This is a genomic window from Amycolatopsis sp. NPDC043887, from assembly GCF_056435665.1.
Genome location: NZ_JBWKEB010000001.1, coordinates 737,463 through 784,220, shown reverse-complemented (window position 1 = coordinate 784,220; position 46,758 = coordinate 737,463). Strand labels below are relative to the sequence as shown.

Annotated in this window: 41 protein-coding genes, 2 tRNA genes and 1 pseudogene (1 of these 44 cut by a window edge); 15 read left to right on the top strand and 29 right to left on the bottom strand. The window is 67.2% G+C overall.

Translation table 11 applies throughout. The annotated features are described in order from the left end of the window. Positions 1-115: 115 nt before the first annotated feature. The gene (locus AC069H_RS03880; RefSeq protein WP_478223657.1) at positions 116-619 is read right to left on the bottom strand and encodes a GbsR/MarR family transcriptional regulator; all 504 of its coding nucleotides are present in this window, start codon (positions 617-619) and stop codon (positions 116-118) included. Positions 620-713: 94 nt separating this feature from the next. Here AC069H_RS03880 and AC069H_RS03875 point away from each other — a divergent pair, with 94 nt between their 5' ends. After that, positions 714-1,610: an ABC transporter ATP-binding protein gene (locus AC069H_RS03875; protein WP_478223658.1), complete on the top strand. Its 897-nt coding sequence runs from the start codon at positions 714-716 to the stop codon at positions 1,608-1,610. Next, positions 1,607-3,241: an ABC transporter permease gene (locus AC069H_RS03870; protein ID WP_478231265.1), complete on the top strand. Its 1,635-nt coding sequence runs from the start codon at positions 1,607-1,609 to the stop codon at positions 3,239-3,241. The genes AC069H_RS03875 and AC069H_RS03870 overlap by 4 nt, the downstream gene beginning before the upstream one ends. 43 nt (positions 3,242-3,284) lie before the next feature. Here the strand turns inward: AC069H_RS03870 and AC069H_RS03865 are convergent, their stop codons facing one another. After that, the gene (locus tag AC069H_RS03865; RefSeq protein ID WP_478231263.1) at positions 3,285-3,683 is read right to left on the bottom strand and encodes a hypothetical protein; all 399 of its coding nucleotides are present in this window, start codon (positions 3,681-3,683) and stop codon (positions 3,285-3,287) included. Between the two features lie 84 nt (positions 3,684-3,767). Between AC069H_RS03865 and AC069H_RS03860 the strand changes: the two genes are divergently transcribed. Then, positions 3,768-4,034, top strand: a complete 267-nt coding sequence (locus AC069H_RS03860) for a hypothetical protein (protein ID WP_478231262.1) — start codon at positions 3,768-3,770, stop codon at positions 4,032-4,034. Positions 4,035-4,095: 61 nt separating this feature from the next. Here AC069H_RS03860 and AC069H_RS03855 read toward each other — a convergent pair whose 3' ends face one another. From AC069H_RS03855 to AC069H_RS03840, 4 genes are all read right to left on the bottom strand, one after another. Then, positions 4,096-4,653, bottom strand: coding sequence for a TetR/AcrR family transcriptional regulator (locus tag AC069H_RS03855; RefSeq protein ID WP_478231261.1), 558 nt, complete (start codon positions 4,651-4,653; stop codon positions 4,096-4,098). Positions 4,654-4,841: 188 nt separating this feature from the next. Further along, the gene (locus tag AC069H_RS03850) at positions 4,842-5,627 is read right to left on the bottom strand and encodes a metal-dependent hydrolase (protein ID WP_395862365.1); all 786 of its coding nucleotides are present in this window, start codon (positions 5,625-5,627) and stop codon (positions 4,842-4,844) included. A gap of 54 nt (positions 5,628-5,681) precedes the next feature. Next, complete coding sequence (locus AC069H_RS03845; RefSeq protein WP_126732363.1) at positions 5,682-6,035, bottom strand: STAS domain-containing protein; 354 nt, start codon at positions 6,033-6,035, stop codon at positions 5,682-5,684. Between the two features lie 214 nt (positions 6,036-6,249). After that, positions 6,250-6,558 carry a WhiB family transcriptional regulator gene (locus tag AC069H_RS03840; protein ID WP_478231260.1) on the bottom strand — a complete coding sequence of 103 codons (309 nt, stop codon included), beginning with the start codon at positions 6,556-6,558 and terminating at the stop codon, positions 6,250-6,252. 136 nt (positions 6,559-6,694) lie between these two features. Between AC069H_RS03840 and AC069H_RS03835 the strand changes: the two genes are divergently transcribed. The 3 genes from AC069H_RS03835 to AC069H_RS03825 all read left to right on the top strand — a co-directional run bounded on the left by AC069H_RS03835 (position 6,695) and on the right by AC069H_RS03825 (position 8,384). Then, a complete protein-coding gene (locus AC069H_RS03835) occupies positions 6,695-7,111 on the top strand; it encodes an anti-sigma factor (protein WP_478223664.1) in 417 nt (138 codons plus the stop codon). Further along, entirely contained in the window at positions 7,108-7,881 is a 774-nt protein-coding gene (locus AC069H_RS03830) for a SigB/SigF/SigG family RNA polymerase sigma factor (protein WP_478231259.1), read from the top strand. Before AC069H_RS03835 ends, AC069H_RS03830 begins: the two co-directional genes overlap by 4 nt. A 77-nt stretch (positions 7,882-7,958) precedes the next feature. Further along, positions 7,959-8,384, top strand: coding sequence for an ATP-binding protein (locus AC069H_RS03825; protein ID WP_478231258.1), 426 nt, complete (start codon positions 7,959-7,961; stop codon positions 8,382-8,384). Here the strand turns inward: AC069H_RS03825 and AC069H_RS03820 are convergent. Next, positions 8,353-8,829 carry a MarR family transcriptional regulator gene (locus AC069H_RS03820; protein WP_478224427.1) on the bottom strand — a complete coding sequence of 159 codons (477 nt, stop codon included), beginning with the start codon at positions 8,827-8,829 and terminating at the stop codon, positions 8,353-8,355. The genes AC069H_RS03825 and AC069H_RS03820 overlap by 32 nt on opposite strands. Before the next feature lie 55 nt (positions 8,830-8,884). Here AC069H_RS03820 and AC069H_RS03815 point away from each other — a divergent pair, with 55 nt between their 5' ends. Beyond that, entirely contained in the window at positions 8,885-9,520 is a 636-nt protein-coding gene (locus AC069H_RS03815; RefSeq protein ID WP_478223667.1) for a nitroreductase family protein, read from the top strand. Positions 9,521-9,586: 66 nt separating this feature from the next. On the opposite strand, the gene AC069H_RS03810 is transcribed toward AC069H_RS03815, so the two are convergent. Together AC069H_RS03810 and AC069H_RS03805 are read right to left on the bottom strand one after the other, a co-directional pair. Then, complete coding sequence (locus tag AC069H_RS03810; protein ID WP_478231257.1) at positions 9,587-10,234, bottom strand: alpha/beta fold hydrolase; 648 nt, start codon at positions 10,232-10,234, stop codon at positions 9,587-9,589. A gap of 28 nt (positions 10,235-10,262) precedes the next feature. Next, the gene (locus AC069H_RS03805; RefSeq protein WP_038507695.1) at positions 10,263-10,931 is read right to left on the bottom strand and encodes an HNH endonuclease family protein; all 669 of its coding nucleotides are present in this window, start codon (positions 10,929-10,931) and stop codon (positions 10,263-10,265) included. Positions 10,932-11,064: 133 nt separating this feature from the next. On the opposite strand from AC069H_RS03805, the gene AC069H_RS03800 reads away from it, so the two are divergent. Continuing rightward, a complete protein-coding gene (locus tag AC069H_RS03800; protein ID WP_478231256.1) occupies positions 11,065-12,672 on the top strand; it encodes a hypothetical protein in 1,608 nt (535 codons plus the stop codon). Here the strand turns inward: AC069H_RS03800 and AC069H_RS03795 are convergent. Continuing rightward, positions 12,659-14,488, bottom strand: a complete 1,830-nt coding sequence (locus tag AC069H_RS03795; RefSeq protein ID WP_478231255.1) for an NB-ARC domain-containing protein — start codon at positions 14,486-14,488, stop codon at positions 12,659-12,661. The two genes, AC069H_RS03800 and AC069H_RS03795, sit on opposite strands and share 14 nt — an antisense overlap. A gap of 70 nt (positions 14,489-14,558) precedes the next feature. Next, positions 14,559-15,581, bottom strand: a complete 1,023-nt coding sequence (locus AC069H_RS03790; RefSeq protein WP_478231254.1) for a nucleotide disphospho-sugar-binding domain-containing protein — start codon at positions 15,579-15,581, stop codon at positions 14,559-14,561. Positions 15,582-15,700: 119 nt separating this feature from the next. Between AC069H_RS03790 and AC069H_RS03785 the strand changes: the two genes are divergently transcribed. Then, entirely contained in the window at positions 15,701-16,693 is a 993-nt protein-coding gene (locus AC069H_RS03785; protein ID WP_478231253.1) for an SEL1-like repeat protein, read from the top strand. On the opposite strand, the gene AC069H_RS03780 is transcribed toward AC069H_RS03785, so the two are convergent. Continuing rightward, positions 16,690-17,583 carry an SWIM zinc finger family protein gene (locus AC069H_RS03780; protein ID WP_478231252.1) on the bottom strand — a complete coding sequence of 298 codons (894 nt, stop codon included), beginning with the start codon at positions 17,581-17,583 and terminating at the stop codon, positions 16,690-16,692. The genes AC069H_RS03785 and AC069H_RS03780 overlap by 4 nt on opposite strands. Positions 17,584-17,587: 4 nt before the next feature. Next, positions 17,588-18,256 (bottom strand): SDR family oxidoreductase, encoded by a 669-nt coding sequence (locus AC069H_RS03775; protein ID WP_478231251.1) that lies wholly within the window; start codon positions 18,254-18,256, stop codon positions 17,588-17,590. 46 nt (positions 18,257-18,302) lie between these two features. Between AC069H_RS03775 and AC069H_RS03770 the strand changes: the two genes are divergently transcribed. Continuing rightward, positions 18,303-18,866 (top strand): TetR/AcrR family transcriptional regulator, encoded by a 564-nt coding sequence (locus AC069H_RS03770; protein WP_478231250.1) that lies wholly within the window; start codon positions 18,303-18,305, stop codon positions 18,864-18,866. Between the two features lie 72 nt (positions 18,867-18,938). After that, positions 18,939-19,319, top strand: coding sequence for a very short patch repair endonuclease (locus AC069H_RS03765; RefSeq protein ID WP_478231416.1), 381 nt, complete (start codon positions 18,939-18,941; stop codon positions 19,317-19,319). 4 nt (positions 19,320-19,323) lie between these two features. Here the strand turns inward: AC069H_RS03765 and drmB are convergent, their stop codons facing one another. From drmB to AC069H_RS03745, 4 genes are read right to left on the bottom strand one after another with little or no spacing between them, the layout of a single operon-like run. After that, on the bottom strand, positions 19,324-21,174 hold the full coding sequence (drmB, locus tag AC069H_RS03760) for a DrmB family protein (RefSeq protein ID WP_478231249.1): 1,851 nt from the start codon (positions 21,172-21,174) through the stop codon (positions 19,324-19,326). Between the two features lie 8 nt (positions 21,175-21,182). Then, positions 21,183-24,401, bottom strand: a complete 3,219-nt coding sequence (locus tag AC069H_RS03755; protein ID WP_478231248.1) for a helicase-related protein — start codon at positions 24,399-24,401, stop codon at positions 21,183-21,185. After that, the gene (locus AC069H_RS03750; protein ID WP_478231247.1) at positions 24,398-26,293 is read right to left on the bottom strand and encodes a UvrD-helicase domain-containing protein; all 1,896 of its coding nucleotides are present in this window, start codon (positions 26,291-26,293) and stop codon (positions 24,398-24,400) included. Before AC069H_RS03750 ends, AC069H_RS03755 begins: the two co-directional genes overlap by 4 nt. Further along, positions 26,293-31,053 (bottom strand): DEAD/DEAH box helicase, encoded by a 4,761-nt coding sequence (locus AC069H_RS03745; RefSeq protein ID WP_478231246.1) that lies wholly within the window; start codon positions 31,051-31,053, stop codon positions 26,293-26,295. Before AC069H_RS03745 ends, AC069H_RS03750 begins: the two co-directional genes overlap by 1 nt. Before the next feature lie 394 nt (positions 31,054-31,447). Here AC069H_RS03745 and AC069H_RS03740 point away from each other — a divergent pair, with 394 nt between their 5' ends. From AC069H_RS03740 to AC069H_RS03730, 3 genes are read left to right on the top strand one after another with little or no spacing between them, the layout of a single operon-like run. Beyond that, complete coding sequence (locus tag AC069H_RS03740) at positions 31,448-33,538, top strand: helix-turn-helix domain-containing protein (RefSeq protein WP_478231245.1); 2,091 nt, start codon at positions 31,448-31,450, stop codon at positions 33,536-33,538. Continuing rightward, positions 33,535-34,518 (top strand): hypothetical protein, encoded by a 984-nt coding sequence (locus tag AC069H_RS03735; protein ID WP_478231244.1) that lies wholly within the window; start codon positions 33,535-33,537, stop codon positions 34,516-34,518. Before AC069H_RS03740 ends, AC069H_RS03735 begins: the two co-directional genes overlap by 4 nt. After that, entirely contained in the window at positions 34,508-35,395 is an 888-nt protein-coding gene (locus AC069H_RS03730) for a DUF6339 family protein (protein ID WP_478231243.1), read from the top strand. The genes AC069H_RS03735 and AC069H_RS03730 overlap by 11 nt, the downstream gene beginning before the upstream one ends. Here AC069H_RS03730 and AC069H_RS03725 read toward each other — a convergent pair. From AC069H_RS03725 to AC069H_RS03680, 10 genes and pseudogenes are all read right to left on the bottom strand, one after another. Further along, positions 35,352-36,557 carry a DNA cytosine methyltransferase gene (locus AC069H_RS03725; RefSeq protein WP_478231242.1) on the bottom strand — a complete coding sequence of 402 codons (1,206 nt, stop codon included), beginning with the start codon at positions 36,555-36,557 and terminating at the stop codon, positions 35,352-35,354. The two genes, AC069H_RS03730 and AC069H_RS03725, sit on opposite strands and share 44 nt — an antisense overlap. 37 nt (positions 36,558-36,594) lie before the next feature. Beyond that, positions 36,595-37,587: a DNA cytosine methyltransferase gene (locus AC069H_RS03720; RefSeq protein WP_478231241.1), complete on the bottom strand. Its 993-nt coding sequence runs from the start codon at positions 37,585-37,587 to the stop codon at positions 36,595-36,597. A 159-nt stretch (positions 37,588-37,746) separates the two neighbouring features. After that, positions 37,747-37,820: transfer RNA gene (locus AC069H_RS03715), tRNA-Arg, on the bottom strand. A gap of 42 nt (positions 37,821-37,862) precedes the next feature. Continuing rightward, positions 37,863-37,952 (bottom strand) — tRNA-Ser (locus AC069H_RS03710). 28 nt (positions 37,953-37,980) lie between these two features. Then, positions 37,981-39,563, bottom strand: a pseudogene (locus tag AC069H_RS03705) (phosphatidylglycerol lysyltransferase domain-containing protein). A 15-nt stretch (positions 39,564-39,578) separates the two neighbouring features. Beyond that, complete coding sequence (locus tag AC069H_RS03700) at positions 39,579-41,555, bottom strand: acetoacetate--CoA ligase (protein ID WP_478231240.1); 1,977 nt, start codon at positions 41,553-41,555, stop codon at positions 39,579-39,581. 19 nt (positions 41,556-41,574) lie between these two features. Continuing rightward, positions 41,575-42,336, bottom strand: a complete 762-nt coding sequence (locus tag AC069H_RS03695) for an ESX secretion-associated protein EspG (protein ID WP_478231239.1) — start codon at positions 42,334-42,336, stop codon at positions 41,575-41,577. Continuing rightward, entirely contained in the window at positions 42,336-43,460 is a 1,125-nt protein-coding gene (locus tag AC069H_RS03690; protein WP_478231238.1) for a PPE domain-containing protein, read from the bottom strand. The genes AC069H_RS03695 and AC069H_RS03690 overlap by 1 nt, the downstream gene beginning before the upstream one ends. Further along, positions 43,460-43,939 (bottom strand): hypothetical protein, encoded by a 480-nt coding sequence (locus AC069H_RS03685; protein WP_478223685.1) that lies wholly within the window; start codon positions 43,937-43,939, stop codon positions 43,460-43,462. The genes AC069H_RS03690 and AC069H_RS03685 overlap by 1 nt, the downstream gene beginning before the upstream one ends. A 49-nt stretch (positions 43,940-43,988) precedes the next feature. Then, positions 43,989-44,621: a dienelactone hydrolase family protein gene (locus AC069H_RS03680; RefSeq protein ID WP_478223686.1), complete on the bottom strand. Its 633-nt coding sequence runs from the start codon at positions 44,619-44,621 to the stop codon at positions 43,989-43,991. 97 nt (positions 44,622-44,718) lie between these two features. Between AC069H_RS03680 and hisC the strand changes: the two genes are divergently transcribed. Beyond that, positions 44,719-45,774, top strand: a complete 1,056-nt coding sequence (gene hisC / locus AC069H_RS03675) for a histidinol-phosphate transaminase (RefSeq protein WP_340686694.1) — start codon at positions 44,719-44,721, stop codon at positions 45,772-45,774. A 113-nt stretch (positions 45,775-45,887) separates the two neighbouring features. Here the strand turns inward: hisC and AC069H_RS03670 are convergent, their stop codons facing one another. Next, positions 45,888-46,649 (bottom strand): sulfite exporter TauE/SafE family protein, encoded by a 762-nt coding sequence (locus AC069H_RS03670; RefSeq protein WP_478231237.1) that lies wholly within the window; start codon positions 46,647-46,649, stop codon positions 45,888-45,890. A 20-nt stretch (positions 46,650-46,669) separates the two neighbouring features. Continuing rightward, a protein-coding gene (locus tag AC069H_RS03665; protein ID WP_478231236.1) for a VOC family protein crosses the window boundary here: on the bottom strand, positions 46,670-46,758 show its 3' portion. The gene runs 316 nt beyond the window's last position; 89 of the gene's 405 nt are visible here — the last part of the coding sequence; its start codon lies beyond the right edge, outside the window; its stop codon occupies positions 46,670-46,672.

The following is a 46,758-nucleotide window of genomic DNA, read 5'->3' as shown; positions in this document are numbered from 1 at the left end:
GGAAGGGTTGGCGGGCACTTTGGGGTTCGCGGGGGTCGTGAGTGGCAATGCGGGTTAGAACCCGAATCGCCACTCACGACCACCTGTACCGAACGACCATCCGCGCCTGCGCGCCCTACTTGCCCTTTTCGGCCCGCGTCTCGTGCCACTTCGCGTACATGTCGTTGAGCTCCTTGATCATGAAGCTCAGGAAGTCGCGCATCTCGGCGACCCGCTCGCCCGCCGGCGTGTCCTCGCCCAGCGCCGAAACGCCCTCGTCGGCCGCGTCGCGCCACATGGTGATCATGCGGTCGCGTTTCATGAAGGTGGCGTACCAGAGGTCGTCGAAGAGCCGGTAGTGGTCGCGGCGCGAGCCGGGCTCGCGCTCCTTGGCGACCAGGCCGATCTGTTCCAGGTACCGCACGGCCCCCGAGATCGCGGCGGGGCTCACCGAGAGCTGGTCGGCCAGCTCGGCCGCGGTGAGGCGGCCGGCGTCGGTGGTCATCAGCGCGGCGAACACCCTGGCGGGCATCCTCTGCATCCCGATCTGGGAGAGCGTGAGGCCCAGGTGCTCCACGTAACGGCGGACGGCGTCCTCGTCTCTCTGGGTGCTCGAAGCACTCTCAGGCGTCGTCGTCATGAGCACATCCTCTCCTACGTCCCCCAGAGTGATCACACCATCCATACGGTTTCTTAACTTCACAACTTCGTGAAATCACTGTACATTCAGCCGCATGGAAAACGCCATCTCCATCTCCGGCCTCCACAAATCCTTCGGCCGGACCAAGGCTTTGGACGGCCTTGACCTGCAGGTACCCGTTGGGGAGGTGCACGGCTTCCTCGGCCCGAACGGCGCGGGGAAGTCGACCACCGTCCGGGTCCTGCTCGGCCTGCTCCATGCGGACTCGGGCGACGTCCGCCTGCTCGGCGGCGATCCCTGGAAGGACGCGGCGAGCCTGCACCGGCGCCTCGCCTACGTCCCCGGCGACGTGAACCTCTGGCCCAACCTGTCCGGCGGCGAGGTGATCGATCTGCTGGGGCGGCTGCGGGGCGGGCTCGATCAGCGCCGCCGCAAGGATCTGATCGAGCGGTTCGACCTCGACCCCAGGAAGAAGGGGCGCACCTACTCCAAGGGCAACCGGCAGAAGGTCGCGATCGTGGCCGCGCTGGCCTCGCATGTGGACCTGCTGATCCTGGACGAGCCGACCTCGGGCCTCGACCCGCTGATGGAGGCCACCTTCCAGTACGCGATCCAGGAGGAACGCGAGCAGGGCCGCACGGTGCTGCTGTCGAGCCACATCCTCGCCGAGGTCGAGGCGCTCTGCGACAAGGTCAGCATCATCCGCAACGGGCACACCGTCGAGACCGGCACGCTGGCCGAGCTCCGGCACCTCACCAGGACGTCGATCTCGGCCGAGCTGGCCGGCCCGCCGAACGGGCTGACGAAACTTCAGAACATCCACGACCTCAAGGTCGAGGGCAACCGGGTCCGCTTCGATGTCGAAACCCGCTCTCTCGACGAAGCGCTGCGGCAGCTCACCCAGGTCGGCGTCCGCAGCCTGACCAGCCAGCCGCCGACACTCGAAGAGCTCTTCCTCCGTCACTACACCACCGAAGCGAGCGCGAAATGACCGCGACGCTGGACCGTCCCGCGGTCTCGGGTGCCGCGCACGGACTCGTCGGCACTTGGCAGCTGACCAGGCTGGCGCTGCGGCGGGACCGGATCGTCCTGCCGATCTGGATCGTCCTGCTCGGGATCATGCCTTCGACCTCCTCGGGGACGTTCGAAACCCTGTACCCGACGGCCGCCGAACGGGCCGGGCTCACCGCGAGCATGGGCGCGAACCCGTCGCTTTCGCTGATCTACGGCCCGGCCTTCGACCTCTCGACCGCGGGCGGGTTCACCGCTTGGCGGCTCGGCGGGTTCCTCGCCCTGGTCGCCGGGCTGATGGCGGTCTTCACCGTCACCCGGCACACCCGCGCCGAGGAGGACTCCGGCCGCGCGGAACTGCTGGCCTCCGCGGTGGTCGGCCGATACGCCCTGCTGACCGCGGGCGTGCTGGTGTCCGCCGGCGCGAGTGTCCTCATCGGACTCGTCGAGACCGGGCTGATGATCGGCGCGAAGCTGCCCGTCGGCGGCTCGCTCGCGCTCGGCGCCGCCACTACGGCGACCGGGCTGGTCTTCACGGCGATCGCGGCGGTGGCCGTCCAGGTCGGCGAGTATTCGAGGACGGCCAACGGGATCGGCGCCACCGCGGTCGGGGTCGCGTTCCTGCTGCGCGCCGTCGGCGACTCGACCTCGGACGCGACCTGGGTCTCCTGGCTTTCCCCGATCGGGTGGGCGCAGCAGATCCGGCCGTTCGCCGACGAGCGCTGGTGGGTGTTCCTGCTGCCGCTGGCCGCGACCGTGGTCGTCGGCGCCGCCGGGTACGCGCTGCTCCCGCGGCGCGACGTCGGCACCGGCATCATCCCGCCGCGTCCCGGGCCCGCCGAGGCGGCGGCGTCGCTGCGCAGCCCGTTCGCGCTGGCGTGGCGGCTGCACCGGGGCCCGTTGATCGGCTGGCTGATCGGCACGGCGTTCTGCGCCGCGGTGTTCGGCTCGGTGGCGAGCGGTATCGGCGACGTCGTCGGGGAAAGCCGGCAGGCGAAGGAGATCTTCCAGCGCCTCGGCGGCACGGACGGGCTGATCGACGCCTTCATGGCGGCGATGACCGGCCTGTTCGCCATGGTCATCGCGCTCTACGGCGTGCAGTCCGCGTTGCGGCTCCGCGCCGAGGAGACCGCCGTTCGGGTCGAGCCACTGCTCGCGACGAGCGTGGGCAGGATGCGGCTGCTGGGAAGCCATCTCGTGTTCACGTTCGGCGGCACGGCGCTGATGATGGTCGTCAGCGGTGTCCTTTTGGGACTGTCGAACGGCATGCGGGCCGGCGGTGTCTCCGACTCGGTCGGGGACATGGTGGTCGCTTCGCTGGCGCAGCTTCCGGCGGTGTGGGTGATCACCGGCCTCGCCGTGACGCTCTTCGGCCTGGCGCCGAAGTTCTCGACGGCGGCGTGGGCGATCGCCGGGCTGGCGTTGCTGCTCAGCATGTTCGGCCCGGTGCTGGACCTGCCGCAGGCGGTCGTGGACGCCTCACCGTTCTCGCACGTTCCGAAACTGCCCGCCGCGGAGTTCACCGCGACACCGCTGGTCTGGCTGACCGCGGTCGCCGTGGTCGCGCTCGTGGCCGGGCTCATGGGCTGGCGGCGTCGCGACGTCGGCTAGCCACAGGGGAAACCGTGAAGGCCGTCCGTCGGGCGGGCGGCCTTCACGGTACTTGCCGTACTTCGCCACCGGGTCTCACGACCAGTTTCGCGGTCGGCACGCCGCCTCCGCACGCCTCGCCCGCCGGATAGGCGATCACCGGCGTCACGTCGAGGACGTGGGGTTTCCCGTCGTCGAGGGTCACCGTGGTCCGGACCGGCGTGGTCGGCAAGCCCCGGGTCGGGATGAAGACGTGCTCGCCACCGGGCGCGGACTCGGTCACACAGTCACCCGCCCAGCACAACTCCAGCGACACGCGGGTGATACCGGCGGCCACTTCCGGCGGGATGTCGAGGGAGATCCCCTCCGCCAGGCCGATGGCCGGGCAGGCCTTCTCACCGGAATCGCACGCGGTCAAGGTCGCGAGCAGGAGCAGGAGCAGGAAAACGGGTAGTCGCCGCATACCGGGCAGACGAGGCGAAGGCCGCCCTGGTTGCATCAGTCGATTCGGAACCCCGTGGTCGTACTGGTCGGAAGTGCCGTCGAGGTGAGTGAAGGCGTCACGGTCCTGGTCACCGTGCGCGGCGCCGGTGTGCTGGTGCGGGTGATGACGAGCGGTTCCGGGGCGCTGCCCGGCACGGTGACCGTGACCGGCCCGACCGAACGGGAGGTCGTGGCCGGGGACGGGGTCGTGCCGGTTTCGTACACGCGCCGCTGCGGCTCGCGGCTTGCCACCAGGAGGGCGGCGACGAGCAGCCCGGTCGCGAGGCCGGCGATGGCCGCGACCGTGACGGGACCGGTGGTGGGACCCTGACCGAACATCCGGCACCCCCTCGCCACGCGAAGCGCAGGTACGAGGACTTCTCGCGTTGATCTTACGTTTTGTTACGCAGCGTGCGCAATCCGTCGACAATGATCCGCACGAGATGCCGCTCTTCGAGTGAGTACCGTTCGGCGGCGAGGCAACCGGCGATCAGGGCGCGCAGATCGTCGCCGTCGATGTCCTCGCGCACCGCGCCCGCGGCCTGTGCCCGCGCCAGCAGCGCCTGCGTCGCCGAGCGGAACTCGTCGCCCGCGCTCGCCTTGAAACCCAGCCCGGTCGTCTCGGCGAGCGCGTCGCAGAGTGCCCGGTTGCGCAACGCCTGCTGGACGACGCGTTTGAAGAAGTCGAAGAACGCTTCGCCGGGGTCTTCGGCGGTCAGCAGTTCGCGTGCTTCCCGCGCGAACTGTTCGAGCCGGTCCACCACGACGGCTTGGAAGAGCGCTTCCTTGCTGGGGAAATGCCGGTAGACGGTGCCCGCGCCGACACCGGCGATCCGGGCGATCTCGTCGAGGGGGACAGCGAGGCCTTCGACGGCGAAGGCCTCTTCGGCGGCCGCGAGCACCTTCGCTCGGTTGCGGCGCGCGTCGGCGCGCAGCACGGGCTTGTCCACTGTTCCCCCTCCTCAACCGGGTCCGGCGTTCCGATTCAACGCCGCCGGTGACGAGGGCATTCCGTGAAGGCCTCCTTGCCTACCCTCAAGGTAGGCAAGGAGGCCTTCACTACTCGCCGAGCTCTCTGGGCGCGGCACCGGCGGCCGGGTCGCGAAGGTGAAGGAGAGCGGTCGGCCCAGGGCACAGCTCAGTGGACCGCGGTCTGCGTCCCGTCCGGCGTGAGCAGTCCTTGGACCGTGGTGAAGAGGTACTCCCAGACACCCGGGATCAGCACCACCGCGGCGACCGCGAACACCGGGAAGATCAGCCGGTTCTCCACCTTCTTGCCGGTGCGGAACCGCAGCGGCTTCGGCGGCCGGATCTCGTACCAGGTCTCGCCCGCGATCGGGATCGGGAACAGGAACGGACAGCCGGACTCGGTCAGCGCGTCGCCGAGGCAGTGCACGAAACACCCGGCCGCGACGGCGATGCCGAGCCAGCCGGAGATCTCCGCCAGTTGCGCCGCCTTGTCCGGTGGGGCGGTCCACACCCACCAGCCGACCGCGGCGCCGCTGACCGGCAGGAGCCAGTCGCCGAGCGCGCCTTCCGCGAGCAGCAGGCCGAGGACGACGACACCGAACACGGCCCATGGTCCGCCCTCGGCGGTACCCCAGGAGGTCAGGAAGCCGAGGCCGACGGCGAACAGGACGGTGTGCGAGAGGTGCCGGTGCTTACCGGTGACCTTCTCGTCGCGCGGTCCCTTGGTCAGCGCGTAGAGAGCCGCCGAAACCCGGCGAAGCAGCCAGGAGATCGCGCCGGTGAACCAGCCGAGCAGCTTCGACGCGCGAGCGCCCGGATGGTCCAGATCGGGCAGGAGAGCGAATCCGGCCGTGGTCGCGGCGAACACGACCGCCTGGTGCACCGTGCCCGCCCCGACCGCGGGTGCGAGCGCGAGGCCCGCGCACCATCCGGTCAGGGCATGCGTCCGCCCCATCATCGTGCTGCCCCCAGGTGTCGCGGATCACGAGCCCACGACCGTATCGGGGGATCAGGCGGGAGGCTCCTCCGACACGCTGAGGTGCTCGGCGACGCCGGTGAGCTCGATCACTCGGCTCACCTGCGGGCTGGGCACCAGTTCGAGCTCGACCTCCTTCTCGGCGGCCTGACGCTGCGCCTGGAGCACCACGTTCAGCGCCGAGGAGTCGAAGAACGTCACGCCGGTCAGGTCGGCGACCACCCGACCCGACGGTTTGTCGGTGATCAGGGCCCCGAGGGTCTCCTGAAGCTGCGGGCTCGTCAGCAGGTCGAGCTCACCGGTGACCACCACACGCGGTTCAGACGCGTCGGCGTCCAGCGTGATGCTGAAACCGGGCGGCGTGGTGTTCTGGTCCGCTGCGGGCATGCACATTCTCCTCATCAGGTGAGAACCGACGCTCAGCGCCGGAACGCGCCTGTGGTCTCAAGCGACGGCCGCGCCCAGTCCGGACACGGACGCACGCTCTTCTTCGGCGGGTAGGCGTGGCTGTCCCCGCAACGACAGTCCCAACCCTAACCCAGTACGGACGGGGCGCCACGATCGCCGTCGCGCGCGTCGCCGACCGGTGCCCGGGACGCGCTCAATGCGCGGTCAAGGCCTTGCGCTCGGCGCGGCGCTCGCGGAGGAACAGCTCGCGGCGCTCGATCTCGCCCAGTCCACCCCAGATGCCGTACGGCTCCTGCACCGAGAGCGCGTGCTTGCGGCACTGCGCCAGCACGGGGCAGGTGTGGCAGATGGCCTTGGCCCGCGATTCGCGCCGCTCGCGGGCCGAACCACGCTCGTTGTCCGTGTGGAAGAACAAGCTGCTGTCGGCGCCTCGGCACGACCCACGGAGCTGCCAATCCCACTCTTCCGCCACCACGTTCGGCAGCCGGCTCACGTCAGCCATGTCGGTCCCCGCCTTCCCAGGAGATCGTTTGTCGCCGGTTACATGCCCGCCCCCTGCGCGGCTCAAACGTGGGTTTGGTTTGCTCACACCCAGGGCATCTGACCGATCGGCAGCGCAGCTCGAGAGAGGAACACACGTGGTGGACAACACCCCGCCCAGCGGGGAGGGCGCTCAACTCATCGAGGTACGCACGGCCGCGGTACCGCACGTGGTACCGACTCTCCGGACGATCGTCGCGGACATCGCGATGCGCCAGGACTTCGACCTGGACGCCGTCGAAGACCTCCGGATGGCGGTGGACGAGGCGTGCTCCATGCTGCTCCCCTCGGCCGCCGACGGGCACCTGAACTGCGTTTTCTCGTGGAAGGACGGGCGGATCGAGGTGACCGTCTCGGTGCTTTCGGACTCCCCGGAACCCGACGACGAGACCGGTCTGTCCTGGCAGCTGCTCACCGCGCTGGCGACGTCCGCGCGGCGGAGTGTCACCCCGGCCGACGGCGGCTACCTGTCCAGGGTGGAACTCGTCCGGGAGAGCGAGGCGGCCCGGCCGTGACCGAACCCGTCGAGCAAGACGGCGCGGACGTCCCGGCCCTGTTCGAGCGCATGTGCGCGCTGCCCCAAGGCGTTCCCGAACGCGAAGCGCTGCGGGACGAGCTGGTGCGCGCGCACCTCGAACTCGCGCGCAATCTGGCGCGCAAGTTCCGCAACCGGGACGAGTCGATGGAGGATCTGGTCCAGATCGCGACGATCGGGCTGATCCACGCCGTCGACCGGTTCGACCCCGGCCAGGGGAGCGACTTCCTGGCCTTCGCGGTCCCCACCATCTCCGGCGAGCTGCGGCACCACTTCCGCGACAACAGCTGGTCGGTGCGGGTGCCCCGGCGCCTCAAGGAGCTGAACGCGAACATCTCGGCCGTGCGCGAAGAGCTGACGATCCGGCTCTCCCGCGCGCCGAAGCCCAGTGAGATCGCCGCCCATCTCGGCGTCCCGATCGACGAGGTCTACGAGGGTCTCCGTGCCGGCCAGGGCCGGTACGGAGCCTCGCTGGACAACCTCCTGGAGAACTCGGCGCACACCCGCTTCGGCGAGGCCGACGCCAACCTGAGCCAGGCGGAGCTGCGCGAGGCGCTGCGGCCGATGCTGGAACGGCTGCCCGACCGTGAGCGCAAGATCGTCGCGCTGCGGTTCGGGTCCGGGATGAGTCAGTCGGACATCGCCCGCCGTGTCGGTGTTTCCCAGATGCAGGTGTCAAGATTGCTCGCCGCCACGCTCAAGAAACTGCGGGAAGGTCTGAGCGAGACCGAACTCACGAACGGGACCTGATTCGCCGACGGCCCTTGTGGGTATCTGGGAGGCGAACAGCGGATCTGGGAGTCTCTCGTGAGGGGAGGTGCGGAACCATGACGATGTCCAAGACCCGATCGGAGGGCTCGTTGCCGGTGGTCTCCCTCCCCCTGCCGGTCGATGTGACGGCACCGGCCGTCGCGCGGCAGGCGGTGCGAGCGACTCTGGCGGGCTACGGCCTCGACGGCCCGGCGGTCGACGATGTCCTCCTGGCGACCTCCGAGCTGGTCACGAACGCCTTCGAGCACGGCGAGAAGCCGGACAGGCTCGAAGTCGAATACTCCGGCGGCAGGCTCACCCTGCGGGTTTTCGATTCCGGATCGGGGCGGCCGAAGCTGAAGGAGCCGTCGCCGATGGCGGCGCGCAGCCGCGGTCTCCAGCTGGTGCACGCGTTGTCCGACGACTGGGGCCACGAGCTCTGCTCCGGCGGGAAGTACGTCTGGGCCGTGTTCAGTCTCGACCGGGCAGACGCCCCAGCTTGAGCGCCGCGTCCGTTTCGGCGATGCGTTCCCGGAGCGATTTCCGCTCCAAGGCCTCGACGGCGGCGACCAGCACCTCCCTGAGCGGGTACGGCAGTTCGGCTTCCAGCTGCGCGGCCGCGGCGCTGGTCGCCGCCCATTCGGCTTCGAGCGTCGGCATCAGGCGCCGCGTCTTCTCGGTCAGCGAAACGATCCGCTGCCGGGCGTCGGCTCCGGGCCGGAGCGAGACGAGGTCCTGGCGCGCCATCTGCGCGATCGTCTGGCTGGCCGCGGAATGGGTCACGCCGACTTCGGCGGCGAGGTCGCGGATGGGCAGCGGCCCGTGCGTGACGATCGCGCGGACGAACGGCGTGAACCGCGGGCGGTAGTCCCCCAGCCCGATGTCCTCGAAGAACGCGGCGACGTCCGCCTCGGTCACTTCGAGGACGTGCCTGAGCAAAGTGCCCATCCCTCGTTCGCGCGGCGGCCTCCCCACCAGCGGATCATAACGACATAATCGCCGGATGACGCCCGAAGAGCTGCTGACGACCACCCGGACCGTCCGCAAACGACTGGACCTGACCCGGCCGGTGCCTCTCGAACTGGTCAAACACGCCCTCCAGGTGGCGCTGCAGGCGCCGAGCGGGTCGAACACGCAGCGCTGGCACTGGCTCGTGATCACCGATCCCGGGCAGCGGGCCGAGCTCGGCAAGCTGTATCAGCGGGCGTGCCGCGAGTACCTGGATTCCCCGCACGCGGCCGGGAAACTGTTCGCGGACGACCCCCGGCGGTCGAAGGTGCAGAAGCGCGTCGGCTCCAGTGTCGAGTACCTGGCCGACAAGATGGGCGAGGTGCCCGTGCACGTCATCCCGTGCTTGGAGACGAACAGCGCGGAGCTGCCCGCCGGCAACCAGGCGGGTCTATGGGGGAACCTGCTGCCCGCGGCGTGGAGTTACATGCTCGCGGCGCGGGCCGTCACGCTCGGCACGGCGTGGACGACGCTGCACCTCGCGTACGAGAAGGAGGCCGCGGAGATCCTCGGCCTGCCGGAGAACGTGCACCAGGCCGCGCTCATCCCGACGGCGTTCTACACCGGTGACACCTTCAAACCGGCCCCGCGTCAGCCGCTCGAAGAGGTCATGCGGCTGGACCGCTGGTAGGGCCGGTCGCCCGGCCGAAAGTGGCATTCGCGACCAGGTCGCCGTCGATCGTGGACGCGGGTTCACCTACCAGGCGCTGAGATAGGACTCCAGCCGGTCCGCCAGTTCCTTGGGGTGGCTCAGGGGCACGGAGTGGGAGCCGTCGATCTCGTCGGGGGCGAAGCCGAGCCTGTCCCGGACGACCCGGCGCTGGAACTCGGGCGTGAAGAAGCGGTCTTCGCGCCCGATGAGCACCTTCGTCGGGACGTCCGGCCACTCGTCCAGCGGCCACGGCTGTGCCCATTCGGCGCTGACCTGGTTCCGGCCGTGCGAGCCCGCCTCCGCGACGATGTCCGAGGGGACACCGTTGTAGAACTTCTCCTCGTCGGTGAGGTCCTTCGCGTCCTCGAAACCCGTGTTGCTCCACCAATCCCCGGGTGTCTCGCCCGGTTTGGGGATCATCGGCGTCAGCATCACGAGCAGCCGCGCCGTCAGCTTCCCGGCGACGAGCGGCGCGGTGAAGCCGCCGTAGGAATGGCCCAGTATCACCAGGTCCTCGCGGTCGCCGATCGCGTTCACGACGGCGTCGACGTGCTCCGGGAAACCGGCCTTCTCGTCGTCGATCGGCAGGTTCACCGCGACGACGTCGTGCCTGCGGCCGGTCAGCTCCGCCTCGAGGACGTGGAAGTCCCAGGCGCTGCCGCCACCGCCGTGGATCAGTACGAAGGTCGCCATCGCCCCAGCCAACCCGAATTCGGGCGGATCAGCAACGACCGAGCATGTCGCTGAGCGCGCTCTTCTCGGCGGTGGTGATCGTGAGGCCGTAGTAGTGCTTCACGGTGATCCAGTCGGTGGCGTAGGTGCACCAGAACGAGACGAGCGGCGGCTTCCACTGGTCCGGCGCCTTGTCGCTCTTCTCCTGGTTGACGTTGTCGGTGACGGCGAACAGCTGCGGGCGGGTCAGGTCGTTCGCGAACTGGCGCCGCTTCTCGTCGGTCCACGACTTCGCGCCGCTGACCCAGCTCTGCGCGAGCGGGACCATGTGGTCGATGTCGACGTCGGTCGGCTTCGTCCAGGTCTCGCCGTCGTAGATGCTCGTCCAGCTGCCGGAGGTCGGGGCGCAGTCGGAACCGGCCTTGACGTCCTTGCCGTCACGCTTGAGCACGAACTCGCGGGTGTTGCAGTTGTTCCCCTGGTTGTCCCAGTGCGGGTACTTCTTGCGGTCGTAGCCGTCCATCGAACCGCGCGGCGCGACGGTGAGCTCGTCCAGCTGCTTGCGCGCGTCGGCGGCGCTCGCGGGGTTGGCGGGCTTCGGCTGCAGCGCGTCGCCCTTGCCGCTCACGAACCAGAAGACCGCGAGTACGACGGCGGCGAGGGTGATCAGCAGGAGCAGCCGCTGTGCCGTGGTCATCTGGCTGGTACGCGTGGCCACCGCGCGGTTCCTTTCGACGGGGTTGGGAGCGCCCGAGTATCACCTCGCGGCGTGAGGGAACCGGGTGCGACACGGCGATGACACCGAGCAACGTGATCCAGGCCACCTTCGCCGGATCGGCTACGGTCAGGCCGTGAACGAGGCACTGGTCGGCATCAAGACGGCGAAGTGGGCGACCGTCGCGGTCCGCCGCCGAGTCCTCGTGATCGCGCACAACGTCACCACGGTGACCCGGCTGCTGGACGTGCTTCCCGCCTTCGAGAACGATTTCCGCGTCCAGGTGGTGTTCACCTGCGCCGGGGATCCGTTCCGGCACGGCCTGCGCGAACTTCTCGACACGTTGGGCATGGCCGTCATTCCCTGGGCGGAGGCCGAACGGTACGAGTTCGACCTGGTCGTCACGGCGAGCCATCACGGCGGGATCACCGATATGACCGGCCCCAAGGTCGTTCTTTCGCACGGAATCGGGTATACGAAATACTCGCCCGGAAACCGAGAATCCGGAAATCGGCAGATCTTCGGCCTTTCGCCACAATGGTTGCTGCACGACGGCGAACCGATCGCCGAAGCGTTCGTCCTCTCCCACACCGCTCAGCTGGACCTGCTCACCGAGACGGTGCCCGCCGCCGCCGAGAAGGCCGTGGTCGCCGGAGATCCTTGCCATGACCGGATTCTCGCCGGCCTGCCGTACCGCGAACGGTATCGCGAAGCGCTGGGTTCCGGTGACCGCGAGGTCGTCCTGACCTCGTCGACATGGTGGTCGAACGCCCTGCTCGGCTCCTGGCCGGATTTCCTCCGGAACCTGCTCGCCGCGCTGCCCATCGACGAGTTCCAGGTGCTCGCCGTCGTGCACCCCAACGTCCGGCACGGGCACAGTCCGTGGCAGCTGAACACGTGGCTGGCCGACTGTGTCCGTTCCGGCCTGGTCGTTCTGTCCGAAGTGGACGATTGGCAGGCGGGGCTCGCCGCCGCCGACCTGATCGTCGGCGACCACGGATCGGTGACGGGATACGGTGCGGCGCTGGGGAGACCGACGGCGCTGGCGGCTTTCGGCGACGACGATGTCGCGCCGGGAACGGCCATCTCCGTTCTCGGCGAGACCGCGCCCCGTCTCGACCGGCGGCGCCCGCTGCTCCCTCAGGTCAGGCGCGTCCTCGACGAGTACCGCCCGGGCGATTTCGCGGGGGTCGCCGAACTTGTCACCTCGGTCCCCGGCGAGTCACTCCAGCGGCTCCGCGGCGTCTTCTACCGGGTTCTCGGCCTTTCCGAGCCCACGAACGAGATCCCGCTCGGTCCGGCGCCCGCCCCTCGGCTCGCGATCCTGCCGTCGCACCGCGTCGCCGCCGAAGTCCACCACGAAACCGACCGTGCCGGGCGGCTCGTCCGGCTGACCAGGTATCCGGCCGAGCTTCGGCGTGGGGCCGGGGCCGATCCGCACCTGTCCTGCCCGGACGACCACCCGCTCCGCTCGATCCGATCGGGAGCCTCGGTGCTGACCGGCACGGACGCCGTCGCCGGACTGCGCGCTGGAGTAGTCGGTGCTGTCCTCGGCGAGGGGAAGAGCGTCGTGACGGCGCCGTCGGGGCGACGTGTCGAAGTCTCCGGCCCTGGCCCCACCGAGGTGCACGCCTCCGTCGTCCGCGCTTGGCTGGACGACGGGCATCCTCTGGAGGAGCTCACTCCGTCGATCACGGTCGAACTCGGCTCGGGCCGCTACGGCCTCGGCGTCACTCTTCGCTGAGCACGGCGCGGATCTCCTCGGCCTGCTTCGCCATTCCCAATCGTTCGACGAGGGCCAACGCCGGGACCAGCAACTCCTCGGCGTCCTCGCCGAGTGCGTGCAGGATCATGCCGAGCCGGCCGCCCGAAAACGCCTTGTTGGCCTCTTCGCGGTCGGCGGTCCGGAAGAATTCCCAGGCCGCCGCCGCGGGTCCGCGGGCGTCCTCGAAGCGGCCGAGCTTGAACAGCACCCGGCCGGTGTGCATGTCGAGCAGCGCCAGCGCCCGCGGCTGCCGCGAGACCTCCATCGAGGCCACCGCTTCCCGCGACTTCCCGAAGAGATCGAGCGCGAATTCGTGGTTGCCGCGGGCTTCCTGGGCCAGGGCGTACCAGTCGTAGGTGCTCTGCCGCCCCGGCGGATAGTCGACTTCCAGGGCCGCCTTGACATACGCGTCGGTCTGATCGAATTCTCCGGCGGCCTCGTGAAGCCCGGTGAGGTCACGGAGGACCTGCCAGCGATCCGGCGGTTCCGTCCAGCGGCCGAGGATCTCGTGATAGGCGTCGATGACGTCGTCGTGCCGCTTCGTCTGATAACCGAAGTACCACAAGGAGAACGGGAAGATCGCGCCGAGCTCCTCGGTCGGCAGCGCGCGGGCCTCCTTGGCGGCGGCCAAGATATTGGGCCATTCCTTCGTGAACTCGGCCCAGGCGTCGCCTTCGAAGGCCTCGATCTCGGCGTAGTGGCTTTCCGCCTGGATCGGGGCGGGCCGGTTCGACAGCGTCTTGTCCAGCGAAACGGCCAGCCGCCAGTTCCACTGGACGGCCTTCGTGGCGATGCCGGCGAAAACGGACTCGTCGAACTCGGAGAGCGCCTTGTCCTTGGCGAATTCGCGAAGGAGGCTGTGATAGCGGTACCTGCCGGGGCCGGTGCGTTCGATCAGGCTGCCCTTGGTGAGCCGTTCCAGCAGGCGCTTGGTGTGGGGCGCCGCCCGGCCGAGGACGGCCGCGGCGATGGCCGTCCCGAAATCGACGCCGGGGAGCAGGCTCAAGGCCTTGAACGCGAACCGCTCTTCCTCGGCCAGTTCCGCGTAGGCGAGGTCGAAGATCTTGAGGACCGGGCGCTCGTCGTCGAGTTCGAGGGCGGACAAGGGATTTCCGGCACTCAGCTCCGCGACGTACTCGGCGGGGGTGCCTCCCGTGTCGCCCAGCCGCACCGCGGCGACGGAAAGGGCGAGAGGCAGCCCTTCGCAGATCCGGTTGACGGCCTCGATCTCGCGAGCGCCGACCAGGGTCCCGGTGCGCTTGACGACCAGTTCGGCGGCCGCCTCCGGCCCGAAGGTCTTGACCGTCGACGTGGTGAAACCGTTCATCCGCAGCTTGTCGAAACTGCTTCGGCTGGTGACGACCACGGCGAGCTGGGGCGAGGCGAACAGCAGCGGCACCACCTGGTCGGCCGCGGCGACGTCGTCCAGGTACAGCAGTACCTTGCGTCCGGCGAGCCGGGCGCGCAGGGCCGCGATCCGGCGCTCGTCCCTGGCCGGCATGGCTTCTCCGACCACCCCGAGGTCTTCGAGAAGGTGCAAAGCGATCTCCGGGGCCTCCAGTCGCCCCTTCGTACCCGCCGAACCCTGTGTGTCGCAGAAGAGCACGATCTCGTAGTGCCCGGCGATTTCGTGGCAGACCTCCGTGGCCAGCACGGTCTTCCCGACGCCTTGGGGGCCGGTGAACAAGATCAGATGAGGCTGCCCGGTGGAACGCGCCTCTTCGTTGCGCCGCCGGAATTCGGCGCGTTCGGGGCCTCGGTCCACGAAATACGGATTTCGCATCTCTGCGAGCACGGAGCCGCTCCTTCCCCCCTCGGGCATCGGCTCCGACCCTACCGCGAGGCGATCTCGCAGCGTGATGACTTCAGTACTTCCCGTTCGCTTCCTGGAGCGCGTCGGCGGCCAGCGACGCGGCCGGATACGTCGCCAGCCGCGACCGCATCGACGTCGTGTTCGCCAGGACTCGGCCGTCCCGGAGCAGGCGCTCGACGCCCGGCACGAGCGAGGTCGCCGGATCCCAGACATGGGCGAGCCCCAGTTCCGCGAGTCTGCGCGCGGTGGCGCGCTGCTCCCGGCTCCGAGGCGTGACCAGCATCCGCGCCCCCTGGGCCAGCGCCTCCTGGACGGAGTTCATCCCACCGTGGGTCAGGAACGCGTCGACCCTGGGCAGCAGCTGCCGTTGCGGCAGCCAGCGGCGCGCGATCACGTTGCCGGGCAACGGCCCCAGCGCGGACGGCGGGGTGTGCGAGGTCGCGATCAGCACGGTCCATTCCGTGCCCGAGAACGCCCGCGCGATCCGCCGGAAGAATTCCGGTGTCCTGGCGAAGACGGTGCCGGGCGACACCAGCAACGTCGGGCCGTCGGGCGCCGGGCAGTCCTCGGTGGTGACCGGCGCGATCAACGGCCCCACGAAGCTGAAGCGGTGCGCCCGCGGTTGGAGTTCGGGCAGGGCGTTGACCAGCGCCGGGCCGGAACCGGCCGCGGTGCCGGCGTGGGTCGTCCAGAACGTGACGACCGGCAGGGCGTGCCGCCGCGCGAGACGGCGCGCCCACGGGACCGCCGGGTCGGCGATCACCAGGTCGGGCCGGGCGGCGGCGAACTCCCGCTCGCAGCGGCGGGCAGCCGCGGACCAGGCGATCCGGCGGCGCGTCCGGTTCCGGATCCACGCGGCGATCTCCGGCGGCCGCGCCGTCGGCGCCACCCGCACGACATGGTCCGGCGGCGAGACCACCGGTTCGGCACCTGTCCGGCGTACGACGTCTTCGAATCGGGTGCCGGAGAGGACCACCCGCACCCGGTGTCCCCTGGCCACCAGTTCGACCACGACGGGGAGCATCGGATTCACATGCCCGTGCGCGGTGTACGGCACGAAGACACAGTCCATCATCGGTCGATCATCACTGTCCGCTTGAGCCCGGGTTCGCCGGGTAGTCGTTGCCGCGATGTTGTCACATCGAAGCCCTGAGCTGCGACTACCCCAGGAACGCTGCCGGAAGGAGCGGGCTTGTGGGCGACGGAAAACGTAAGTGGAACACCCGGGTCGACGACTATCTGAACCGGAAGGCCGCGGAACGCGGGCACGTGATCGCCATGGCACGTATGGGATCCACCGCGCTGGAGCGCGGCGATCTCGACGAGGCCGAGGCGTGGTTCCGCAAGGCCGCCGAGGGCGGGGACAGGGTCGCGATGGGCAACCTGGCGCACCTCCTGAACGAACGCGGCGTGCCGGAACAGGCCGAACGCTGGTATCGGGAAGCGGCGACGGCCGGTGATTCGCATGCCATGTCGCATCTGGGAAATCTCTGCGCGCGACGAGGGGATTCGGACGCCGCCGAGGACTGGTGGCGGCGTGCCGCCGTCGAGGGCCGGGTCGAGGCGATGGCGGAACTGGCGCGGTCACTGCACCGGCGTGGCGAACTCCAGGAAGCCGAGTACTGGGCTGGCGACGCCGCGGAGGCGGGCAACGTCGAAGGAATGATCACGCTGGGCGCCGTGCTCTGCGACACCGGCCGGACCTCCGAAGCGGATCCCTGGTGGCGCAAGGCGAGCGAAGAAGCCGACGCGACGTCGCTGATCAAACTCGGCCACCAGGCCCAGCAACGGGGCGACCTCACGCGCGCCGAAAGCTGCTACCACGCCGCCGCGGCCGCCGGCGCCCCCGACGCCGCCGTCCGCCTCGGCGTGGTGCTGCACCGCCGAGGCGAACTCGACGCCGCCGAACACTGGTATCTCAAGGCCGCCAAACGGGGCGACGCCGCCGCGATGACGAACCTGGGCGTGCTGGCCAACGACCGGAACGATCCCGGCGAGGCCACCGCCTGGTACCGGAAGGCCGCGGAGCTCGGCAGCGTCCCCGCGTACACCAACCTCGGCAGGCTCGCCGCCGACCACGGGAACTTCCAGGAGGCCGAGCACTGGTTCCGCGCCGCCGCCGACACCGGCGACCAGGCGGGGCGACGGGATCTGGAGGAGCTGTACCGCAACCGTCAGCGGTTCTAGGCTTTCCAGTTCCGCATCGCGGCGAACCCTTCACGCAGCCGCTGGAGTTTGCGGCTGCGGTACGGGTCCTCGCCGTCGTCGAGCCTCCACCGCTCCTCGACACCGGCGCGGAACACCGCGAGCCCCTCGAAACCGAGGCTCGCGGTGAAGTCCGCGATGTTCACGTCGACCCGGCCAGAGCCGTCGAGGTCCAGCCGCAGCAGCCACTCCGCGAGCTCCTTGGGCTCCGGCGGCGAGTCCGCGCAGGCCTCCGCGTACAACGCGAGGGCGCCCCGCGCCTCGTCGCCGAGCGCGCCGAACGAGTCCTCGACGAAGTCCAGCGCCTCCACCACCAGCTCGATGATGCGGCACAGCAGCGGCCCGTCCATGAGTTCCCTGGCGGTGACGAGCACCTCGCGCACCTTCTCGGTGTACGCAACCGTGCCCTGGAAGCCGACGAAACCGCGCAACCGCAACGTTCGCTCGACATGACGCCGCAACGCGTCGAGGTCGCCGCGGCCCGCCTTGAGCGAGAGTTTGCGGAACAGGGCCGGGTCCTCGTTCGCGTGCCCGACGAGCAGCTCGATCAGCTCGGCGCGGTCCAGGGTCTCGACGTACCCGCGGATGTCGGCCGCGCCGCCGTCCGCCACGCCCTCGAGGACCAGCAACCCGACGGCCACGCAGTGCTTGCAGAAGAAGCCGTCCGCCGCGTGCGGGCAGGTGCACTCGCCGACCAGCTCGCCGTCGACGTCGCGCAACCGGACCGTGTACCGGTCGGTGCCGCTGACCACCGCCGTGACCCCGCCCGCGACGTCGTCCAGCGTCTCGACCGACTCCAGGTACTTGGCGCCGCGCGCGAAGGAGACGTCACCGGCCTGCCTGCGGAGTTCGTCCTCGCTGAACCACGTCACCGCCCTATTGAACCCCTTGGGCCGGAGGACCGAGGAACAACCCACCGCTCGCGTCGAGGACCTGCCCGGTCACCCACCGGGCGTCGTCGGAGGCGAGGAAGGCGACGACGTCCGCTATGTCCTCCGCTGTACCGAGCCTCCGGTGCGCGGTGAGGGTTTTGATGGCGGCCTCCAGCTCCGGCGTGAAGATCTCGCCGTTGTCCGCGGTCCTGGTGGCGCCCGGCGCGACGACGTTGACCGTGATCCCGCGCGGTCCGAGCTGGTGGGCGAGGGTGCGGCTCATCGTCTCGAGCGCGCCCTTGGTCATCGCGAAGGACGTCTGGGCGGGGTTGGCCATCCTGGTCGCGACCGACGAGACGTTGACGATGCGGCCGCCGTCGTTCAGCGGTGCTCGCTGGATGAGGAAGTACGGCGCTTTCACGTTCACCGCCATCAGGCGGTCGAAGCTTTCGGGCGTGTCCGTCTCGATCGGGCCTGCCGGCTGGGCGGCCGCGTTGTTGACCAGGATGTCCAGGCTGTCGATGCCCTCGAGGGCTTTGTCGACTCCCTCCATGGTCGACAAGTCGGCCTGCTCACTCGACAGTTTGATGGTTCGTATGCCGTCCTTCTCGAGCCTCCGCGCGATCGCCGCCCCGATCCCCCGCGACGCCCCGGTCACCAATGCCGTCTTCATGCACACCCCAAATGTTAGTGACTAACACTTTGATAGTGTCTACCACGTGAGCCTCCGAGACCGCCAGCGTGCCGAGACCCGGCTCGCCATCCAGACGCACGCCATCCGTCTCTTCACCGACGTCGGCTACGACGCGACCACCGTCGCCGACGTCGCCGCGGCCGCCGGCGTCTCGGCGATGACGGTTTACCGGCACTTCCCGACGAAGGAGGACCTGGTCCTCTACGACGAGTACGACCCCGTGACCGCTTCCGCCGTGCTTGAGCAGCCTCCCTCTCTTCCCCTGGCCGCGCGGATCGGCCGTGCCTTGGAGTCGACCGCCGCTTTGGGGTCTTCGCAGGAGAAGGCTTTCCTGCTGGCGCGGCTACGACTGATGATCTCGGTGCCGGCGCTACGGGCGCGGCATCTGGACAGCCAGTACGCGACGGCGGATGCGATCGTGGCCGCGCTTTGCGGCTCGGCCCCCGAGGAGGAGTTTCAGGTGCGGGCTACGGCTATGGCGTGCCTGGGGGCGGCGCATGTGGCGCTGCTTCGGTGGGCGGAGACGGACGGGGAGGCGGACCTGGCGGGGTTGATCAGGGGTGCTCTGACCAGCGTCTTTGGGGCCTAGCTCGCCGATCCGACTCGAGATTGCGAATATGTGCTCGTGAAGCTCGACGCGTCAGCGAGTGTCCGGGCCAGGATGAGCAAGCAGAAATCCCGGAACACTCGAATCGAGATGGAACTGCGCAAAGCCTTGTTCGCCCGAGGGTTGCGGTACCGCGTCCACCGCAGACCGGTGAAGGGTGTGCGCCGGGAAGCCGACGTCGTATTCGGTCCCGCGAAGGTAGCGGTGTTCGTGGACGGCTGTTTCTGGCACGGCTGTCCGGAGCACGCGACATGGCCGAAGAACAACGCCGACTTCTGGCGCACGAAGATCGAAACGAATCGCCGGCGCGACCTTGATACCGACACTCGCCTGATCGAAGCGGGGTGGCTGGCCGTGCGGGTCTGGGAGCACGAAGAGGCCGACGCCGCGGCCGCCCGCGTGCACGAAATCGTGCTCGGCAGGCGGCCCGGCTGATACCTCAGTTCACTGCCTGGAGGTCCTGGAAGTATCCAGGTACGCCTCCGGCAGGTGCTCCGATGAGCAACGTCCGATCCAGGAAACTGTTGTTCAGCTCGCAACTCGTTTCGGGCAACAACACACACGCATGACATGCGGCGAGGTTGACGCTGTCCGCGCCACTGGCACCGGATTCCATGCACAGTGGGTCGTTCGAACACCACGATGCACGGGCAAGTGCGGACCGCAGCGTTTCGGCCAGACTTTTCGGATCGCCTTGGGCGACGATGCCACCAAGACTGCCGGCGGAGTCACTTGTCGCGGTGTAGAGGAGGATGCCGGCCATCGAGTCACTCGCGTACAGACGCTCCCGCAGAGCGGACGCCGGGTAACCGCCGTCCAGGCTCCACTCGTTGATCAGGACGTGAGCCAACGTGTGGAGCAGCACGAAACGTGGAGACACGGGCGATCCCGGCGTCTTTGCGTTCGAGTCCGCCGGCGTCCGTTCGCGGATGAGCGCGAGATGATTCAGACGCATCTGCTCGACCTGATTGATCACCTCCGGCTGAGTCTCCCAGGCCCGCAAACGGTTCTCGTCGAACCTGAGGAACACCCCTTCTCCCTTGACCTCGATCGCAGGAAGCCAGTTGATGTCCTCCGACTGGTGAATTGCGGCAAGTCGCTGATCAGGTTCGCTCTCCAAAGGAGCAACACCACGGGTGAATCCTTGCAACGCACGAACTTCCCGCAAGCGCTTCACCAGCATACTTTCGTCGATGCCCAGTTCGCGCACCGGCGCAAGGTCACCTTCCGGCCTCTCGCAGATGAAATCCTGCCACTCGGCGGAGTGGCGCTCCGGATTGCCATGGCGCAAGCGTTCGTATTCCTGCTTTCGCAGGTCCGAGTAAGGATCCCCGGCGGCAGGTTCCACTCCACGCGACGCCTTTTCAGCGGCTATTTCACGCGCGACGGCAACCACTTCATCGATGGCCGTCTTCGCCCTTTTGAGCTGCTCCGGCCACCTTTCGAAGTGTCCACGGATAACATTCTCAGGCTGTCCGATCAACCTTGCTTGCTCAAGCAGCTTGTGCACACCTTCACCCCACGGCGGGATGGACAATGCGCTTCGCATGACCGGATGCCATGCCGATGATGAACCTCGCTGCATGGTTCGAGGGTGACGGGTACACGACTGCGGTTCGGCCCCACCGAGCCAAGGACGACGGCCCTCGCAGCGAATTCCCAGGTCTTTCAAGGCTTTGACGCGGAACGCGCCCTCCATCGAAACACTTGGGACGCCACACGAGCAGCTCACGACAACGGATCGGAGAGACGCGGCACTGCCTTCCGTCTTCAGCGTCAATTTCCCACCACAGAAACCGCTCTGCAGCGCGTTGCCCCGATGCACCCACTTCCAATAAGGGAAGTCATCGATATGTCCGTCGTCGCAAGCGAGAACGAAGCGTGACGGAACCAGGTCTTCGTCACAGTCGGGGCAACGGGCACGTCCGGGCAGGCAATTGAAGTCCGAGTACGGCTGTAGCGAATCACAACCGGGACACGAGTAGAAGTCCGGGAATCGCCGCACTCGCACACCGTCGACCCCGTACTCGGGATCAGGTGCGGGCGGCAAGCGAAAGAACGCGACGCCGGGGAGCACCTTCGCGAGCCTACCTTCCTCGATCTTCGGCGCGTCGTCGATGTTCCAGGAATCGATCCCGGAGACGATGAACGACTCGTTGTCGATCGCGATCATCGCCCCCACTCCATAAGTGGTGACAAGCTGAGAGCGCCGCACCGCACCGAGCTTGCGCGCACGCGGACGGGCCGGGCCGCCGGCGCCACGGCGCCTGGAGGACGGAGGAGGAGTCATCGTCGTCCCTACCTTTTCTCGAGAAAGAGTGCCGACTCGGCATCAACGTCGCGGAGGCTCCAGAGCGTGTCCCAGCTCAAGTCGTCTTCGCCGCTGTCGAAGCTCTTCAAGAGGGCACGCTGCCGAGTTCCTCGCTTGGCCTCGTACACGAGTCCGGGTTCGACCTCGGCTTCCTCGCGCCACCACGTGATGAACTCGTCGAAGCACTCCTCCGCCGCTTTCAATTCCTTGTGATCGACCGACTCGACTCGCTTCAATATCGCAGGTCGTACCGTCGAGTTGATCTCGGACAGGAAAGTCTCGATGTCGGCAGCCGCTTCATTGGAAGCCGCCTTCGTGATCGTCAGTCGCGTGAGCGCAACGACAACCGCGTGGAAGCCGCGGTCCCGAGCACGAGCCGAGAACGGCGTCACGCTCGTCGACTCCACCTCGCGGTAGAGAGCCGAGTGGAAGCCGGGGAAATTCTCGTAATGGGATCGGTCTCTCGAACGCGCGGAGTTGAGCATCACGGCGATGAGGCCCGGGTGCTGTCGGCCGACCCGACTCGTCGCCTGGATGTACTCGGCCGTCGTCTGCGGCTGTCCCATGACGGCCATGAGCCCGAGCCGGTCGATGTCGACCCCGACGGAGATCATGTTCGTCGCCAACAGGCAATCCAGGACCTCGGGCTCCGGCCACGCACGTTTCAGCAGTTTCAGATAGTGGGGAACGGCACTCGAGTCCGCGCGGCTGCTCAGTTCGATGTGAGCCTCCATGGTTCGAGCCTTGTTCGAACCGTCCCGCTTGGCCAACAGCTCCAAGCGGTCCTGCACATCGTCGAGTACCTGCAGTTCGGCCGCCGAAAGAAGGCGCAGGCTGTTGAAGTATCCGACAAGCGTCCAGTACGCATCACGCACCATGGGATCGGCCGACGTGCGCGCCACGGCATGGAACAGTGCCGCATAGGTCCTGACGAGCAACGTCGCCTGGCTCGTGGCCGGCGTGAGCAATCCGATGTAGCGGCGTGATGCCTTGTCCGTCCGCGGGGTTTCCACCGCGAACCACGAGTCCCGCGCGTCGAGGCCCGCGGGCGGGAATTGGGCCAACTTCCGATCGAACAAAGCTCCCACTTGCCCGGACGCACGCCGGATCGTCGCGGTCGAGGCGACGACCTTGGGCCGGTCGGCCAAGACGTCCACTGCCGTCTCGTAGAGACCGGTGAGAGTGCCGAGGGGTCCCGAGATGAGGTGCAGTTCGTCTTGCACGATCAGCTCAGGCTTCCGTACGTCGACACCGAGATCCCGGTTGAAAAGGGCAGCTGTCTCGGGTCGCCACGGCATGGAGGCGAACTTGTCCACTGTGGCGATGACGAGTGTCGGATGAGCGTCGTACACGGCCTCGTCCACGAGATGTACCGGCAAGCCCGCATCCGTGTTGAACTCGCAGTCGCCGCGCGGGCAACGGACGATCATGCGAACCGCTCGCGGACGTACCTTGTAGTCGGTGGCACTCAAGGGCTCTCCACACCACGGGCAGGAGTGGAGCTGCACCGGATTTTCTTTCTGCAGCGGCTTGTCCGGCTTCGTCCGTAACTCATCCAACCTCGTCTGAGCCCGGTCGAGCTTGTTCGGCGTCGCCGACTTCCCCACCCACATTCCGATCGACACGGGAGTGTTGCCGAGGTCGCCCTCGCTTCGCTCGGCACGAACCCGCTCCATGGCGCAGATCAACGCCGCCGCACGCTCGAATTGCTGGAGAGTCAGCAAACGAAGGGTGTAGCGCATCAACACGGTCACACCACCACCGTGCTCGCCGTCGCGAAGACGACGGAGAAAGACAGTGAAGGCCACGAGGCCCAGGTATGCCTCGGTCTTGCCACCACCGGTCGGGAACCACAGCAAGTCGGCGATATCCCGATCCTCGTGGTCCGGATCGACAATACCTTCCAGGCACAGCAACATGAACGCAATCTGAAACGGGCGCCACCGGCCTGCCTCGGGGTCCGGTGAGCCCACTCGTCCCTTTTCGATCCATTCCGCGCGTCCGCGCTGGCGGCTCATCGCCTGATTCGCCAGGCGAAACGCCTCGAACGGCAGCGGCTGTTCGGGGTCTTCGAGTAACGCGACTCCGCGCCGCATGCGTTCGAGTGCCTTTGTGCAGAACTCGATCTGTCCCCGCGCGACGTTTCCGTATTCCGTCCCCTCCAGCTCGAGCATCTCTCGCCGACGGTCCTGGATCCAGTTCGAGTACCCGTCAAGCAGGCTGCCGAGAGCCTCCCCGACCTCTTCGACGCTTCCGTGCCCGAGCCGGTGCATCCCGAGTGCATCGGCGTCGATATCAGGGTTCGAGTCGGTCAGCAACACCTCATGGCTGGGCATGAACTCCGTCCGAACGGCCGAAACCGCGGCACGTGCGGACACGGGAGTCCGGATCGGCGGAGCCGTCCAGTCCCAGGCGACCGAGCAGCCGTGACCGGTGGCGAAATTGGGCGCATGCCGGTGCAACAACCTGCTCAACGCGTGTTCGTCGTCGACCGCGCCGAGGGAAGCCTTTCGCTCGACGAACGGTCGCGTTCCCGTCGTACCGAACACCTCCAGTTCGGGTTGGAAGAAGCAATCCGCGTCTTGCAGGTCGTAAACACCCACGCGCCGCGTGTTGACCAACGTCACGGTCACGGAAACCACGCCATTGACGTCGGCGGGCCGAACCAGTGTGCGCAACTCGAGTCCGTTGCCGAACACTTCCCCGGGCATACCGGGCGTCGTGACGTCGATGTCCACCGGCTCGAATTCGGCCTGGACGCGGCGCCAGCGTTCCCGCTGTTCCTTGGTGCTGCGGGCCTCCCCGCGATGCGGCTCGACAACTCGGCCGTCTTCATCCTCGGGTACATACGTCGCGACTCGGACCCTCGCGTACACGACGGTCGCGACATCGGCATCGACCGCGAACGTCATGCCCATCGAAGAGGGTTTCCGCCGGTTGGCCAGCGCGACCCCGAGGTCGGTTTCGCCCTGCTCCTGATCGTCCCCGCGGACGATGTCCGGCGGTGTGTCGACTCCGTCGTCCTCGGCAGGCTGGTCCGACTTGTCGACCTGTGGGAACAGGACACCGATGGGGTAGGCCGTGACGGGGGCGTCGGAGATCAGAATCTCGTCCGTGCCTCCCTGCGGACCGAGCAGGTCTGCTCGCAATGCTGCACGAAGTTCGGCGCGTAGCGAATAGTGCGCCGCATAGCGAGAATCGGTCACGAGTGATCATGTCCTTCCGGGACTCGCTCGGCGTGAGTCCAGTCGAATCGGCCGAGGCCGCACAAGCGGGGAGCGAGCCACACACCATGGCTGCCGAGGTTGTGGCGTTCGGTGACGGCGCTGGGACCGACGACCGTCTCGACGCAGTCGATCTCCAGGCCGGTGATCCGACACGGCCAGCGCTCCACACGAAAGTTGGCCGACTGCTTGAGCAGACGCCACAAGTCCTGTCGGAAGCTTCTCGAGATCTCGCCGATGGGCATGCCCTCGTGGAAGATCCCGTACGGCGGCGTTTCAGTGGCCGACGGTGGCAGATCATGCAGCCTGGACAACTTCACCGGGTTCCCCGGTCGAACCGAATCGAGTAGATACTTCTGCGCGGCCACGGGATCGGTTCCTGGTCCCTGTACGCCTGCCGGGGCCTCACGGCACACGTCGGTCTCGATGCTATCGACGCCTGCACGAACCCAACTCTTGTAACCGGACACGTACCAACGTGCGATCGGCTTGTGAAGCTGTTCGCCTTTGCGCAACGACCACGTACTGGGGCAGTCGACTCGGTACAAGTCGTCCCGCGGACGTGTCATGGCGACGTACAAGAGCCGTGCTTCGGCAGCCGGGTCCGTCTCGTCGGTCCGGCGCTGCGCTTGCGGGGAGAAACCTGTGATCAGCACACGGTCGAACTCCAGCCCTTTGGCGCGATGAACCGTCGACACGACGATCGGCAGGGAAGGCAACGCCGTCAGGTCGTCCGGCAGCCTGCCTTCGGACGTCGCCCTGCGCAGGGCTACCGGGTCGACCCGGTTGCGAGCAGCTCCCGCGACCGTCCTCAACGAACGCCACGTTTCGACGACGTCGAGACTTCCGGGCACCCTCAGCTCGGGCAACAGCTCCTCGAACCGTTCCTGACTCAACGTCGACACGCCCGCCGCGGCGAGCAACCCCGCCACCCAGGCGGGCGCAGCGCCCGACCTGGGTGACCTCTGGATGCGATGCGGTATGTCGAGATTCACCAGTTGTTCGGCCATCAACAGAACCTGGGCGTTGTCCCGGCAGAGGATCGCCGTCGTGCCGTCGAAGTATCGCAAGGAATCCTGTGCGAACGGCGTATCGAGCTTCCCGAAGAACGGCACGGAATCGAGGCAGGACCGGAGTCGCGGGAGGCGGGAGGCGGCCTCGTGATCGTCCCGCAAGTGTTCTCCATGAGGCAGTGCCACGCGCGCCTCGCGGGTACGGGCACGGAAATTGTCTTCCAGCACTACTTCCTCGAGCTCATCCCCGAAAGAACCACGTACCCAGCTGAAGAAGTAGTCGGTCTCGTCCCTCCGCTCCTGCAGATCGGCCACCTGGAATCCGTAGATCGACTGGGCGATGTCACCGACGACGGTGAAACCGATGTCGGCGAAACGGTCGAGAAAACTTTCGACCATCTCACGCCGCAGCCCGACAAGGTCCTGCACCTCGTCGATGATCACGTGGGCGGGTTTGCCTCGTTCGGTGTTCTCGACGGCGCCGTTCAGAATCTCGTCGTTGGCGAGCTTGATCCGATCGTCGAACGTGGTACCTGCCAGCTGTTCGGGCGGGTAACCCACGTCGGCCAGAAACGACGATGCCCAGCTGTCGAAAGTCTGGGCACGCACCCGCCGACCGGCGACCGCGTTACGTCCTACCCGGCCACGCAGGACTCGAGCAGCAGCACGGGAAAACGTCCAGATCAGGATCTCCGACGCCCCGACTCCCTCGCTCTTCATCAGATGTTCGACCCGACGGACCAGCGTGGTGGTCTTGCCGGCCCCCGCCCGCGCCGGGACCAGCAGTTTGGCGTCCCGTGCGCTGGTGACGACACGTTGCTGAGCAGGCGTGAGCTCGAAACCGGCGTCCCCTGGCTCCATCACCCTTGTCCCTTCTGCCAGAGGTACTCGAACTTCGTGAACGCCAGGTCCTGGTGAAAGTTCGTGATGTTGTCACGGACATCGAGGATGAGGCAGCTTTCCTTGCCACCGTTGCGGATGCCGCGCAACCCTCGCCCGATCATCTGCTGATAGTCGTTGGGGCTGTACACGGGCCGGGCGATGACAACGGCGTGAGTCGCCGGCGCATCGAATCCTTGCGAAAGCACGCCGTAGTTGGTGAGAACCCGGATCCGTCCCTGCCGAAACGACTCGATTCGCTGCCGCCGCTCCGGCGGCGGCGTCGCGGAGTCGATAGCCGCGGATCGGACACCTCGGTCACCCAGTTTGGCGGCCAGGAACTTGGCATGACTGACCGACGTCGCGAACACCAGAACCGGCCAGTCCTCCGGCAGGGCCGTGATCTCCTCCAGAAGAAGCTTGTTGCGGGCATCGTCTTCGGCAAGTCGTTGCTCCGCACTCCGAGGAAGAAAACCCTTGATCCCACTCAGTTCGTCCTGGTCCAGCAGGATGTCCGCGCCGGACAGCTCGCGATGTTCCACCCGGGCGAGCACTCCGCGATCCTGCAGGCTGAGGATCGGTTCACCGGAGAAGATCTCGTCGTCAAGCCGCATGTTGCCGAACCTCTGCACCAAACGCCTCGTCAGCTCCGCGTCGTTGCGGAACGGCGTGGCCGTCAAGCCCACGAGGTGCCGTGCGGTCTCACGGTGGGTGAGGCCGAGGTGCTCGAAGATCGACGTGTACTCGCGGGAAATCGCCACATGAGCTTCATCGACGAAAACGATCGAAGCGTTGCGCAACCAAGCGTATTCATCCGAGCCCAAGCAGCTCCGCAACTTCGCATCCGTCGCGACGACAAGGTGCGGCCTGCCGGTTACCGGTGTCGCGGAGTTCGTCGTCCAAAGACGATCGATGACCAACGACCGTGCCGGACCGACCCTCTCCCAGACGTGCTTCCAGGACTGAACCGCCTGTTCACAGAGCTCGTTGGTCTGCGCGACCCACAGGATCGGCCCCTCCGGGACACCGTCCTCCCGGACCCACCGAATCGCACCCTCGGCAGCGACACGGGTCTTCCCCGCCGCCGTCGGCAAGCTCAGCATTCCACGCTTCGGCTCCCCGGTCCGCAGCAAGTCGGTCAATCGGGCCGCGAGGACTTCCTGATAGTCGTGCAGCTCGGGGAACGCGGTCGGACCGTCGGCCTCCTCGCGCATGGGGGGCGCGGGGATCCGGACACCGGCGAACGAGTCGGGGAGTCCGAGATCGGTCACGAACCGCAACGCCGCCGGTCCACCGTCGAAGTGTGTCGGGGCGGTCTCGAAACGCCCGGCGATGTCCCTCGCATGCACCCGGAGCACACCGTCGTCGTGCGCGTTGTACGCCATCTGAGCCAGCCTGTGGCCGTCCGGCTCACGGCCCGTTTCCGATTCTTCGCTCGCGATCAGTCCCGAAGGCAGTCCTTCGCGAAGATTGTCTTCCCCCACCAGGAGGACGATCTTCTCGATCAGGCTTTCGCTTTCCCGGATCATGCTGAGGCGAGCGTGGACGGCACTGTCCTTCTGCTGCTCGCGATGCGCGTCGAGCACCATTCGGCACCCGTCGACGCCGAGGTTCCATCCGAACTCCCGGTCGGCCAGGACTAGGACGTCCTCGGGGGACATGTCCTCCGGAACCAGGACCGTGTTGTCCTGACGAGCACTCCTCAACGCGGAGGTTCGGGTGCCTTGAGGAGTTCGGGTCATCTCCTCGAGTTCACTGCACCACTGCACCTGTCGACCTTGGATCGCCATCGAACCCAGACGCTGTCGAAGCGGCGGATACTCGTCGCCGATAAGGGTGGCAGGCCTGCTGTAGACCGCGCGCAGGCGCTTTTCGATGACATCGGCGACCCGGCGCATGCCGAGTTCACGGACCATGAACTCGACCTCGTCGAGTTGCTCCGGGGATTCCACCAGCACGGCGGGATGACTCTCCTGGACGAGCTCGGCGTACTCGTCCTCGTTCGTGGCAATCGCGATGTCGCCACGAGGCCGGAGCTCCCACGCCTGTCCGACCTGGCAACGCATGGTCTCCTCCCGCTCGACAAGCTCGGGGGCGTAGCGCGCAAGCAGGGCGTACGCGTAGCCGACGAACCTGTCGTCGGTGCTCGCCCGAATCCGTCCGAGAAATTCGGACCACCGCCAAGGTTCCAACTCGTCGACAGATACGGTCATCCCCAACCGCCGGGCCTTGTCCGGGCTGATGTCCGCGACGGGAAGCGCAGACGCGAACTCGCTCAGCTGGGGACCGACCGCTTCACTCACGGCGACCAGCCCCATGGAGGTCTCGACGATGCCGTGGGTGCGCAGCAACCAGTTGACCGGCGACAGCACCCGTACCCTGGTGCTCACCTTGGTGCCGATCTGCCTTGTCCAATGTTCGACCAACCCCTCGTCGGACATCTCGGACAGGAACGCGGCCTTGCCTTCGTCGGACAGCCTGTCGAACAGGTGCAACGGTCCGGCTGTCGCTGGGCCGTTCAACCCCACCGTCTGGAGCTGCACCCTGCTCGCAGTCGCCTTCAACTCCCGGCAGTACTCACCGTGGACCCACTGGTGGTAGTCCTCGAACCAGCCATTCGACTGCGGTCGATGCCCCGGGGTCGGTCGATCCGTCATGCCGAGTTCTCGAAGGACCGCCAAATCGTCGGTGTGGAATCGGACGTCCACGGTCATGCGAGCGTCACGGGAGCCGTCCTCCGGCACGACCGGCCCCGGCAGGAGGCAGGACTCGATCGGGCGGAACACCCCGGCCACGGTCATCACCCGCAGCCCGACCGACTTGTCTTGGACCACGTTGACGAGGTCCACTCCGCCTGCGGTGCGGAACAGTTCCCAGAACCGAGTCCACTGTTCGGCTCCGTAGCCGGAGAAACCCTGGTCGAGGACGCTCCGGAAGCGTCCTTCGGCATCAGCTTCACGGATGCCGAGCCGGTCGAGGTCGCGCAGGATCTCCGGGTCGCCGGAAATCCTGCGATCCACGTACACCAGGTCGTCCGCGAGGCCGTCCTCGTCGTTGAGTCGGAAGACGTGGCCGGCTGCGGGGGCGACGAATGTGCCGCTTTCGGTCAGGACGATTTCAGCCCTTCGCGCCTCGGCAGCGAAATTCCGGCCCTTGTCCTCCTGGTGAGGGAATTCGTCCAGGTGCGCGACGATCCGGATTGCGACGGCGGAAGCCTCCGGCGTCCCGTCCTCGACCAGGGCCTCCAGCCACGCGGCAACCCCCTCCGGCTCCATCCCCGCCTCGGCGAGGACATGGTTCACCTTCCCTCGGCGCAATCCGCTCACGTCCACCGAACCGTGCAGCCAGTCCTTGGGGCGACCGGAGTGGTCGGCCCACAACGTCAGTGTCGCTTGACTGAGCTTCTCCGGGTGTACGCGCAGGTCGGCGGGTTTACGCAGGACGCCGTCCTGGTCAGGAAGCGAAGGGCGGACCGCCGCAAGTGCCCAGACCTTTTCGGTCAGGTACTCGCACGCCCAGTTCGGCGACTCCTTGGCACGTCCCGGCAATAGTGGCAAGTACGCGGCCGGGTCCTCCGCAACCACCAGCTCCGGGAGCGATGACACGACCAGATCGGCGATGGCGTCGAGCAGCTCGATGTTGAGCTCGCTTCCGGACAGCAGGTGCTGCCGATCCTCGTTGGTCTTCCACGCGGCGTTGACGACACCGCTGAGCGTCGTCGCGTATTCGGTCGGGAAGAACGACCAGAATTCTCCCCTCTCATGTGGCACCTGGCACACGGTCTGCCCACGGTCGTTCTTCGTGACCGAGTACTCGGGAACAGCCCAGGACATGTCGATCACCACACGGTCGTGCAGTTCGCCAGCACTGAGCCGCGTTCGCTCGCTGACCTGGTGAGACCGGGAGAACACGCGGTAGTGCTCCGAGCGCGATTTCCTTCCGCCGCGGGCCTCGTGGATCACGTGCCGCACGCCGTCGTGCTCGACGGTGATCTCGCGACGGACGACCGGTAACTCCCGACGGTCCTCGAGCACCATCCGACGGACGTGATGCGAGAACACCTGGAACAAGCGGGGGAACTCGACGATGTCCCTGCCCAGCAGATCGTCGACCCCGGGCACCAGCGGCAACCGGACGACGGTCGCCACGCCAGAGCTCATCAGCTCGTCGAGGACGGGATCGAGTGCGCGTTCGCGCTCTTCGTCAAGAGGCCAGGCCAGCCTCAGAACCGGAGTATCGCCCACCGTCTTCAGCGGCTCTTCGCCGTTCGCCGTCCTCGCCTCGTTGACGGCCGTGAGGATCTCCTCGGCGGAACGCTCCGCGTCGAACCCGAACGATCCGGAGCGGCTGAAGAACTGCGGGGTGTCGGTAACGGTCAGCACCGACTTCACGCCAACGCCGAAGCGGCCGATCTGGCTGCCGCTCTTCTGCGACACCCCCATGCGCAGAATGGTGTCCGCCCCTTGCGCCGAAATGGGCGCGCCGTCGTTCGCGCAGTACATGTGGGTTCCGGTGAGAACGACTTGGATCGTGCCGTTCCGGTGCTCGGGCGCCCGCATCTCGTCCGCACCGTTCTGCACCAGCTCGTACACCTGGCGTTCTCCGTAGCCACCTTGATGGATACGACGCTCGGCGTTGGCGTCCTCCTTGATGCGATCGGGGTCGAGCGCATACGTACTCAGTGCCAGGCCGTCGAGCCTGTCGATCACGACGAGCACAGGGCTCGTACGGTCGATCGTCACTACTTCTTCACTCCTTTGACGGACAGGTTCACAACCACTGTCCTTCTTGATCCCGAGCGGATCGGGATTCGAGCGAGCCCGCGGCGTACCGCCACCAGACCGACGCGGAAGACGCGCGAATCGGGTACGCCGAACAGCGGCCCCGACTGCAGGCCGCGCTTGATTCAGTGTGGATGACTCTGCTGCCCGGATCCCTCCCGAAGTGAAGTCGACACCCCCCGAAGGGCGTGTCGGAGTACTGAGAAGATGAGGAGCGATACAGTCGAACGACATCAGCCGACCGAGGTGATGTCTACCATAAATTGACAGCGCGCAAGTGTCAAATTCGCCTGTTAGACTGCTGGGACCTCCTGCGGGAGGTCACTCGCAGGCACCAGGGAAGGCGATCGGACGAATGAGCGCTCAGCAGGCCGAGGACTTCGGCCCGTGGCTCGGACGGCAGCTGCGTCGGGCATCGAAATCCCAGGCCGAACTCGCGCAGCACCTGGATCTGACCCGTGCCGCCGTGTCCGCATGGATCACCGGACGCGCCGAACCTCGCGAGGAGGTCAAGCGACGAATCGCCGAGTTCCTCGGTATCGACGTGGCCTCTCTGCACAACCGCACCGCGGACGTGGTCGCCAAGCTCCCGCTGGAGTGGCACCACAGGCCGGCACATGCGGACGGTGGCCGTGAATACGGCAACGCCGCCGCTTTCGCCTTCAACGCGGACCTGGCCGTGCTCGCCCGCGAGGCGACACAGAACTCGCTCGACGAACGGCACGATCCGACCAAACCGGTCCGCGTCCATTACACGTTGCACGAGTTGAGCGGTGCACACCTCGACTCGTTCCTCGATGCGTTGCAGTGGGACAAGCTGCGCCCGCATTACGACAAAGCGGCTTCGGCCGAACAGAAGGTCTCCCGCAGTCTGCGAGCGGCACTGGACGATCTGGACCGGACCCGATCCCTCCTGCTGTTGAGAGTGGACGACTACAACGCCGCCGGACTCACTGGTCCCGAATACAGCGACGGTCGCTTCGCAGCTGTCGTCCGGAGGCAGCTCGACAGCCACAAGCAGGCAGGCAAGCGAGCCGGCGGGTCCTATGGACTCGGAAAGGTCACCCTTTGGGCCACCAGCCGCTTCGGCCTGGTCATGATGAACTCGACGCTGTCGATTCCGCATGAGGGTCGAACCGAGCGCCGCGTCATCGGAAGGCTCGATCTGCCTTGGCGATCCGTGGACGAGACGGCGTACGCGGGCCCGGCCTGGTTCGGGGAGCCGGACACCACGCCGAGCCACAAAGGTGTCTCCCGGTCGTGGTGGGCGGACGAGGCGACCGTGCAAGGACTGCATCTCGAACGCTCCAATACGGATGCGGGCACGTCGTTTCTCATCGTCGGGGCGCACGACGCGTCCGGTGACGCGGAATCGCTGGAGGAGATGCACGAAAAGTTGGTGCGGTCGCTGGCCAACGGCTTCTGGGCCGCGATGATCGGCGGGGACCGAGCGGGCGCGCTGCTCGAAGCCAGGGTCACAACCCTGCGCAATGGCCGGGTGCTCGTACCCGAACAACAGGTCAACCCCCACGTCCACCATCCCGCGCTGAGCCGTGCCCTCAAGGCGTACCTGGACAACGAGACGGTGGCCGAGCGGACCGCGGGCGATCAAGTAGCCAGTGTCCGAGTGCCGCTGTTCGTAACCCCGCTGAAAGGTGAAAGCCGCAGCCAAGGCAAAGGTGCAGAGCACTCGGCCGTCCTTCTGCTCACTCGTGCGGATGGAGAGGAACGCACCAACCGAGTGGTGTGCATGCGAGGCAACCGCATGACGATCATGGAAAGGCGCCCACGAGATCTTCCCCTGGGCACAGACGCCTTCCAAGCTGTTCTTCTCGCCGGCCACGCAACCGAAAACGAGGGCGAGGACGTCGATCTAGCGGAGCAGTTCCTCCGCGCGTCCGAACCCCCTGAGCACCACAAGTGGGATCGTACGGAAGAACTGACCTCGCTGTACCAACGTGGAGCATTGAGCCGCATCAAGGAATTCCTCGAAGAGATCGACAAGGCGGCTCGCGATCTTGTCGGACGTCGGGAAGTCGGCCATCGAGGTGGGCCAAGCGTCCTGAAGGAGTTGCTCAAGCTCGACGGCGCCGCCGTTGGCAGGCGCGCGCAGGGGGTGCCGACGGTTAGGAGTATCAACGCGCAACTGGATGACTCCGGTGCCTGGCACGTGAGCGTCGACCTCAAGTTGCCCAAGGCAGACGATCCGTGGTTGCTCACACCTGTCGCCAAATTCGACGTCAGATCCGGCGGCCGCCCGGCCATAGAGTGGAGCCTGCTGACTGCGGCAGACAACTGCGAAGTCGAGAACGGCAACCTGGTCATTCCCCCCGGAACACGGTCGGCCTCGTTCATCGGGGTGACGGACCCGACGAGCCACCCTGTCCGAAGTCGTCTTTCCCGACTGGTTGTGGACGTCCAGAAGACGCGTGGCGGTGCCGCATGAAGGCTGCATTCCCCTACCCGACGCTCTTCGGCGACGTAAGCCTCGACGTGGTCTCGGTGAGTGTGGACGGTACGGAACTGCCGTACTCGCACGTTTCCAAAGTGGAGCAAACAGTCGCATTGCATCAGGCCGGTCGGGAGAAATGGGAGAGTGCGACACTGCATCTCGCGGCCAAGCTGCCCGAAGACGAGCTCTCCGCAGGCCCGTGGACCGACCCTGTGTGCTTGGCCGTACTCACCGAGAAGGCCACGAATGCACGGTCGACGACACGGCTGACCCGGAGCCGTGACGGCAGCTGGCGCGGGAGCATCGAGTTGGCTCGCGCCCGTCACTTCAACCGTGCAACGCTCGATCTGACCGTGGCCGCCACACTAGACGGGCTGGCAGGTCGCTTCATCGGTGCCACAGGAAAAGCCTGGTTCGTGGACCTGAAGGTCACCACCCCGGTACGGCAGCGCGACATCGAGATCGTGGAGGTCGACTTCAGCGAGGAGTCGAACGAATGGCTGCATGCGTTCAAGGAGTCACCGTGGATCGTCGAGACAACAGGTGACATCCCCACTGTCTACTTGAACACCGGCGCAGTGGAGGGCCTGGTCGACGCGTTGCACGGCTCCGGTGGCGGGGACGAAAAGCTGCTGCGCGAATTGACGGCGAGCCAGATCGCACAGGACGCGTGGACCGCCATGTTCCACACCGCCATCAGCGATCTGGACCTCGACGAAGACGGAACGCCGCAGATGCCCGCAGGCTGGAGAGAAGCCGTGGTGCGGATGATGCTGCCGGACGTGCTGCCGGGACGGCAACTGACGGACGCGCTCTTCGACATCAACGAGCGTCGCACCAAGGGGTTCGGTTGGTCCGAGCTTCAGACGAGCGTCCAGTACGCGGCAGGAAGACGAAGTCAGATCACCAGAAAGCTGACCAATGCCGTGCGCTCCGTTCAACGTCAGACAGGGACCACGACCGATGAATCGTGAAGCCGTCACCGACCTGCCTCCCGAGCTGGGGTTGCTCGCGGATGCGGCAGTCGCCAAGTTCCTCACTCGTGGTATGCAAGCAGGACAGGAGAAGCCACCACTCGTCGCGCTTCTCAAAGCATCCCTTCCACTTCCGTCGGCGGAAGCCAGATGGAGTACCGGGCCGATCCGTGAGCTGCTCGACGTCGCGATGGAACGCTTCGAAGGGAGGCCGACGGAGGCCGACGGCTGGCTGTCACCGCGACTGCACGCCACTCTGCGGATGACCCGGGCCGAAGCCGCAGACAGTCGCCTCTGGAACTACCTCGCCATGATTGCAGCGCCGGACTACGTGGTCTGGCGCCACAAGGGCACCGAGATAACGACGACCTCCCGGTTCAGCGGCCCGCACTACACACAAGCCTTCGCCCGTCTGTGGTGGGCGGCCGAACTGTTCCGCAACGGGGACGACTACGGCCCGGTGGAAGTCGCGTGCAGCGTCCAGGACGTTCTGAACACGGCGATGCGCCTCGACGTGATCGACCATCGCCCGACCGCGATCGCGATCATCCATGTGCTCGACGAGTTGAGGAACTCGAACACTTCACGTCTGGGCGACCGGGTCAACGCGCTGTCCTCAGCGGTGAACGCGGCGGGCAGCACCCTGATGTACGACGTACTGGCTCCGGACGAGCCCGTGGATCACGATGCGGTGCACGACTGGATCGCCGAGTCCGCAAACATGGCTCCCGTGCACTGGGACCGTCTTCCCGACGGACCTGACGACGGCGAAGTCAGCGAGAACGCGGTAAAAGCCTTGGTGCCGCTGTTCAGGCAACTTCTTGAAGAAGCGCCTATGCGACTTCGGAAGAAGGTTGCCGCTCCTCAGGAGCAGTGACCTCCTCTTTGGACGGAATCTCGAGAGGAGTCGAAGGCAGCAAAGGAGTGTCGTAAATTCCTGAGTCCCACTTCGCGGCGACGACTTTGTCGAGATCCTCGGCTTTGAACTTACGTCCCAAGGCTGCAGCAAGCACGTGGGCGGCCAGTCGCGGGGGAATGGCATTGCCGACCTGCTGTGCGATCTCCTTGCCCGACCACGGGTAGTCGAAGGGGAAGGTCTGCAACTGCCCGGCTTCCTCTTTCGTCAGCCGGGCGAGTTCGCGCTTGGGCGAAACGGACGAATACAGTCGATTTCGCGAGATCTTTCCGGTGACCGTGGCGGAAGGCTCGTCGGACCTGCGCCTGCCCCGCAGCTTGGGATCACCGCCGGTACCATAATTAGACACCACTTCGAACGGCTCGTCCCTGTCGCGCAAGGCATCTGCCATCGTCACCCACGGCTTGAGAGTGGCTACTCCCTCAGACCGATCCTTGCCCTTGTAGTACCGGCGATGCGTTGGCGTCGGCAGCGAAGCCTCGCCGTTGAGTCGTGCGATGAGGATCGCACGACGACGAGTCTGCGGGACCCCGAACTCTTCGGTGTGCAAGACGCCGCAGGCAACGTTGTAGCCACGTTCCTTCAGAACACCGGCGTATGCCTGCCAGACCGGCAGGACCGTCGGAACCTGTTCCAGCACGATGGCTTCGTAGGGCATCTCGTAGTCGAGAGCTTCCAATGCCCAGCGCAACGGCTCGAGCACCAGGCCGGAACGCTCTTTGCCATTACGACCGTCGTCGCCTGCGCGTTCGTCGTCTTCGTGCAGCTTCTCGAGATCGGCGCCGATGTCCTCGCCTGCGGCCATCCGCTCGACGAAGCCGAGGACCCTGTCCAGTGCGCGCCTGCCGGCGCCACCTCCCGCAACCGTGTACGTCTGGCAAGGCGGTCCGCCCGACAGCACGGTGGCATCGGGGAAGTCCTTGGGTCCGTAGGCCCGGACGTCGGCGTGCTTGGTACCGAGACCTGCGGCTTTTCTGGTTTCGCAGGCATTGTCATCCCACTCGATGCCGTCGACGTGCACACCCAGCCAGTGTGCGGCGACGTCCAGCCCGCCAGGCCCCGCGAACAGGTCCACCATCTGGATCTGCGCAGTCGTGAACAGCTGCGGCTGCACAGGGGTCATGGGGCGCAAGTTTAACTCGTGGACGACGTCAGAAACATCAGGCTCCACCGTGTGTCAGCGCGGAACGGATGGCACGTCCCAACGCCTGAGCAACAGGTGGAGGAGAGGCATGGCCGACCTGGCGGTAACGAACGGTCTTCTTGCCTTCGAAACGCCAGTCCGGTGGGAAACCCTGAAGGCATGCGGCTTGCTCGACAGTCAGTTTGACCATGCCGTCCCGGCCGAGCATCGGGTTCCACACGAAATCGGAATCCGGCACCTCGTTCGCGACCGTGGCGCCGTCCACACCCAGCTTGGCCCAGGCCTGCTTCGACCCGGTGGGGCCGAGATCCGGACCTCCCCGCTCCCAGGAACCTCCGACCAAGGTCGGCGCCAGTTTGTTCGCCTGCCAGGCCCACTCGCTCGCCTGGGCCCAGCCTCGCGCCTTCATCGACTCTTCCAACGCCTCGCCCACCGTCATCGGTGGTTCCAGGCTCGGTTCGGGTACTTCGAAGGCATCCATGGCATCGCCTTTGAGCGCTACCAGGATGCCTTGCTCGCGACTCTGCGGCACTCGGTAATCGGCCGCGTTCACCACGAACCACTTGTACCGATAGCCCAGGTGGTCGAGTTCCACCCGGACGAATTCCCTCACCGCGCCGTAAGTGTCCTTGGTGACGAGGTCAGGAACGTTCTCGATCAGCAGAGCACGCGGTTGCACGCCGTGAAGCAGCATGATCGTCGCCTTGAGCAACTCCAGCTCGATGTCACTTCCACGAGTCCGATTGACCGTCGCCGAGGCCTTCACCCGCGGAAGGCCGGCGGACAACAGGTCGACGTCGTAGACCTGCTGGTGTTCTTCTGCGACGAACTGGAGAAGATCCAGTTCGAGGACATCCCATCCAGGACGATTCGCTCGCAGCGTCTGACACGCCACATCGCGATTGTCCAGCAGCAGAACAGGATCGAAGCCAGCCTGTTCCAAACCCAGCGCGAGCCCACCCGCTCCCGAACAGACATCGAGCGAGGAAAATCGTTTTGCTTCCGCCATAGTCCCCACCGCACCCTCGACTACAGGAAGTGTTTCAGCGTAGCTTAGAACAGTGTTCAACGACGTTGAATAACCGAAGGCTTACTGCATAGTCCATAACGGACAGACAAAAAGGCCCTCCCGCGAACGGGAGGGCCTTAGTGCTGTCTCAACCAGACGTGCGCCCGAAGGGATTCGAACCCCTGACCTTCTGATCCGTAGTCAGATGCTCTATCCAGCTGAGCTACGGGCGCTTGTTCAGTTATCAATCTAGCACCTGCCGGAACAGGTACCAGCGGAGGCTCCGGGATTTGAACCCGGGAGGGGGGGTTACCCCCAACCGCATTAGCAGTGCGGCGCCATAGACCAGACTAGGCGAAGCCTCCCAGGCCCAACGACCACTGCTCAAATAGGTTACACACCCCGCGTACCCCCTTGGAAGGCACCCCCCTTAGACGCACTGCAGGGCTCTGAGCAGGGCATATGGCGCCCGCCGAGTCCTTCGGCTTCGAAGACGGCGACGCCGACTCAGGGAGGTCGCGGAGTAGGCGAGATAGCGCGGGACCCAGCGGGGCTGGAACTTCGCGTTGAAGCGGTAGAGGGTCTCGATCTGGATCCAGCGTGAGAAGAATCGCAGTGTCCGGGCGGACAGGCGGGCGACGGGGCCGGCGCCGATGCGCTGCCCTTGTTCCAGGACGGCCCGGAAGGCGGCGAAGTTCAGCGAGACGTGCTGGGCCGGGGTCGTCAGGAGGAGTTCGGAGATCATCAGTTCGTTGACGCCGGTCGCGGCGCATGACGTCCAGGGAGGGGCCCTTCTCGCCCCAGGGGACGAACTGGAGGACTCCGCGCACCCGTCCTTCGTGTTCGGCGGTCACCAGGATCGAACCTGGGTCACCGATACGGCCGAGCGCCATCGAGAAGCCACGTTCGGTATCGGTGCCGCGCCAGGTGGCGGCGAGAGTGCGGAGTTTCATCGAGCTCGGCGAGAGGCAGATCTTCGGCTTTCCGGATGCGCGCGGTGTAGCCGGCGCGCTTCGTGCGCGAGACGGCTTGGCGGACTCCGCGCATGACGCGGCCTTCGAGGGTGAAGGTCTCGGTGTCGACGACGGCCTCGTCGCCGATCTCCAGCACTTAGAGCCCGAAGCGTGCCCAGACGGTCGCGCCCAGTTCCGAGCAGCCCATGGCCGCCGGGGTCCAGGCGTACCGCCGGCAGACGTCCAGGTACTCCTCGATCGCGCCGAGCACAGCGCGACGCCGGCGATCACCCGATAGGTCACCGCGGCCTTCCCCGACTTCGAGAAGACCACGAACTTGTCCCGGCGCAGGGCGAAGTACCCCAGCGAGTCCCGCTCCCCCAGCAGCCCGCGGAGCCGTTCGACCTCGTCGTCGGTCAGCTTCGGCGCGGGTTCGGCCGAGCGGAGCAGGAAGTACGCCGCCGGCAGCACCGCGCCGATCCCGAACAGCAGGCCGACGGCGGCCGACAGGTCTTCCAGCCACAGCGCGGGGAACACCACCGGACCGCTCACGCCGATCAGGGCCAGTGTCGACTGCGCCAGCCGGTCGCCGAAATCCGCGGCGATCGGCGCGACCGAAAGCAGCACGAAGTTGATCGCGACCCCGGCGACCGTCAGTTGCAGGAAGACCCGGACCGCGCGCCACCGGCCGATGACCGGATCGGGCAGCGCGATGAAGTGGCGCCGCGTCGCGATCAGGGCGATCAGCAGCGCGGCGGTGGCGACCGCCGGCTGCCAGGCCGGGCGCTTGCGCCGCTTGAGACCGGTGGCGAGCAGCATCAGCAGTACACCGGTCACCAGCACGACCGTCGCCGCGCCGACCGTGGCCTCGTGCTGCAGTTCCAGCCATTCGGCGACGCGTCCGCGCAGGGTGCGCCCGGCCGGGACCAGCACCGAGACCAGGGCCAGCAGTCCGGCCAGCCGCGTCACCCAGGTGATCACCGCCACCGAGGTGGCCCCCGCCACCCGCCGAGCGCCCGCCAAGTTCCGCCCCTGCGTTCAGCTCCTCGCCAGCTCCACGAACGGTACAAGGGCGTCGGGGTTCAGCAGGGCATCCCGGCTGACGGCGCGGTCAGGTGAAACACCCGAAAGGATCTTCTTGACCGGGACCTCGCATTTCTTGCCGTTGAGCGTCCGAGGCACCTCACTCACCTGGACGAACCGGTCGGGCACATGCCGCGGCGAGAGGGCCCCGCGCAGTTCCTTGCGCAGAGCGGGCTCGACCTCTTCGAGTGACGCGCCCTCGGCCAGCACGAGGAAACACAGCAGCTGCCCATCCTCGTTGCCCGCCGCCGACGTGTCGATCACCAGCGAGTCCGCGACCTGGTCGAACGACTCCACGACGCGGTAGAACTCGGCCGTGCCCATCCGGACGCCGCCGCGGTTCAACGTCGAGTCGCTGCGCCCGTAGATGACGGCGGAGCCGCGGCCGGTGATCCGGATCCAGTCGCCGTGCCGCCAGATCCCGGGGTACATCTCGAAGTACGCCTCGCGCAGCCGCGAGCCGTCCGGGTCGTTCCAGAAGAAGACCGGCATCGACGGCATCGGCTCGGTGATCACCAGTTCGCCGACCGTCTCCACCACGGGCTTCCCGGCCTCGTCGAACGCGGCGACGGCGGCGCCGAGCGCGCGGACCGAGAGTTCGCCCAGCCAGACCGGGACGTCCGGGGCGGACGCGACGAACGCCGCGCACAGATCCGTGCCGCCGGACACCGAGCAGATCTGGACACGTTTGCCGACCTCGTCGACGATCCACCGGAAGCCCTCGACGCTGAGCGGTGCGCCGGTGGATCCCAAGGCGCGCAACGCGGTGAGGTCGTACCGCTCGGACGGTTTGATGCCGGCCTTCAGGCAGCTCTGGATGTACGGCGCCGATGTCCCGAAGTAGGTGACGCGGTGCTGCTCGGCCAAGTGCCACAACACGTTCAGGTCGGGATGGCCCGGGCTGCCGTCGAACAGCACGATCGTGGTGCCGGTCAGCAGCCCGGAGATGAGGAAGTTCCACATCATCCAGCCGGTGGTGGTGAACCAGAAGAACCGATCGCCAGGACCGAGATCGCTTTGCAGCGCAAGGGCTTTGAGGTGTTCGAGGGTGATCCCGCCGTGTCCGTGGACGATGCCCTTCGGCAGTCCGGTGGTCCCCGAGGAGTACAGCACCCACAGCGGGTGGGCGAAGTCGACGGGCTCGAACGCCGGCTCCGCGCCGTCGTTGTCGGCGAGCAGCCGGTCCCAGTCGAGCGTGCCGTCGAGGCGGCCGCCGGCGTAGTCGACGAGCACGGTCGCTTCGAGCGTGGAGATCTCGTCCCGCAGGGCGTTCACCGTCGACCTGCTGTCGAACCACCGTCCATTGTAGACGTAGCCGTTGACCGCGATCAGCACCTTCGGCTCGATCTGCGCGAAGCGGTCGGTGATCGCGCGGACGCCGAAGTCCGGCGAGCACGACGACCAGATCGCGCCGAGGCTCGCGGTGGCGAGGAAGGCGATCAGCGTCTGCGGGCAGTTCGGCGCGAGCGCGACGACCCTGTCCCCTTTGGACACTCCCAGCTTGCGCAGCCCTTCCCGCGCGGAGGCGACGGCGGACCGCAGAGCGCCATACGTCAGCTGCGACGAGAGGCCGTCTTCGCGGTGGAAGATCACGGCGACCTCGTCGTCGGCCTTCGCGGCGCCCGCGACACCGGGCATGAGCGAGTGCTCGGCGTAGTTCAGCGTGCCGCCCTCGAACCAGCGCGCGTCCGGCATCCCGCCGATGAGCACCTCACCGGGCTCGTCGTGCCAGCGCACGCCGAGGAAGTCGGCGACGGCGGACCAGAACTCCGGTACGCGCTGGACGGAGAACTCCCACAACGCGTTGTAGTCGTCGACCTCCACGCCGCGTTCGGTGCGCAGCCACTGGCGGAACGCGTCGATCTTGGTGTCGGGCAGGCGGCTCGGCTCAGGGCGCCAGAGCACTTCTGGGGCGTCGGCGGTGTGCGTCACCCCGCGATGTTAACCCTCGTTAACCGCTCTGGCGAGCCCCCGTGAACAGCTCGTACGCCATCGACTTCAGCCGCGACGCGTCGAGCGGGGTGACGGTCAGCCACCCTCGATCGCGGCGAAGCCCGTAGCGGCCGTCGGGGGTGTCCACCCAGGTCAACGCCCCTTCGCCGCGCACCCAGCGGCCTTCCCACGACTTCCTGGCCGCCCCGAGCCGCCCGCCGCCGATCCGCCGCGTCGCGATCCGGACCAGCACGATGACCTCGGGTTCCCGCAGCCCGGCGTCGCGCAGGACGTCGGAGAACGCCGGCTGCCCGCCGCGCTCCCCCGCCTCGCACGCGGCCGTGTAGTCGTCGACACGCAGGTTGACCGAGAGACCCCGTCCCTGCTCGCACGGCGGCAGTGCCTGCAGCAGGGTCGCGGCGACGAGCGGCTCCCGCAGCTCGGACAGCTCGACGTCGGTGCCCGAAACGCCGATCGCGACCGCGCCGCGGTCGGACACGCAGCCGACGGCCCGGTACGCCGGGTCGCCGTCGAGCCGCAGGTCCAGCGTGAGTTCGCTGTTCGCGACGGTGTGCAGCAGCCGCACCAGCTCGGGCGCGGGCGAGTCGACCGTGCCGAGGCCGCGTTCGGACAGCGTCGCGCTCGCCGTGGCCACCAGTTCCGCCCGGAACTCCGGTGTCCGCCCGACGTGCGGGACCTCCAGCACCGCGGGCAGTTCGTCGCGGCCGTGCGCCGACCAGAGAAGGAACAGCTCGCCGACGTGCAACCGGATCCAGTCCATCAGCGGTCGGTCCTCGGGTCTTCGCCGATGACCGGCGGGGTCACGTGCCCGCTGAGACCCCAGACGTCGGAATCCTCGACGAGATAGCCCGGGGACTTGCGGCTTTCACCGTCCTGCTGCCCTTGCGGCGGCATCATCCCCATCGGCATCCCGCCGACGCCGCCGATCCCCGCGGCCGCGGCCCTGGTCCCGGCGACCTGACCGGGCTGCTGCCCCGACGGGCCGAACCCGCCGACACCCGAGCGGCTGCCCTGCCCGAGATCCTGGGTCGTGCCCGCGACGCCGGGCGGCGGCACGACGGCACCGCTGCTCGCGCCGGGCTGACGCGGCGCCTCGACGACCGGCTCCCGCACCTGGATCGGGCCGGCGTCGTCGACGCCGCTGCTGCGCGTGGAGTCGTCCGGCGGCGTCTCCGGCTTCGGCTCGGGATCCGGCTTCGGTTCCTCGGGTTTCTCAAGGATCTTCGGCTGTTCGCCGTACGAGACGAACTGCGGGACGTTCTCGTAGACCTCGCCGGAGCTCCGCTGCATCCGTGTCATCACGTCGGCGGCCTGACGGTGCAGGTCCTGCGCGTTCTCGTCGGTGGGTTCGGCGACGATCCGGCCGGCTTCGGCGAAACCGCCTTCCGACGGCGGCGAAGCCGACATGGCCTGCGTCGAATCCGGATCCGAAACCGGGACAGGACGGCGTTTCGGCACCTCCGGCGGCTTGGGCCGCGGGGCGTATCCCGGCGGCTCGGGCATCGTGCGCCGCGCGGTTTCGGCGATGTCCGCCTGGCGGCGCACGCAGTTCGCGACGTTGTCCGCGCGCAGGCTCGTCTCACTCGCCCAGTCGACGAGCTTGATCGCGACGTCACGCGCCCTCTCGGCACCCTCGCCCGTCCAGCCGTCGGCGGTCGCGACGATGGCCGCCCTCAGCTCCGAACCGATCCTGTCGAGGACCACCCCGATGGTCGCCCACTGCCCGGCGGCGGCTTCCGCGCTCGCGAGGTCCAGTTCGTTGTGGACCATCTCGTAGAGCTCCCGGTGCGGGATGGTCATGTAGTCGATGTCGGCGTAGAGGCTGTCGGGACCGGGTTCCGGGTCGGGCTCGCGCGGCGGCCACGGCATCGGCAGGATCCGCATCAGCGCTCATCCTTCCGCTCGTGGTCGACGACGTCCTCCATGTCGAACCGGCGGGCGATCCGCTCGATGCGTTCCTGCCCCTCCTCGTCCGCGGCGACGTACAGCTTCCGCGCCGCCTTCACGGTGAGCTGGAAGTCTTCGAGGACACCGGCGAAGTCCGTGAGGACGGGCACGGCCGCTTCGGTCCCCTTGGTCGCGGCGCCCTGGAAACGTTCGCTCATCGTGTGCCCGACGAAGTTGTCGCCCAGTTTCAAGGGCGCTTTGAACTCCGTCGAGCCTTTGATCAGGGCGTCGAGCTCCTGACGTGCCTTCACCAGTGCGTCGATGAGCTTCTTGGCGGCGTCCTCGGTGACCTTGACGGTCCCCTTCTTGGCATCGGTCTTGGCGGCCCGGACCTTGCTCGCCAGCGGCGCCAAGGCGGGCGCCGAAGCGCCGAACGCGGCTTGCGCCGTCACGCGCGTCTCGGGTGACTGTGCCATCGGACCCCTCCCCTGTCACATCTGAAGGGGAATGCTAGCGCGAACGGAGTCACCGCAGGTGGGCGTCGAACCAATTCAGCGTGCGCTGCCAGGCCTCCGCGGCCGCGTCCGGGTCGGCGTCGAAACGGTGGTTGGCGCCCGGGTAGTGGACGACGTTCGTCGCGACGTTCGCCGTCGCCGCCGCTTCGCGAAGTTGCTCGACTTCGGCGCCTCCGGCCTCGTCGCCCGCGTCGCCGTACATGCCGAGCCAAGGGCTGGTGAGCCGTCCCGCGATCTCGACCAGGACCGGCAGCCCGGTGACGCCCTGCCCGCCGACGCTGACCGCCGCGCCCAGCCTGCGGTTCGACGCCACGACCAGCGCGGCCGTCCCGCCGAGGTCGAAACCGACCACACCGACGAGATCCGCCTGGACACCGCGCTCGGCGAGCCAGGAGAGCGTCGCGTCGGTGGCTTCGAGCAGGTCCTGCTGCGTGAGGTCGTCCCGGTCGAGATGCGGGGTGACGGTGAGCCAGCCTTCGCCGGCGAGACCGGCCAGGAGCAGGCCCAGACCCTCTTCGACCTCATCGGCCTCCTCGTGCAGCACCACGAGCCCGCCGCGGACGACACCGTCCGGTTCGGCGAAGGTCAGGCGCAGCGTGCGGCCGTTGGCGTGCTGGTGTTCCACGGTGGTCGTCAGGGTCATTCCTCCATCAGACCACTCTTAGGTAAATATTCGGAGCTTGCGCTCGCGCGGGAGGATACGGTGTCGGAGCCGTCCCCCAGACGTAGGAGCGCCGAAGATGTCACCTGTTTCGCCGCGTGCGGATCTCGAATCGTTGCCGAAGTACGTCCCTGGCCGGACAATCCAGGGCGCGATCAAGCTGGCGAGTAACGAGGTTCCCGGTGGGCCACTGCCGAGTGTGGCGCAGGCCATAGCCGAGACGGCGCAGGGCATCAACCGGTACCCGGACATCACCGCTTCCGCGCTCGTCGAGCGGCTGGCCCGCGAACTGGGCGAGCCGGTCGAGCGGATCGCCGTCGGCTGCGGTTCGGTTTCCCTTTGCCAGCAAATGATCCAGGCCCTGTGCGGCCCTGGCGACGAGGTCGTCTTCCCGTGGCGTTCGTTCGAGGCGTACCCGATCGTCACGCAGGTGGCGAACGCCGTCAGCGTGAAGGTGCCGCTGACCGCCGGGCACGGGCTGGACCTGGACGCGATGCTGGCCGCGATCACGCCCAAGACGCGGCTGGTCTTCGTGTGCAACCCCAACAACCCGACCGGGACGGTCGTGCGGCGGGCGGAACTGGAGCGCTTCCTCGACGCTGTGCCCTCGGGTGTGCTCGTCGTGCTCGACGAGGCGTACAAGGAGTTCGTGACCGACGCCGAGGTGCCGGACGGCGTCGAACTCGCGCGCGGCAGGGACAACGTCGCGGTACTGCGGACTTTCTCGAAGGCGTACGGCCTCGCCGGTCTTCGCGTGGGTTACGCGGTGGCCCCGGAAGCGATCACCGTCGCGCTGAAGCAGGTCTACGTCGCGTTCTCGGTGAACATGATCGCCCAGGCGGCGGCCATCGCCTCGCTCGACGCGGCCGACGAGCTGCTGGAACGCTGCAAGGAGATCGTCTCGGAGCGCACGCGTGTCCGGGATGCCTTGGTGGCCAAGGGTTACGAGGTGCCGGAGACGCAGGCGAACTTCGTCTGGCTGCCGCTGGGCGAGCGGACGACCGAGTTCGCGGAGCACGCACTGGAGCGCAAACTGATCGTGCGTCCCTTCGCGGGCGAAGGCGCGCGAGTGACCATCGGGACACCTGAAGAGAACGACCTCTTCCTCGAAGCGGCCGGGGATTTCCCGCGCTGAGCACACTTTCGGCCGGCCCGCGCTTCGTCCACGGAGCGCGGGCCGTTCCTCTTTGAGGGCAAGGCAAGGGAATCCCGCACCGCGGACGAGTCGGCACGCGCATCGGGCCGGTCCTATTTGAGGAGCAGCTGCACCATCGCGGCGAGGCCGATCACGACGATCACGCCGCGCAGCACCTTCGGCGAGAGCTTGCGGCCGATCTTCGCGCCGATCTGGCCGCCGATCGTCGACCCGACCGCGAGCAGCGCGACCACGGGCCAGCTGACCGGCGCGATGAAGGCGTAGATCGCGCCCGCGACGATGTTCACGACCGCCGACAGGGCGTTCTTGACGCCGTTGAGCCGCTGCAGCGACTCCGACATCAGCATCCCCATCACGGCCATCATCATCACGCCCTGCGCGGCCGTGAAGTATCCGCCGTAGATGCCGATCAGGAAGATCAGGAACAGCAGGAGCGGCCCGATCTTGTGGACCGTCCCGTTCACCTCGCGGCGCTTCGCGACCCAGGCGGCCACTCGCGGCTGGACGATCACGAGCACCACCGCGAGGCCGACCAGCGCGGGGACGACGGTCTCGAAAGCGTCCTTCGGCAGCGAGAGCAGCAGGATCGTCCCGCAGATCGCGCCGAGGAACGACGCCACGGCGAGTTTGGCGACCTGGGGCCAGTAGCCCTTGAGCTCCTCCCGGTAGCCGATCGCCCCGCTGACCGTGCCGGGGGCGAGGCCGATCGCGTTGGACGTCGTCGCCGTCAGCGGCGAGTAGCCGAGGGCGACCAGAACCGGGAAGGTCACCAGCGTGCCCGAACCGACGACCGTGTTGATGGTGCCCGCCCAGAGCCCCGCGACGAAGATCACTACCGCGTGCCACCACGTCATAAAGCGCTCACGTCCGCACCCTAAGCACCGTTACCTCCTTTCGCGCTCCGGATGTGTCTAGTCGAACATTCAACGAGCCCGTTATGTCTCGTTCGGTGCGAAGACGCAG

Coding starts and splice junctions, on each gene's coding strand:
- AC069H_RS03880 (WP_478223657.1), bottom strand. CDS start 619: ATGACGACGACGCCTGAGAGTGCTTCGAGCACCCAGAGAGACGAGGAC.
- AC069H_RS03875 (WP_478223658.1), top strand. CDS start 714: ATGGAAAACGCCATCTCCATCTCCGGCCTCCACAAATCCTTCGGCCGG.
- AC069H_RS03870 (WP_478231265.1), top strand. CDS start 1,607: ATGACCGCGACGCTGGACCGTCCCGCGGTCTCGGGTGCCGCGCACGGA.
- AC069H_RS03865 (WP_478231263.1), bottom strand. CDS start 3,683: ATGCGGCGACTACCCGTTTTCCTGCTCCTGCTCCTGCTCGCGACCTTG.
- AC069H_RS03850 (WP_395862365.1), bottom strand. CDS start 5,627: ATGGGGCGGACGCATGCCCTGACCGGATGGTGCGCGGGCCTCGCGCTC.
- AC069H_RS03845 (WP_126732363.1), bottom strand. CDS start 6,035: ATGCCCGCAGCGGACCAGAACACCACGCCGCCCGGTTTCAGCATCACG.
- AC069H_RS03840 (WP_478231260.1), bottom strand. CDS start 6,558: ATGGCTGACGTGAGCCGGCTGCCGAACGTGGTGGCGGAAGAGTGGGAT.
- AC069H_RS03825 (WP_478231258.1), top strand. CDS start 7,959: ATGACGATGTCCAAGACCCGATCGGAGGGCTCGTTGCCGGTGGTCTCC.
- AC069H_RS03820 (WP_478224427.1), bottom strand. CDS start 8,829: ATGGGCACTTTGCTCAGGCACGTCCTCGAAGTGACCGAGGCGGACGTC.
- AC069H_RS03815 (WP_478223667.1), top strand. CDS start 8,885: ATGACGCCCGAAGAGCTGCTGACGACCACCCGGACCGTCCGCAAACGA.
- AC069H_RS03810 (WP_478231257.1), bottom strand. CDS start 10,234: ATGGCGACCTTCGTACTGATCCACGGCGGTGGCGGCAGCGCCTGGGAC.
- AC069H_RS03790 (WP_478231254.1), bottom strand. CDS start 15,581: ATGATGGACTGTGTCTTCGTGCCGTACACCGCGCACGGGCATGTGAAT.
- AC069H_RS03775 (WP_478231251.1), bottom strand. CDS start 18,256: ATGAAGACGGCATTGGTGACCGGGGCGTCGCGGGGGATCGGGGCGGCG.
- AC069H_RS03765 (WP_478231416.1), top strand. CDS start 18,939: ATGAGCAAGCAGAAATCCCGGAACACTCGAATCGAGATGGAACTGCGC.
- drmB (WP_478231249.1), bottom strand. CDS start 21,174: ATGACTCCTCCTCCGTCCTCCAGGCGCCGTGGCGCCGGCGGCCCGGCC.
- AC069H_RS03750 (WP_478231247.1), bottom strand. CDS start 26,293: ATGGAGCCAGGGGACGCCGGTTTCGAGCTCACGCCTGCTCAGCAACGT.
- AC069H_RS03740 (WP_478231245.1), top strand. CDS start 31,448: ATGAGCGCTCAGCAGGCCGAGGACTTCGGCCCGTGGCTCGGACGGCAG.
- AC069H_RS03735 (WP_478231244.1), top strand. CDS start 33,535: ATGAAGGCTGCATTCCCCTACCCGACGCTCTTCGGCGACGTAAGCCTC.
- AC069H_RS03730 (WP_478231243.1), top strand. CDS start 34,508: ATGAATCGTGAAGCCGTCACCGACCTGCCTCCCGAGCTGGGGTTGCTC.
- AC069H_RS03725 (WP_478231242.1), bottom strand. CDS start 36,557: ATGACCCCTGTGCAGCCGCAGCTGTTCACGACTGCGCAGATCCAGATG.
- AC069H_RS03720 (WP_478231241.1), bottom strand. CDS start 37,587: ATGGCGGAAGCAAAACGATTTTCCTCGCTCGATGTCTGTTCGGGAGCG.
- AC069H_RS03695 (WP_478231239.1), bottom strand. CDS start 42,336: ATGGACTGGATCCGGTTGCACGTCGGCGAGCTGTTCCTTCTCTGGTCG.
- AC069H_RS03690 (WP_478231238.1), bottom strand. CDS start 43,460: ATGCGGATCCTGCCGATGCCGTGGCCGCCGCGCGAGCCCGACCCGGAA.
- AC069H_RS03685 (WP_478223685.1), bottom strand. CDS start 43,939: ATGGCACAGTCACCCGAGACGCGCGTGACGGCGCAAGCCGCGTTCGGC.
- AC069H_RS03680 (WP_478223686.1), bottom strand. CDS start 44,621: ATGACCCTGACGACCACCGTGGAACACCAGCACGCCAACGGCCGCACG.
- hisC (WP_340686694.1), top strand. CDS start 44,719: ATGTCACCTGTTTCGCCGCGTGCGGATCTCGAATCGTTGCCGAAGTAC.
- AC069H_RS03670 (WP_478231237.1), bottom strand. CDS start 46,649: ATGACGTGGTGGCACGCGGTAGTGATCTTCGTCGCGGGGCTCTGGGCG.